The 57,671-nt window shown below is 69.8% G+C and carries 47 protein-coding genes, 2 tRNA genes and 1 pseudogene (1 of these 50 cut by a window edge); 8 read left to right on the plus strand and 42 right to left on the minus strand.

Annotated elements, in window-relative coordinates:
• Positions 1-1,024 precede the first annotated feature (1,024 nt).
• The 10 genes from ACGFY9_RS19140 to ACGFY9_RS19185 form a co-directional block, all read right to left on the minus strand.
• On the minus strand, positions 1,025-1,177 hold the full coding sequence (locus ACGFY9_RS19140) for a hypothetical protein (protein ID WP_393755509.1): 153 nt from the start codon (positions 1,175-1,177) through the stop codon (positions 1,025-1,027).
• A 169-nt stretch (positions 1,178-1,346) separates the two neighbouring features.
• Positions 1,347-2,783, minus strand: coding sequence for a GTPase ObgE (gene obgE, locus ACGFY9_RS19145; RefSeq protein WP_393755511.1), 1,437 nt, complete (start codon positions 2,781-2,783; stop codon positions 1,347-1,349).
• A 187-nt stretch (positions 2,784-2,970) separates the two neighbouring features.
• A complete protein-coding gene (gene rpmA, locus ACGFY9_RS19150; protein WP_019063244.1) occupies positions 2,971-3,225 on the minus strand; it encodes a 50S ribosomal protein L27 in 255 nt (84 codons plus the stop codon).
• 14 nt (positions 3,226-3,239) lie between these two features.
• Positions 3,240-3,560 carry a 50S ribosomal protein L21 gene (rplU, locus tag ACGFY9_RS19155; protein ID WP_006374708.1) on the minus strand — a complete coding sequence of 107 codons (321 nt, stop codon included), beginning with the start codon at positions 3,558-3,560 and terminating at the stop codon, positions 3,240-3,242.
• 230 nt (positions 3,561-3,790) lie between these two features.
• A complete protein-coding gene (locus ACGFY9_RS19160; protein WP_393755513.1) occupies positions 3,791-7,780 on the minus strand; it encodes an Rne/Rng family ribonuclease in 3,990 nt (1,329 codons plus the stop codon).
• Between the two features lie 263 nt (positions 7,781-8,043).
• Positions 8,044-8,811, minus strand: a complete 768-nt coding sequence (locus tag ACGFY9_RS19165) for a TIGR03936 family radical SAM-associated protein (protein WP_393755515.1) — start codon at positions 8,809-8,811, stop codon at positions 8,044-8,046.
• A 46-nt stretch (positions 8,812-8,857) separates the two neighbouring features.
• Positions 8,858-9,967, minus strand: a complete 1,110-nt coding sequence (locus ACGFY9_RS19170; RefSeq protein ID WP_393755517.1) for a hypothetical protein — start codon at positions 9,965-9,967, stop codon at positions 8,858-8,860.
• Between the two features lie 15 nt (positions 9,968-9,982).
• Positions 9,983-10,516, minus strand: a complete 534-nt coding sequence (locus ACGFY9_RS19175) for a GNAT family N-acetyltransferase (protein ID WP_393755519.1) — start codon at positions 10,514-10,516, stop codon at positions 9,983-9,985.
• Positions 10,517-10,519: 3 nt separating this feature from the next.
• Positions 10,520-10,999: a GNAT family N-acetyltransferase gene (locus ACGFY9_RS19180; protein ID WP_393755521.1), complete on the minus strand. Its 480-nt coding sequence runs from the start codon at positions 10,997-10,999 to the stop codon at positions 10,520-10,522.
• Between the two features lie 19 nt (positions 11,000-11,018).
• A complete protein-coding gene (locus ACGFY9_RS19185) occupies positions 11,019-11,639 on the minus strand; it encodes a TetR/AcrR family transcriptional regulator (protein WP_393755523.1) in 621 nt (206 codons plus the stop codon).
• Positions 11,640-11,763: 124 nt separating this feature from the next.
• Between ACGFY9_RS19185 and ACGFY9_RS19190 the strand changes: the two genes are divergently transcribed.
• The gene (locus ACGFY9_RS19190) at positions 11,764-12,315 is read left to right on the plus strand and encodes a cysteine hydrolase family protein (RefSeq protein ID WP_393755525.1); all 552 of its coding nucleotides are present in this window, start codon (positions 11,764-11,766) and stop codon (positions 12,313-12,315) included.
• A 35-nt stretch (positions 12,316-12,350) separates the two neighbouring features.
• Here the strand turns inward: ACGFY9_RS19190 and ACGFY9_RS19195 are convergent, their stop codons facing one another.
• Positions 12,351-13,124, minus strand: coding sequence for an SDR family oxidoreductase (locus tag ACGFY9_RS19195; RefSeq protein ID WP_393755527.1), 774 nt, complete (start codon positions 13,122-13,124; stop codon positions 12,351-12,353).
• Positions 13,125-13,306: 182 nt separating this feature from the next.
• Between ACGFY9_RS19195 and ACGFY9_RS19200 the strand changes: the two genes are divergently transcribed.
• Positions 13,307-14,155, plus strand: a complete 849-nt coding sequence (locus ACGFY9_RS19200; RefSeq protein WP_393755955.1) for a helix-turn-helix domain-containing protein — start codon at positions 13,307-13,309, stop codon at positions 14,153-14,155.
• A gap of 5 nt (positions 14,156-14,160) precedes the next feature.
• Here the strand turns inward: ACGFY9_RS19200 and ACGFY9_RS19205 are convergent, their stop codons facing one another.
• On the minus strand, positions 14,161-14,898 hold the full coding sequence (locus ACGFY9_RS19205; RefSeq protein WP_393755529.1) for an SDR family oxidoreductase: 738 nt from the start codon (positions 14,896-14,898) through the stop codon (positions 14,161-14,163).
• A 156-nt stretch (positions 14,899-15,054) separates the two neighbouring features.
• Between ACGFY9_RS19205 and ACGFY9_RS19210 the strand changes: the two genes are divergently transcribed.
• The gene (locus tag ACGFY9_RS19210) at positions 15,055-15,525 is read left to right on the plus strand and encodes an RrF2 family transcriptional regulator (protein ID WP_393755957.1); all 471 of its coding nucleotides are present in this window, start codon (positions 15,055-15,057) and stop codon (positions 15,523-15,525) included.
• A gap of 29 nt (positions 15,526-15,554) precedes the next feature.
• Here the strand turns inward: ACGFY9_RS19210 and ACGFY9_RS19215 are convergent, their stop codons facing one another.
• Positions 15,555-16,706 carry a glycosyltransferase gene (locus ACGFY9_RS19215; protein ID WP_393755531.1) on the minus strand — a complete coding sequence of 384 codons (1,152 nt, stop codon included), beginning with the start codon at positions 16,704-16,706 and terminating at the stop codon, positions 15,555-15,557.
• A 307-nt stretch (positions 16,707-17,013) separates the two neighbouring features.
• Between ACGFY9_RS19215 and ACGFY9_RS19220 the strand changes: the two genes are divergently transcribed.
• Both ACGFY9_RS19220 and ACGFY9_RS19225 read left to right on the plus strand, forming a co-directional pair.
• Positions 17,014-17,883, plus strand: coding sequence for a hypothetical protein (locus ACGFY9_RS19220; RefSeq protein ID WP_393755533.1), 870 nt, complete (start codon positions 17,014-17,016; stop codon positions 17,881-17,883).
• Between the two features lie 179 nt (positions 17,884-18,062).
• Positions 18,063-18,758 (plus strand): DUF899 domain-containing protein, encoded by a 696-nt coding sequence (locus ACGFY9_RS19225; protein ID WP_393755535.1) that lies wholly within the window; start codon positions 18,063-18,065, stop codon positions 18,756-18,758.
• A 159-nt stretch (positions 18,759-18,917) separates the two neighbouring features.
• On the opposite strand, the gene ACGFY9_RS19230 is transcribed toward ACGFY9_RS19225, so the two are convergent.
• From ACGFY9_RS19230 to ACGFY9_RS19290, 13 genes are all read right to left on the minus strand, one after another.
• Complete coding sequence (locus tag ACGFY9_RS19230) at positions 18,918-19,754, minus strand: SAVMC3_10250 family protein (RefSeq protein ID WP_393755537.1); 837 nt, start codon at positions 19,752-19,754, stop codon at positions 18,918-18,920.
• Positions 19,755-20,019: 265 nt separating this feature from the next.
• Positions 20,020-22,548, minus strand: a complete 2,529-nt coding sequence (locus ACGFY9_RS19235) for an ATP-binding protein (RefSeq protein ID WP_393755539.1) — start codon at positions 22,546-22,548, stop codon at positions 20,020-20,022.
• 617 nt (positions 22,549-23,165) lie between these two features.
• Positions 23,166-25,112 (minus strand): TIGR03960 family B12-binding radical SAM protein, encoded by a 1,947-nt coding sequence (locus ACGFY9_RS19240; protein ID WP_393755541.1) that lies wholly within the window; start codon positions 25,110-25,112, stop codon positions 23,166-23,168.
• Between the two features lie 86 nt (positions 25,113-25,198).
• Entirely contained in the window at positions 25,199-26,722 is a 1,524-nt protein-coding gene (locus ACGFY9_RS19245; RefSeq protein ID WP_393755543.1) for a CHAD domain-containing protein, read from the minus strand.
• Positions 26,723-26,828: 106 nt separating this feature from the next.
• Entirely contained in the window at positions 26,829-28,025 is a 1,197-nt protein-coding gene (gene rodA / locus ACGFY9_RS19250; protein ID WP_393755545.1) for a rod shape-determining protein RodA, read from the minus strand.
• Positions 28,022-30,286, minus strand: coding sequence for a penicillin-binding protein 2 (gene mrdA, locus ACGFY9_RS19255; RefSeq protein ID WP_393755546.1), 2,265 nt, complete (start codon positions 30,284-30,286; stop codon positions 28,022-28,024). The genes rodA and mrdA overlap by 4 nt, the downstream gene beginning before the upstream one ends.
• A 134-nt stretch (positions 30,287-30,420) precedes the next feature.
• Positions 30,421-31,089 carry a rod shape-determining protein MreD gene (gene mreD / locus ACGFY9_RS19260; RefSeq protein ID WP_393755548.1) on the minus strand — a complete coding sequence of 223 codons (669 nt, stop codon included), beginning with the start codon at positions 31,087-31,089 and terminating at the stop codon, positions 30,421-30,423.
• Positions 31,090-31,101: 12 nt separating this feature from the next.
• Positions 31,102-32,043 carry a rod shape-determining protein MreC gene (mreC, locus tag ACGFY9_RS19265; protein WP_393755550.1) on the minus strand — a complete coding sequence of 314 codons (942 nt, stop codon included), beginning with the start codon at positions 32,041-32,043 and terminating at the stop codon, positions 31,102-31,104.
• A gap of 178 nt (positions 32,044-32,221) precedes the next feature.
• Positions 32,222-33,241: a rod shape-determining protein gene (locus tag ACGFY9_RS19270; protein WP_019065566.1), complete on the minus strand. Its 1,020-nt coding sequence runs from the start codon at positions 33,239-33,241 to the stop codon at positions 32,222-32,224.
• Between the two features lie 276 nt (positions 33,242-33,517).
• Positions 33,518-33,931 (minus strand): nucleoside-diphosphate kinase, encoded by a 414-nt coding sequence (ndk, locus tag ACGFY9_RS19275; protein ID WP_393755551.1) that lies wholly within the window; start codon positions 33,929-33,931, stop codon positions 33,518-33,520.
• An 89-nt stretch (positions 33,932-34,020) separates the two neighbouring features.
• Complete coding sequence (locus ACGFY9_RS19280; RefSeq protein WP_393755552.1) at positions 34,021-34,386, minus strand: DUF4233 domain-containing protein; 366 nt, start codon at positions 34,384-34,386, stop codon at positions 34,021-34,023.
• Positions 34,387-34,392: 6 nt separating this feature from the next.
• Positions 34,393-35,880 (minus strand): bifunctional folylpolyglutamate synthase/dihydrofolate synthase, encoded by a 1,488-nt coding sequence (locus ACGFY9_RS19285; protein ID WP_393755553.1) that lies wholly within the window; start codon positions 35,878-35,880, stop codon positions 34,393-34,395.
• Between the two features lie 181 nt (positions 35,881-36,061).
• Positions 36,062-38,686, minus strand: coding sequence for a valine--tRNA ligase (locus ACGFY9_RS19290; protein WP_393755555.1), 2,625 nt, complete (start codon positions 38,684-38,686; stop codon positions 36,062-36,064).
• Positions 38,687-38,822: 136 nt separating this feature from the next.
• On the opposite strand from ACGFY9_RS19290, the gene ACGFY9_RS19295 reads away from it, so the two are divergent.
• On the plus strand, positions 38,823-39,830 hold the full coding sequence (locus ACGFY9_RS19295; protein ID WP_393755556.1) for a hypothetical protein: 1,008 nt from the start codon (positions 38,823-38,825) through the stop codon (positions 39,828-39,830).
• A gap of 111 nt (positions 39,831-39,941) precedes the next feature.
• Here the strand turns inward: ACGFY9_RS19295 and clpX are convergent.
• The 5 genes and pseudogenes from clpX to ACGFY9_RS19320 form a co-directional block, all read right to left on the minus strand.
• Positions 39,942-41,210 (minus strand): annotated as a pseudogene (gene clpX / locus ACGFY9_RS19300) (ATP-dependent Clp protease ATP-binding subunit ClpX); the annotation flags it as partial.
• A 160-nt stretch (positions 41,211-41,370) separates the two neighbouring features.
• Positions 41,371-42,051 (minus strand): ATP-dependent Clp protease proteolytic subunit, encoded by a 681-nt coding sequence (locus tag ACGFY9_RS19305; protein WP_393755557.1) that lies wholly within the window; start codon positions 42,049-42,051, stop codon positions 41,371-41,373.
• Positions 42,052-42,101: 50 nt separating this feature from the next.
• Positions 42,102-42,704 (minus strand): ATP-dependent Clp protease proteolytic subunit, encoded by a 603-nt coding sequence (locus ACGFY9_RS19310; RefSeq protein WP_393755959.1) that lies wholly within the window; start codon positions 42,702-42,704, stop codon positions 42,102-42,104.
• Positions 42,705-43,044: 340 nt separating this feature from the next.
• Entirely contained in the window at positions 43,045-44,412 is a 1,368-nt protein-coding gene (tig, locus tag ACGFY9_RS19315; RefSeq protein ID WP_393755559.1) for a trigger factor, read from the minus strand.
• Positions 44,413-44,606: 194 nt separating this feature from the next.
• Positions 44,607-44,683 (minus strand) — tRNA-Pro (locus tag ACGFY9_RS19320).
• A 164-nt stretch (positions 44,684-44,847) separates the two neighbouring features.
• Between ACGFY9_RS19320 and ACGFY9_RS19325 the strand changes: the two genes are divergently transcribed.
• Positions 44,848-44,921, plus strand: a tRNA-Gly gene (locus tag ACGFY9_RS19325).
• Between the two features lie 80 nt (positions 44,922-45,001).
• On the opposite strand, the gene ACGFY9_RS19330 is transcribed toward ACGFY9_RS19325, so the two are convergent.
• The gene (locus ACGFY9_RS19330; RefSeq protein ID WP_026151384.1) at positions 45,002-45,196 is read right to left on the minus strand and encodes a hypothetical protein; all 195 of its coding nucleotides are present in this window, start codon (positions 45,194-45,196) and stop codon (positions 45,002-45,004) included.
• Between the two features lie 303 nt (positions 45,197-45,499).
• On the opposite strand from ACGFY9_RS19330, the gene ACGFY9_RS19335 reads away from it, so the two are divergent.
• Complete coding sequence (locus ACGFY9_RS19335; RefSeq protein ID WP_393755560.1) at positions 45,500-46,597, plus strand: acyltransferase family protein; 1,098 nt, start codon at positions 45,500-45,502, stop codon at positions 46,595-46,597.
• Between the two features lie 9 nt (positions 46,598-46,606).
• Here ACGFY9_RS19335 and ACGFY9_RS19340 read toward each other — a convergent pair whose 3' ends face one another.
• From ACGFY9_RS19340 to ACGFY9_RS19385, 10 genes are all read right to left on the minus strand, one after another.
• Positions 46,607-48,031 (minus strand): DUF6177 family protein, encoded by a 1,425-nt coding sequence (locus ACGFY9_RS19340; protein ID WP_393755561.1) that lies wholly within the window; start codon positions 48,029-48,031, stop codon positions 46,607-46,609.
• Entirely contained in the window at positions 48,028-52,044 is a 4,017-nt protein-coding gene (gene eccCa, locus ACGFY9_RS19345; protein ID WP_393755563.1) for a type VII secretion protein EccCa, read from the minus strand. The genes ACGFY9_RS19340 and eccCa overlap by 4 nt, the downstream gene beginning before the upstream one ends.
• A 52-nt stretch (positions 52,045-52,096) precedes the next feature.
• Complete coding sequence (locus ACGFY9_RS19350) at positions 52,097-53,320, minus strand: MinD/ParA family protein (RefSeq protein WP_393755564.1); 1,224 nt, start codon at positions 53,318-53,320, stop codon at positions 52,097-52,099.
• Positions 53,321-53,345: 25 nt separating this feature from the next.
• Positions 53,346-54,701, minus strand: coding sequence for a type VII secretion integral membrane protein EccD (gene eccD, locus ACGFY9_RS19355; protein WP_393755565.1), 1,356 nt, complete (start codon positions 54,699-54,701; stop codon positions 53,346-53,348).
• Between the two features lie 14 nt (positions 54,702-54,715).
• Positions 54,716-55,009, minus strand: a complete 294-nt coding sequence (locus ACGFY9_RS19360; protein WP_393755567.1) for a hypothetical protein — start codon at positions 55,007-55,009, stop codon at positions 54,716-54,718.
• Between the two features lie 36 nt (positions 55,010-55,045).
• Positions 55,046-55,582, minus strand: coding sequence for an HD domain-containing protein (locus ACGFY9_RS19365; protein ID WP_393755568.1), 537 nt, complete (start codon positions 55,580-55,582; stop codon positions 55,046-55,048).
• A 238-nt stretch (positions 55,583-55,820) separates the two neighbouring features.
• Entirely contained in the window at positions 55,821-56,534 is a 714-nt protein-coding gene (locus tag ACGFY9_RS19370) for a DUF6508 domain-containing protein (protein WP_393755570.1), read from the minus strand.
• A 6-nt stretch (positions 56,535-56,540) separates the two neighbouring features.
• Positions 56,541-56,945: a hypothetical protein gene (locus ACGFY9_RS19375; RefSeq protein WP_393755571.1), complete on the minus strand. Its 405-nt coding sequence runs from the start codon at positions 56,943-56,945 to the stop codon at positions 56,541-56,543.
• A gap of 17 nt (positions 56,946-56,962) precedes the next feature.
• Positions 56,963-57,367, minus strand: a complete 405-nt coding sequence (locus tag ACGFY9_RS19380) for a hypothetical protein (protein WP_393755573.1) — start codon at positions 57,365-57,367, stop codon at positions 56,963-56,965.
• 41 nt (positions 57,368-57,408) lie between these two features.
• Positions 57,409-57,671 carry the 3' end of an ADP-ribosyltransferase gene (locus ACGFY9_RS19385; protein ID WP_393755575.1) on the minus strand. It continues 2,497 nt past the right edge of the window, so only the last 263 of its 2,760 coding nucleotides appear in the window; its start codon lies off the right edge, out of view; the stop codon is at positions 57,409-57,411.

Below are 57,671 nucleotides of genomic sequence, written 5' to 3' on the forward strand. Positions count from 1 at the left end.
TCCCGCCCGTTGAACAGTAAGTATCGCGTCCATGACAAATAAGCGCACAGCGAGAGACCCGTTACTCCAAGAGCAACGGGGTTCGGCCAGGTTGGTCACGGGGGCGGGTGATCTTGACGCCGGACGGAGGACCGGGGGGTGGGGTGACACTGGGGGCGGGGGTGAACCCGGGGGCGGGAGTGACACCGGGGCCGGGAGTGATCACGGGGAGGCGGGTGAGCGAAGTGCGGGGTGCGCGGCGTGGGGAGCGACGCCGGGGGCGATGCGTGGGGTGGGTGAGCGGTGTGCGGGGGTGCGCGATGCGGAGGGGTGTCCGGGGCGGGCGGTCGTCATGCCGAGCCGTACTGGCGGCGCGCCTGACGGGCGGTCAACTTGCCGGGGCTGACGACCAGCGCACTGGACAGGCAGCCGTCATGCCGGGCGAGCGGCCACCACGCCGAACGGGCAACCACCGGCACCGGACGCGTAGTTCGCCCAGTCGGTCGACAGCTCATCGCATCCGCCGGACAGCCATCCCACCGAGCCGGACGAGCAGTTCACTCACACCGGACGGACAACCACCGCGCGGAGCAATCGGCCAGCGCGCCAGGCGAGCAGCCGTCACGCCAAGCCGGACAGGCCGGGACGACTGACGAACGATCAACTCACCGCGCCGGACAGCCACCGCACCAAAAACAGGCAGCCGCCACGCAAGCGAACAGCGACCGCACCGGCAGGGCCCACCCGCCGGCCAACTGGTCACCGCGCCCGACAGACAGTCACCTCGCCGAGCCAGACGACCAGCGCACCGGACAGGCAGCCGTCATGCCGGGCGAGCGGCCACCACGCCGAACGGGCAACCACCGGCACCGGCCGTGCAGTTCATCCCACCGGACGACAAGGCACCGCGCTCGACGGACAGTCACCTCGCCGAGCCAGACGGCCAGCGCACCGGGCAAGCAGACGCCACACCGGACGCGCGACCACCACGCCGAACGGACAACCACCGGCACCGGCCGTGCAGTTCATCCCACCGGACGACAAGTCACCGCACCCGACGGACAGTCACCTCGCCGAGCCAGACGATCAGCGCACCGGACAGGCAGTCGCCGCATCGGACGGAGACCTCTCCGAACAGGCAGCCACCGCACCGGACGACCAGCCACCACACCGGACGGCCCATCACCACGCCCACCACGTGACCATCCCTCCGGACGGCCGATCACCGCACCCGACAGACAGTCACCTCGCCAACCGCGCGATCATCCCGCCCGGCGAACAGTCACCCCGCCAAGCCGCACAATCACCCCGCCCGACAGTCAGTCACCGCCCAGCCCCACTCCCCCGGAAGCCGCGCAGTGCCCCCCTCAGAACGGCTTGAAGTCGTTGAACTCCTGGGTCGCATCGTCCCGTTCGGCCTGGTTGTCGCGGCGGCGCTGTGCCGCCGGGCGCGGGGCCTCGAAGCGGTGGTCCTCGCCGCGGCGGCCGAGCATCTCCGCTCCGGCCATCACCGTCGGCTCCCAGTCGAAGACGACCGCGTTGTCCTCGGGGCCGATCGCGACGCCGTCGCCGGAGCGGGCACCCGCCTTCATCAGGGACTGCTCCACGCCGAGGCGGTTGAGGCGGTCGGCGAGGTAGCCGACGGCCTCGTCGTTGCTGAAGTCGGTCTGGCGGACCCAGCGTTCGGGCTTCTCGCCGCGCACGCGGAAGAGGCCGTCCTCCTCCTGTACGACAGTGAAGCCGCTGTCGTCGACCGCCTTCGGGCGGATGACGATCCGGGTCGCCTCCTCCTGCGGCTTCGCCGCACGCGACGCGGCGATCAACTCCGCGAGCGCGAAGGAGAGTTCACGCAGTCCCGTGTGCGCTACCGCCGACACCTCGAAGACGCGGTAGCCGCGCGCCTCCAGGTCGGGCCGCACCATCTCGGCCAGGTCCTTGCCGTCCGGTACGTCGATCTTGTTGAGGACGACCATGCGCGGACGCCGGTCGAGGCCGCCGTACTGCTTCAGCTCCTCCTCGATCATGTCGAGGTCGGAGATGGGGTCGCGCTCGGACTCCAGCGTCGCCGTGTCCAGGATGTGCACCAGCACGCTGCAGCGCTCTACGTGGCGCAGGAACTCCAGGCCCAGGCCCTTGCCCTGGCTGGCGCCGGGGATGAGGCCGGGCACGTCGGCAATCGTGTAGACCGTCTCGCCGGCCGTCACCACGCCGAGGTTCGGGACGAGGGTCGTGAAGGGGTAGTCGGCGATCTTCGGCTTCGCCGCGCTCAGCACGGAGATCAGCGAGGACTTGCCGGCGCTCGGGTAGCCGACCAGCGCCACGTCGGCGACCGTCTTCAGCTCCAGGACGATGTCCTGGAGGTCACCGGGGACGCCAAGGAGTGCGAAGCCCGGCGCCTTGCGGCGGGCCGAGGCCAGCGCCGCGTTGCCGAGGCCGCCCCGGCCGCCCTGCGCGGCGACGTACGACGTGCCGTGACCGACCATGTCGGCCAGCACGTTGCCCGCGCCGTCCATCACCACCGTGCCGTCCGGCACCGGCAGGACCAGGTCCTGACCGTCCTTGCCGGAGCGGTTGCCGCCCTCGCCGGGCTTGCCGTTGGTGGCCTTGCGGTGCGGTGAGTGGTGGTAGTCGAGCAGCGTGGTCACGGACTGGTCGACGATGAGGATGACATCCCCACCCCTTCCGCCGTTGCCGCCGTCCGGGCCGCCGAGCGGCTTGAACTTCTCACGGTGGACGGAGGCACAGCCGTGGCCTCCGTTACCCGCGGCGACATGCAGCTCGACGCGGTCCACGAAGGTGGTCATGGGATGTGCCTCCAGTTACGTACAGAAAAGTCTTGCGGCTACAGCCAGGTGCTGTCAGCCAGGTGTTGCCCTACCAGTAGAAACACGCGAAAGGCGGACCCGCTTCCCGTACGGGAAGTGAGGTCCGCCTCGCGAAAGCTTCCGATCAGTTGCCTGAATCAGTTGCCTGAATCAGCTACCTGATGCTTCAGGCGACCGGAACGATGTTCACGACCTTGCGGCCACGGTGCGTACCGAACTCCACCGCACCGGCGTTCAGCGCGAACAGCGTGTCGTCGCCGCCACGGCCGACGCCCGAACCGGGGTGGAAGTGGGTGCCGCGCTGGCGGACCAGGATCTCACCAGCGTTGACGACCTGACCGCCGAAGCGCTTCACGCCGAGCCGCTGGGCATTGGAGTCGCGACCGTTCCGGGTGGACGATGCGCCCTTCTTGTGTGCCATCTCTCCTCAGTCCCTTACTTCGCAGCCGCGGGGATCTCAGTGACCTTGATCGCCGTGTACTGCTGGCGGTGGCCCTGACGACGGCGGTAGCCGGTCTTGTTCTTGTAGCGAAGGATGTCGATCTTGACGCCCTTGTGGTGGTCCACGATCTCGGCCTGGACCTTGATGCCGGCCAGCACCCACGGGTCGCTGGTCACAGCGTCGCCGTCGACAACGAGCAGGGTCGAGAGCTCGACCGTGTCGCCAACCTTGGCAGTGGAAATCTTGTCAACCTCAACGATGTCGCCGACAGCAACCTTGTGCTGGCGACCACCGCTGCGCACGATGGCGTACACGCGGATCTCACTCTCTAGCTCAGGGACGGCACCCCCGCAGTCCAGCCGCCCTGCGGAGCAGACGGCCTCTCCCGGCGGAACACGCCCGGGAGGAAGAGGTTTACGGGGATGTGGCGTGTCACCAGTGGACACGCCGACAGTCAAGGTTACGGGGCCGCAGCCGAACGGGTCAAACCGGGCCCGGTGGGGAGTGCGACTGGTCACATGGACCAGCCGCACCCGCCCGGGTTTCAGCCCTCGTCGGTGGAGGCGGTGACGGAGGACGGGTTCGTCCGCTCCGCCGCCGCGGTCTTCTTCGACGTGGTCTTGGCGGCCTTCTTGGCCGTCGTCTTCTTCGCGGCCGTCTTCTTGGCCGCGGTCTTGGTGGCCGCCGTCTTCTTGGCCGCCGCCTTCTTCGCCGGGGCCTTCTTGGCGGCCTTGCGCGCGGCCGTCTTCTTGGCCGGAGCCTCGGCGCCGGCCTCGGCAGCCGGGGCCTCCTCCGCCACGGCCGACGGTACGACCGTCACGGCCGCCTCCTCGGACGCGGTGGGCGCGGTCGCCTTGCGCACGGCACGACGCCGGGGGCGGGCCGGAGCCGCGCTCTCGGCGGGCGCCTCGGGCTGCTCGACGGGCGCGGGCGTCTCGACGACGACCGGCGCGGCGGCCTCGGTGACCGTCACGACGGCGGCCTCCTCGGACCCGGCCGGCGAACCGGCGGGCGCGGTCGCCTTACGGGTCGCACGACGGCGCGTACGCCCCTTGGGCGCGGCATCGTCGACGACCGGAGCCTCGACGGCCGGCGCGGACGCCGGGGTCTCCTGAACCGCGGGCGCCTCGACGACCGGGTCCTCCACGGCGACGGGCTCGGCCTGCGCGACGGCGGCCGGCTCGGCCTCCTCACGCACCTCGCGCGCCTGCCGGGACTCGCCCCGCGGCGCACCGGCCGGAGCCGACGCCCGCCGGCTCGTCCGGCGCCGCGAACGCCCACCACGGGTGGCCGCGGCCTCCGCCTCGGCGGCGCTGCTGTACAGATCCTCGTCGGGCCTGAACTCGGTCTCGGCGAACGGAACCGGCATGGCGACCTCCGCGGCCACCTCCGCCTCGGTCTCGACCTCGTCGTCGGCCACATCGTGCTCGTGGTCGTGCTCGTGCGTGTCGTGGACATCCTGCCCGCTGGCGTCACCACCGCGCCCGCGCCGCTTGCGCTTGCCGCCGCCACCGACCGAGGTCGGCTGCTCCATGTGCACGATGACACCGCGGCCGTTGCAGTGGACGCAGGTCTCGGAGAAGGACTCCAACAGGCCCTGTCCGACGCGCTTGCGGGTCATCTGGACCAGGCCCAGCGAGGTGACCTCGGCGACCTGGTGCTTCGTACGGTCACGGCCCAGGCATTCGAGCAGGCGCCGCAGGACCAGGTCCCGGTTGGACTCCAGGACCATGTCGATGAAGTCGATGACGACGATGCCGCCCAGGTCGCGCAGCCTCAGCTGGCGCACGATCTCCTCGGCCGCCTCCAGGTTGTTCCTGGTCACGGTTTCTTCGAGGTTGCCGCCCTGACCGGTGAACTTGCCGGTGTTGACGTCGATCACGATCATCGCTTCGGTCTTGTCGATGACCAGCGAACCGCCGCTCGGCAGCCAGACCTTGCGGTCCAGCGCCTTCATCAGCTGCTCGTCGATGCGATACGTCGCGAAGACGTCGACCTCGGAGGTCCAGCGGGAGAGCCGGTCGGCGAGGTCGGGGGCGACGTGCGCGACATAGCCGTGGATGGTGTCCCAGGCCTCGTCACCGCTGACGATGACCTTGGTGAAGTCCTCGTTGAAGATGTCGCGCACGACGCGGACGGTCATGTCCGGCTCGCCGTACAGCAGGGACGGCGCGTTCGAGCCGCCGCCGCTCTTCGCCTTCTTCTGGATGTCCTCCCACTGCGCCTGCAGCCGCTCGACGTCACGGCGCAGCTCGTCCTCGCTCGCGCCCTCGGCGGCGGTGCGCACGATGACACCCGCGTCCTCGGGGACGATCTTCTTGAGGATGGTCTTCAGCCGGGCCCGCTCGGTGTCGGGCAGCTTGCGGCTGATGCCGGTCATGGAGCCCTCGGGGACGTACACGAGGTAGCGCCCCGGGAGGGAGACCTGGCTGGTCAAACGCGCGCCCTTGTGCCCGATCGGGTCCTTGGTGACCTGCACGAGGACCGACTGGCCGGACTTGAGGGCGGACTCGATGCGGCGCGGCCCGTTGGCCATGCCGAGCGCCTCGAAGTTGACCTCACCGGCGTACAGGACGGCGTTGCGCCCCTTGCCGATGTCGATGAACGCGGCCTCCATGGAAGGCAGCACGTTCTGGACCTTGCCCAGGTAGACGTTGCCGACGTACGAGGTCGACTGCTCCTTGTTGACGTAGTGCTCGACGAGCACGCCGTCCTCCAGGACGCCGATCTGCGTGCGCTCACCGCTCTGCCGGACGACCATCACACGTTCAACGGCCTCGCGGCGGGCCAGGAACTCCGCCTCGGTGATGATCGGAACGCGCCGACGCCCCTGCTCGCGGCCTTCACGGCGGCGCTGCTTCTTGGCCTCAAGACGCGTGGAGCCCTTGATGGACTGCACCTCGTCGCTGGGGTGGTCGTCCTTCTTGGCGCGCGGCTCGCGGACCTTGACGACGGTGCGCTCGGGGTCGTCCGACGACGAGGGCGCCTCGCTCTCGCCGCCCGAGTCACCGGCGCGACGACGCCGACGGCGCCGGCGACGGCTGCTGCTCGACCCGGAACCGCCCTGGTCGTCGTCCGCCTCCTCGGCGTCCTCCTCGACCTGCTCGGCGGTGTCCTCGGAGTCCTGCGCGGCCTGCTCGGCGGCGTACTCCTCGCCGTCCTCGCCCTCGTCCTCACCGGTGGCGGACTCGCCACGGCGACGACGCCGGCCACCACGCCGACGGCGGCGGCGCGAACCGGTCTCCTCGGTCTCGTCACCGTCGGCGGAGTCCTCGGCCTCGTCGGCCTCTTCGGGCTCCTCCTCCACTACGACGGCCTCGACCACGGCGGGCGCCTCGGGCTCGGCCTCGAAGGCGGCACCCCGGCGACGACGCCGACGACGCCCGCCGGTCTCTTCCTCGACGACCTCCACGGCGACGGGCTCCGCTGCGACGACTTCTTCCTCGTCGTCCTCCACGGCCTCGGCGGCCGCGGCAGCGGCGGCCCGCTCCGGGGTCTGGAACATCGGCTCGGTGAAGACGGGCGCCTGGAACACGGCCACAGCGGGCCGCCTCGGACGACGCGGTCCGTCCTCCTCCTCGGCACCGTTCCCGTTCTTGGGCGCGGGCGCGGAGAACCCGCCGGCGGCGGTCCGCACGGCCCGGCGCCGACGTCGCGGCCCGGAGTCCTCGGCGGGAGCCTCGGCAGGGGTGTTCGTCTCCGCGGTGTCCGCGGCGGTCTCGTCGTTCACAGGGGCCTCCTCGCCCACGGGCGTCCCGGCAGGCGCGGACACACGGCGCGTGGCGCGACGACGGCTCCGACGCGGAGCGGCATCCTCGTCGGACGCGGCAGCCGCGGAACCTTCGGTCACTTCTTCGGTCACTGCGGTGGCTTCGGCACTCTCGACGACCTCAGCGGTCTCGGGCGCACCGGCAGGCGCGGACACCCGCCGGGTGGCACGCCGACGCGTACGCCCAGCGGGCGCGGCAGCCTCTTCCTCTACGACGGCCTCTACGGCGAGGGGCGCCTCGGCGGCAACAGCCACCTCAGGCTCTTCCACGGCCGCAGGCGCCACGCTCTCTGGCGCGGTCACCCGGCGCGTGGCCCGACGGCGGCTGCGCGGCGGCGCGGCTTCCTCGTCGGACTCGGCGGGCGGCGCGGTCTCCTCGACGGCGGCGGGCGCGGCGGCGGCAACGGCCGGCACCACGATCTCGGCCGCCTCGGGGGCCTCATTCGCTTCGGGCGCACCGGCGGGCGCGGACACCCGCCGAGTGGCACGCCGACGCGGACGCCCGGCAGGCGCGGCTTCCTCTGTGGCAGCAGGAGCCTCGGCAGTCACAGCGGCCTCAAGGGGCGCGCTGACCTCGACGCTCTCGTCCTGCTTCTCGTCGCTCACCTCGGCCGGTATGGCCGGAGCGCTGTTCTCGACCGCGCCCTCGGCGGCGGTCGGCGGTCCCGCTGGGCGAGACGCGGCGCGGCGCCTACGGCGCGGCGGCAGCGTGTCGCTCGGGGTGTTCAGTTCGGAACCCTCTGCGGGTTCGGTCGGTTCAAGCATGCGGGCGTTTCTCCCGTCAGGCTCCCGGGCGCCGCGCCTGGTCCGGCAGGGATGCCGGTGACGTCCGCGGCTCGCGCGTTGCGCGGTGCCGCCGTCCGGGGCGCGGGCGCCGCACGGGAGCTCTCTGTGTCCTGTCTCGCCGGTTCCGTACGCCCAGATGCGGACGGCCTGGCGAAAGTCTTGTGGTCGGTGCGCTGCCCGACCCAGGTGGCTCCCGAGTCCGAGGGCGGCGCTACGACATCGGTCCCTACGCGGAACCTTCCCTACGCCGGCGCCTTCGCGGCGGCAGCTTCGGCGACCGTGGAATTTCCGGTCACTGCTGCCTCGCGGTCGGGCGCGAGCGGGTCGGTCACCGTGCCGGTCTCTTCATCGAACAGCCCCTGCGCCAGCCTGGTCACCGCTGCGGCGACCGGCGGCGCCAGGTCGGCCACGGCGCGAAGACCGGACAGGACGTCGTCGGGTCGAACGGCAGGCGTCACGTGCCGAACAACCAGCCGCAGTATCGCACAGGCCTGGTCGGTAGGCCTATCAGCCTGTGGACCAACCGTCTCAAGATGCGCTACGGCGGAGCGGGCGTCGAACGTCCGCATGCCGTTCTTGGCCATGCGCTGGACCTCGACGCTCTCGGCCGCGTTGAACGCGGCCACCGCGCGCTCGGCGTCCTCGGGCGCCACCCCGTCGAGCCGCAGCTCCCACACGGAAGCCGTGAGCCGGTCGGCGAGCCCGGAGGTCCGGGCCTCGACCGCGTCGACGATGTCGAGCCCGACGGGCATGGACTCGTCGAGCAGCTCGCGCAGCTTGTCGGGGTCGCGCTCGGCGGTGAGCGCGATCTCCAGGTATTCCGCCTCACTGCCCGTGCCGGTGGGTGCGGCATTGGCGTACGACACCTTCGGATGCGGCGTGAACCCCGCCGAGTACGCCATCGGCACCTCGGCGCGGCGCAGCGCACGCTCGAAGGCGCGCTGGAAGTCACGGTGGCTGGTGAACCGGAGGCGGCCGCGCTTGGTGTAGCGCAGTCGGATGCGCTGCACCGCGGGTGCGGGCGGCGGGCCTTCGGGCTGTCGCTTGCCCAGTGTCCTAGTCCTTCGTGAGAACGGTCGTACTTCTACCAAGAGTACGTGTCTCGTCGCCCATCGGTTCCCGTCGCTCCACCGGCTCGGGCTGCCGAGGCTCGCCGAAAACCATCCGCCGGAAGTCGGCACGGGCCTGCCGGGCGGACTCGCGCGCGGCGGCCAGCACCTGCCGGGTGACCCGTCCCACAGCGCGCGCGGCCTCGGCGGCGGGTCGCAGCACCAGGTCCCGTACGACGTGTCCGACCGGGGTGAGCACGGTCCGGTACACCCAGCTCACGGGCTCGACGAAGATCCACCGGAAGAGGGTCCCGAGCACCCGCCCCACGGCGAGCGAGATGTGCCCGGCGATCCGCCAGGCGTGCCCGAGGGCGTCCCCCACCTCCCGCCCGATGACGGCGAGCACGCGCCCGACGGGTGTCAGCACCCAGCGCCAGAGGCCGATCGCGGGCAGCACGAGCAGAATCCGGGCCGCCCAGTAGAGGACGAACCCGACCCCGGTACCGACAGCCCGCACGAGCCACACCAGTCCCCGCCCGCACCAGGCGACCGCGTGCCCGATCGGCGTGAGGACCCAGGCGTACAGCCACCCGGCGGGCACGACGAGCAGATACCGCCCGAGCCAGGCCACGCCGGCGGCCAGCCCGCCGACGATCCACGCCACACCGGCGGCCAGCCCGTTCAGCACCCACGCGCACGCGTGGCCGACGGGAGTGAGCACGCGCGCGTAGACCCATGCCAGCCCGCTCCCGATCTGCCGGGCGGCCCGGGCGAGGCCGTGCCCGACCGGGGTGAGCACGTACCGGTACAGCCAGACGAGCGGCACGACGACAAGAAGGTTGGCGAGCAGGCCGAGTGCCTTGGCGAGCGGCACGACGACGTACCGCCACAGCGCCACCCACGGCCACACGAACACCGCGCGTGCCAGCGGCCGCAGCACGGTCCGGTACAGGAACCGCCCGCCGACCACCAGCCCGTCCCGCACCAGCCGCACCGGCACGACCAGCACGAGCACGACGATCCGCACGGGGATGCGGATCGCGACGGCGAGACACCCCTCGGGCGGCTGCGGCGACGGCCGTACGGGCGGCTTCTCGAATTTCCTGGGAGCGTCCATACCGGGCAAGACGCCTCAGCTCCCTGTCCGGATCCAGTACCGCAATTTCCCGTCCCGCTCGTCCTCGAACTTCCCGCCACCGGCCTCGATCACCTTGCGGGACGCGATGTTGGTGGCATCACAGGTCACGAGGACCGGATCCAGGCCGAGCGCCTGAGCGTACGGCAGGACATCGCGGAGCATCGCGGTCGCGTGCCCGCGGCGCCGGGCGCCCGGCCGGACGCCGTAGCCGATGTGTCCGCCGTAGTCGAGGAGCCACTGGGTGAGGCGGTGCCGTATCTGGATGCGGCCGAGGTAGGTGTCGCCGTCGACGTACCAGTACCAGGTGTTCGGCACGAAGCCCTCGGGCCGGCGCCCGTCCTCCGACTCCTCCTCGCGCACCGCCTCGACGTACCGCGCGAACCCCGCCGGCTGCCGCCAGGTGCTGCCGTGCTCGCGCAGTTCGCGCGCGAGGGTGCCGCCGAAGAAGTCGTCCTCGACGATGTGCTCGGACACGGCGTCCAGGAAGGAGACCCGGAACCGGGCGTCGGGCAGGATCAGTTGAGGCATCGGTCAAGGGTAGGGGTCGGTGCGGCCGACGGGGGCGTGCAGGAGCCGGGGCGAGGAGGCGAAGCCGCGGCGGGCGTAGGCCGGGACCGCCCGGGGTGATGAGTGGACGGTGACGCGTTCGAGCCCGAGGTCCTGGGCGCGGGCCAGCACCGCTTCCACGAGCCGTCCGCCGACACCGCCGTCGCGCTCGCCGGGGATCACGTACGCGCACTGCAGATCGCCGCTTGCCCGCCGCAGGGCCTGCGGACTCGGCACCCGCTGGACAACGGCCAGCCAGGCCATCCCGATGAGCACGCCGTCCCGCACGACGACCATGCACCGGTGCGAACTTCCGTTCTCCACAGCCCAGTTGACGAAGTGCCGGACGAACTCTTCGCGGGTCGTGACGGGTTGGTCTCCGTTCTCAAGAATCCAGCGCCACCGGAGTCCCGCGACGACGTCCAGCTCGGCGGGTTCCGCGGGGCGGATCGTGATGTCGTCCACCCGTGCATTGTGCGGCAGTTCAGCGGTCGTCGGCAGGGGGCGCCAGGAGTGCGTCGACGATCTCCCGCAGGGGCGCGGCCAGTTGGTCGGCGGTCGCGTCCCGCAGGGGGCGCAGGCCTACGGCGGACCGTACGACGGCGACGCCGACGCCGAGCGCGACGAGGAGTTCCGCGCGCAGCAGCCGTTCGTCGTCCTCGCCCGCCGGGCCCTCGCCGGACGCTTCGAGGATCTGGCGGCTGAACTCGTCGAGGGCCTTGCGGCGCAGGGCGTCCACGCGTTCGTCGCCGGAGCCGCGCAGCAGCATCAGCACGGGGTGTTCGCCGAACTCCGGCCAGGCACCGGCGGACAGTTGGTGACTGAGCGCCTCGGCGAGCCCGGCCCGGTCGTGCGGGAACTCCTCATCTCGGCCCAGAAAGCGGGGAGTTGAGGCCAGGGCCGCCTTGAACAGCCCCTCCTTCGAGTCGAAGTACCGCTTGATGAGCGCCAGGTTGACCCCGACGTCGGCGGCGACGTCCCGCAACGTCGTGCGGTCGTACCCGAGTCGGGTGAACCGACTGCTCGCGGCCTCCAGCAACGCCTGCCGGGTCGCCGCAGCGTCGCGCCGCCGGGGTCCATCGGCCTCGTCCACGTCACCCGCCACCAGGCGACCTCCCTCCACCAGCCCAAGTAATCACTCGTTGACATGACTACAGGGCATGGTTACGTTAGGCAAGTAATCACCTGATGACTTAGCGACCGAGCGCTCAGCTCACGGAAGGACAGCCATGTCCGAAGCTCTCCTCGTCATGGACGTCCAGCGCGTGATCGTGGACCGTTACCCCGACCCGGACTACCTGCCGCGCCTGCGCAAGGCGATCGAGGCGGCCCGTGCGAACGGCGTCCGCGTGATCTACGTGACCGTCAGGTTCCGCCCCGGCGCCCCGGAGATCAGCCCCCGCAACAAGCTGTTCGGCAGGCTCGCGGGCGCCCCCGCGTCGGCCGCCGCGACCCAGGCCAACGAGATTCACCCGGACGTGGCCCCCGAATCCGGCGACATCCTCGTCACCAAGCGCCGCGTCAGCGCGTTCGCGGGCAGCGACCTCGACATGGTCCTGCGGGCGAACGACATCGACCACCTGGTCCTGACGGGCATCGCCACCAGCGGCGTCGTCCTGTCCACCCTCCGCCAAGCCGCCGACCTGGACTTCACCCTCACCGTCCTGTCCGACGCCTGCCTCGACAACGACCCGGAGGTCCACCGCGTCCTCACGGAGAAGGTGTTCCCGATGCAGGCGGAGGTGACGACGGTGGCGGACTGGGTGGCCGCCGCGCACTGACCCCCTCCGCCAACACCCGTCAACCCGCCGGGACTTCAGCCCTGCGCCGTGGGCCTGACGACGATCTCGTTGACGTCGACCTCCGCGGGCTGGCTGACGGCGTAGACGATCGCCTCGCCGATCGCCGTCGCGGGGATCGCGATGCCCATCATGTCCTCGGCGACCGCGCGCATGCCCAAGTCGCCGATGCCGCCGGTCAGTTCGGTACGGGTGAAGCCGGGGCTGACCACGGTGACGCGCAGGTCGCGGCTCTCCTGCCGCAGCCCTTCGGAGATGGCGCGGACGGCGAACTTGGTGGCGCAGTAGACGGCCGCGGTGGGATCGACGCGGTGCCCGGCGACGGAGGCCACGTTCACGATGTGCCCCGCGCCCTGCTCGCGCATGACGGGCAGCACCGCGGCGATACCGTGCAGCACACCGCGGATGTTCACGTCGATCATGCGGTTCCACTCGTCGACCTTCAGTGCCTCCAGCATCGCGAGGGGCATCACGCCCGCGTTGTTGACGAGCACGTCGACCCGCCCGTACGACTCCTGCGCGGCCCGGACGAAGTCCCGCACGCTCTCCAGGCAGGTCACGTCCAGCTCGCGGTGGTCGGCCGTGCCACCGCCCGCCCGGATCTCCTTGACGACGGCGGCGAGGCGGTCGGCGCGCCGGGCACCGAGGAACACCCGGTGCCCCGCCGCGGCCAGCAGCCGGGCCGTGGCCTCGCCGATACCGCTGCTCGCGCCGGTGATCAGGACGACCTTGCCGGTACGGGAGGTGGAGGTGGACTGGACGGTGGCGGTGGACGAGGTGGAGGCGGTCATGGGGAGCCCTTCGAACGAACCCGAACGCGCGGCGGTGATCCACCGCGTCTTCCGTGCTTTCCGTGCCCTCCGAGCATCGGCGCGATCACCCCGATGAGGCAGGACAAGGCTTCCGGGGTGCGCCACTCCCAGGAAGCGGGAGCGGGGAAGCGAGGGCGCCGTAGGCTTTTGGAATGGACGGCATGGACGGTACGGACGGCTACGCGCTCGGTGACTTCCTGCGTGCGCGGCGGTCCCGGCTGACGCCCGCGGAGGTGGGTTTTCCCAGTTCCGGGGCGCGCCGGGTGGCCGGGCTGCGGCGCGAGGAGGTCGCCGTGCTGGCCGGGGTCAGCGCCGACTACTACGCCCGGCTGGAGCAGGGCCGGGAGCGCAGCCCCTCCGGCCAGGTGGTCGACGCCATCGCCCGCGCCCTGCGCCTCGACACGGACGCCCGCTGGCACGCGTACCGCCTGGCCGGCCTGGTCCCGAGGCCCGTCCCCGCCGAGCCGTCCGACGAGGTGGACGCGGCGCTGCTCCACCTGATGCACGCGTTCCCGACGGCGGCGGCGTACGTCATCAACCGGCGCCTGGAGGTGCTCGCGTCGAACGCGCTGGCCGACGCGCTTCTCGCGCCCCTGGGCGACCGCCGCAGGATGGTCCGCTCGCTGTTCCTGGACCCCGCGGCCCGGGACCTGTTCGCCGACTGGGAGCACGTCGCCCGCTGCTCCGCCGAGGCGCTGCGACTGGCCACGGGACACGACCGGGACGACCGGGAACTCGGCTCACTGATCGCCGAACTCCTCGGTGGGAGCGAGGAGTTCGCGACGTTGTGGCAGAACCACAGCGTCGGCCGCCCCGGCCGCCAGTCCAAGACCTTCAACCACCCGGACGTGGGCCGCGTCACGCTCACGTACCAGACGTTCGACGTGCAGAGCGCCCCCGGCCAGTGCCTCCTGGTCGGCACGGCGGAGCCGGACACGGAGGACGCGGCGGCGCTGGCCCGGCTGGGGTCCCTGCACGCGGCCGGAACCCCGAAGGCACCCCTGCCGTAGGCGAGTCAGCGCCCGGCGAGCCAGTCCGTGTAGCGGGTGGCGGTGATGCGGGCGCCGGCCGGGGCGGTGAGGACGTCACCGGGGGCGGCGGCGAACATGCCCGCGGCGTCGTCGGTGACCACGGAACCCGCGCTGCCCTTGGCGGTCAGGGTGAGCCGGCCGAGTTCGTCGAGGGGGTAGACGTCCGGGCCCGCAATGTCGAGGACGCCGTTCAGCGGGGCGCCCGCGGCGACCTCGGCGACGACGGCGGCGACCTCCGCGGCGGCGATCGGCTGGATCGGCGTACGCGGCAGCCGGACGGTGTCGCCGTCGGTGGTCATCGCGAGGGTCGCGTCCATGAACTCCATGAACTGCGTGGCGCGGACGATGGAGTACGGAACCGCCCCGCCCTTGAGGAGATCCTCCTGGAGGACCTTCGCCCGGTAGTAGTCCAGCCCGGGGACCTGGTCCACGCCGACGATGGACAGGATGACGAAGTGCCCGACCCCGCCCTTCTCGCTCGCGGTGAGCAGGTTGTCCATGGACACCTGGAAGAAGCCGATCGAGGCGTCGTCGAAGGTCGGTGAGTTCGTCAGGTTGACGACGGCGTCGGCGCCCGCGACGGCCGCCTCCAGCCCCTCACCACTGATGATGTCCACGCCGGTGGACTGCGAGTGCGGCACTGCCTGGTGCCCGGCCGCGTTCAGGTTCTTCACGACCTGCGACCCGATCAGCCCGGTACCGCCGATGACTGCGATCTTCATGGCCTACGCCTTCCGTGGATGACTGACGTCCGACATGTACCGCCGACCGATCGCGACGGCACCCCAAGACCAAACTCGGACACTTTCTATCCGAGATAATACCCGGATAATAGATGTCCGAGTCAATCGGCGTCTGAGTAAAATGAGTGAGTGAAGATGTCCGGCGGAGTCGAGTGGGCCCTGCACTGCTGCGTTGTCCTGACCTCGACGGAGGCACCGGTCCCGGCCGCCCGCCTGGCCCAGTTCCACGACGTGTCCCCGACCTACCTCGCCAAACAGCTCCAGGCCCTCTCCCGCTCCGGCCTGGTCCGGTCGGTCCAGGGAAAGTCGGGCGGCTACGTCCTGACCCGCTCCCCCGCGTCGATCACGGTGCTCGACGTCGTCGAGGCGATCGACGGCCCCGACCCGGCCTTCGTCTGTACGGAGATCCGCCAACGCGGCCCGATGGCCACCCCGCCCGAGGCCTGTACGACGCCGTGCGCGATCTCCCGCACGATGGCCGCGGCCGAGTCGGCCCGCCGGGAAGCCCTCCGCTCCGTCACGATCGCCGACCTGGCACGCGACGTGGAATCGGACTCCGGGGAGGGGACGTTGGCGGGGGTCGGTGTGTGGCTGGCTTCGGACTGACCCGCACGGCTGGCGCGTCGGCGTACCGCCTACTTCTTCCTGCCCCTGGCCGCCTTGCCCGCCCGGGAGGCCTTCGGTCCGCGTGCGGGGTTCGACGGCCGGGGAACCGCGGCGGCACGCGGGGCGGAGAACTCCCGGTTGGTCATGGTCTGACGGCGGACGGCGGCGGGCAGGTCCGGCAGGGCCAGCAACTGGTCGCACGCTTCGACCGAGGCCGCGAACTCGCCCACCCAGTAGGCGGTGATCGAGAACTCGAAGAGCAGCCCCCATCGGTACACCCAGGACCTGGTGAAGAGCAGGTCACCCGGTTCCGGCCTGCCGACGACGTCGCGGAGAAGGGCGTACGCGGTGCGGTAGCGGCCCGCGAGCCGCAGGCGGGACGCCAACTCGTAGCAGGCCTCCAGCCGTTCGGGACGCCCGTCCCAGGCCCGGGAGAACGCGTCCATCGCCCCCGGCCAGTCGTCGGCCTTCTCCGCCCGCAGGATTCCGGCTTCCAGGAGGGAGCAGTAGACCTCCTCGCCCCAACCGCCCATCCCCGCGCGCCGCTCGTAGAGGGCGATCGCCAACTCGGCGTGCCCGAGGTCGCGTTCGGTGTTGGCCAGGTAGAAGACCGTGCGCGGGTTGTCCGGGTCGCGCTCGATCTCGCGCCTCAACAGCCGTGCGTCGCGCTCGAACTTGTCGCTGCGGCACCCGCCGTCGGCCTGGTCCTCGATGACGAGCGCGTCCAGGTTCTCCTGGGTGTCGGACTCGTCGGTGCACGGATACTCGTGCGTCACACCCTCGTAGCGCCACGGCCAGTCGCCCCGCATCAGGTGCTTGAACCGGTGCTGGGTGCCCGGGGTGTCGTAGCGCAGCATGTATGAGCCGGCCGTCAGCCGGGGCAGCGGGGCGTCCTGCCGCACGACGTGGTCGGCGTCGAGGGTGAGCAGGTAGTCGGCCTTGCCGCGGGCGTGCTGGATGTTCCGGGTCCGGTTGTGCCCGAAGTCGACCCAGGGTTCCTCGTGGAGTTCGCCGGGAACCCCGTCCAGCACCTTGCGGATCAGGTCCTGCGTGCCGTCCGTCGAGCCGGTGTCGGAGATCACCCAGTAGTCGACGAGGGGGCGGACGGCCTCCAGACAGCGCTCGATCACGAACGACTCGTTCTTGACGATCATGCACAGACAGAGGGTCTGCCGCTTCACGACCTCACCCGTCCCGGACCGCTGACGTCCCGTCGGAATCACGCGCGCCACAGTGGCACGCGTCCGCCTCTCGACCGCCCACCCACGCGGAAGCCCGCGCCGAGAGCCCCCGAACAGCGGCGGCCGAGGCCGTACGGGTGACCGCAGGTAAAAAATGCCCCATCAGAACGCATCAACTAGTCCGATATGACGACATATAGGCGCGTCCTGTACCGCTACACCGGTCACCCGGGCTACCTCAGGCCAAGCTCGCGTCCGCACTCGGATTCGGGACATCACCCGGACCGGTCCCCCAAGGAGCACACAGATGAACCCTGAGTTCCCGACGTCCTCGCCACTCGGCCCCCTCGCCCGGGACAGGTTCAGGAAGGCGGGCACGCTCGCCTCGCTCGCCCTGGTCCTGGCGGCCGGCGTGGCCAGTCCGGCCGCCGCGGCGGCGCGGAGCGTGACCGACCAGCCGAAGGCCGCCGCCGGTCGCGGCGGCGATCACTGCAAGCCGAACCACCACCACAAGTCCCGGGTGACCGAGGCCGGCGGCAAGGGCGACTGCAAGGGACCGACGGGGCCGACCGGCCCGAAGGGTCCGAAGGGCGACATGGGAGCCACCGGCGCGACCGGGCCCAAGGGGCCCACGGGAGCCACGGGCGCGACCGGCGCACAGGGCCAGCCCGGTCTGCCGGGAGCCACCGGGCCGACCGGCCCCACCGGCCCGCAGGGCGCCCAGGGCGCGACGGGTGCCACCGGAGCACAGGGCACCACGGGCGCGACCGGATCGGCGGGCCCCACCGGCGCCACCGGACCGTGCGCCGACATCGACGGGTTCCAGGACCAGCAGGTGTACGAGGTCCGCGGCGCGGTGAGCGGGACCATCACCTACGCGGGCATCCGCGACGTCCGCCCCGACGAGAACCACACCATGAGGTGGACCGACCTCAGCACCCTGATGGGCTATCCGAACGGCGGCACCAACGGCTTCGCCTGCGGCGTGTCCGTCAACGAACACAGCCAGGGCGGTACGGCACTGGCAGGCATCAAGTACGACGTCATCACCACCACGGGTCTGGTCTTCGAGACCATCTGCACCGAGAGCCACGCCGCGAACACCCCGGCCGCCCTGACCTGCCCCGGCCCGTGGACCGCGCTGAACTCACCCGAACCGGGCAACAGCAACAACTGACCGCCCCGCACCCACCTGGTCCGGTCACCTCCGACGACGTGACCGGACCGGGTGCGGACAACACCCGCTCCGGGCGTCCGGCCGCCTCGCCCGGCACGCCGACCGATGAGTTCCGGAGCCCGGCACGGTCTACCCCCACACACAAGGGACAGCCACGCCCACAACCTCTGTGAGGGACCATGACCGCCGACGCACTGCCGCCCGTCGTTGACACCACGACCTGGGAGAACCAGCTCGCCTCGCTCCGCGCCCGCGAAAAGGCCGCGACCCGGGAACTCGACGCCATCGCCGCCGAGCGGCGCCGCCTGCCGATGGTCGAGATGCCCGACTACACGCTGGACGGCGAGAACGGCCCCGTCCGGCTGGCCGAAGTCTTCGACGGCAAGCGGCAGTTGATCGTGTATAGCCACATGTGGTTCGCCGGGAAGGAATGGCAGTGCCCGGGGTGCACCGGGTTCACCTCGCAGTACACGCGCCTGGAGTTCCTGGACAACTACGACGCCCGGTTCGTCATCGTCACCCAGGGACCGATCGACGAGGCGCTCGCCTACAAGGAGCGGGTCGGCAACCGGATGCCGTGGTACTCGACCGCGAACAGTTCCTTCGGCGCCGACGTCGGCGCACCGCCCGACGGCGGATTCGCGGTCAACGTGTTCCTGCGCGACGGCGACACCGTCTACCGCACCTGGCACACCAACGGCCGGGGCACCGAGCAGCTCAGCCACAGCTTCGCCCTGATCGACGTCCTGCCGTACGGCCGCCAGGAGGAATGGCAGGACTCCCCCGAGGGCTGGCCCCAGTCACCCACCTACAGCGGGTGGGCGGGGTCCAAGGACATCGCCGCGCTCTACGGCCCCTCGGACCCCGTCAGCTGACCGACACCCTCAGTGGGTGTGCCCACTCCCCGCAGGCTGCTTCACCGTCAGCGGGAGCAACTTCTTGCCCGTGGGGCCGATCTGGATGGACGTGTCCATCTGCGGACAGACACAAACGGCCCCACATCCAACGGAGGACCTGCCTTCACCCCGCCGCAGTCAGCTGCGCCCGCCCCTCTCCTCCCTGCTCCGCCGGCGGAACCATTGCCCGAGCCCGGTGGAGACTGGCCGTCCTGGCGCGGCCTCCAGAGCTCCGGGCCTAGGGCGGTGCGCAACCTCCACATACAGCGGAGTCGCCACGATCAACCTGTGCTGCCACACGCCGGGGTCGAAGTTGCACAACACGCGAGCATGACCGTGGAGGTAGGCGGGCCCTTCATAGTCTGCTAGCAGCATGTCGTAGGCAGAACGTGCGGCGAACTCCTTGTCACGCCTGCTTGTCGAGAAGAGATCTTCCGGTAACGACGTGTCCCCTCGCTCCTCCCTGTCGACCAAAGCTGCCGCAAGATCGTGCAGCCAGTCGGACCCCGAGCCCATGCGCGTCCGTGGTGCTTCGCACTCCGTCAACACGTGCTGCCGCGAGCCGCAAAGGATGATCTGAATGCCTGGGCACCTGTCATCACCACCTCTCAGCTGACACAGGGGGTCTTCGACCGACATGAAGGTGTAGACGCCCTGGTCATGCAGTCCTACGTCGCTCAGCCTGCGTCCGTGCCGGAAGAACCCGTTGAACTCAAACCATGCACGCGGTTTCAGCGACTCACACGAACTCGGCACGTTGGTACGCGCGTCGCACTTGCCTCGGATATGAGCAAGCACTCGCTCTAATCGCTCCGCAGGCGAGTCTTCGCCGGCTGGGGACTCACCCGCAGCCAGGCGTACTCCGGCTCCGAGAGCCGAAACCTCAGCCTCAAGCGCTCTGCCCGAAAAGCGGTCTCCGCCTTCAGGGAAGAACTCGCCGAGCTTGGCTGTGGACAGATAGAGCAACTCACGCATCTCGACTCCCGGGAACAACCACGGAGCCCACCCGAAGCAGATGGGCTCTGCGTGTATTCCCGGACGCGTACGGTCCAATCAGCTACTTGTTCACCACAGTCAGGGGCAGAAGGTTGTCCCTGGTCGGCCCGACCTGAATGTGCGTATCCGGAGCCGGCCAGACAGACACGGCTCCGCATCCAGGCGAAGGCCCCATTCCCTGCCACCCGCAGTCGCTGCCAGTGGTACTGGCAAGGTGATCCGTAAGGAGACACCTGGTCAGCAGTCAGGCGCAGTTCTCCAACGTGTCCAGCAGGCCTTCGACGTCCGCGCGTTCGGGCAGGGATTCCTCGATGGTGCATGGGAGCGCGGCCTCCCAGAGCGATCGTGCAGTCACGAAATCGCCTGCGGCGGCATGCACACGCCCCAGAGCCACACGCAGACGCATGACCGTCAGGCCGTGGCCCGCGGCAATACGGCGAGCCAGCGCGGCGTCACCGAAATCGATTGCGCGGTCGAGTCGGTTCGCAGCGAGGTACGTCTCGACGATCGCCGTTTCGGCGAGGTCGTCCGGCGCGAAGCCAGGGACACCCTGGTCCAGCAGATCGTGCAGCGGCTCGATCCAATTGAGCGCGTCGGCCACTCGCCCGGCGCGAAGCGAGAAGACAGTCACGGCCGAGAGGGCGTCGTAGAGGTTGTTCTGGGAACCGACAAGCCCCGCCGCGGCCCTGCCTTGGAACAACAGTTCCTCCGCCGACTCCATCTCTCCCACGGCCAGTTGTGTCAGGCCCGCTTGGAGCTTGGCCACCGCTTCAGTCTGCGGTGCACCGTTGCGAGCAGCGAGTGCCAGCGCTTCCTGAGCATGGCTCTGGGAGGCCACGTAGTCGCCCTGAACTCGAAAGATCTCTGCGAGATTGGCATGGTGCACGACGCGACTCGGAAGGTAGTCCGTGTGGAAGGTCAGAGCCGTAGAAGCATGAAGAAAAGCTTCCCTGATCCGGCCGGATCTGGTGCAGGCCTCCGCGGAGTCGTTCCAGGCGGCTGCGAGCCCCCGGGCATAGTTGATGCGCTCGAACTGGATCTTCGCTGAGTTGAGTTCGTCCAGTGCTGCATCCAGGTCTCCCACGTCCCATGCCACGAAGCCGAGACAGATATGGCACATTCCCCGTCCGAGCGGATGGTCGTGTGCTTCGGCTGCACGCAGGGCCGCTCGGCCGACGGCAAGAGCGCCCCCGTCCCGGCGGTGGGGATAGAAGTTTCCGCGCAGCGCGTGGGCCAAGTGCCAGGAGAAGGGGGCGGGCCCGTGCTCAGAGGTGTGGATGATCGTTGTGACGAGATTCGTGTGCTCGGCGGTGAGCCAGTCCTGGGCGTCCTGAGGCCCGGAAAATGTCTGCGGTGAGCCGGTCAGCGGAAACTCTTCGGGGAACACGACCCAGCAGTTCGGCCTGATGATCCTGTTGACGGCGTCCAGGGTGAGTAGATACCACGACAGCAACCGGTGCAGTGCTGGCTCCCTCACCTCCTTCGGCTCTGTATCGGCCAGTTGCTTCGAGTACAGAGCCAGCAGGTCATGGCTGCGGTAGCGCCCCGGTTTCGGCTCGGACAGCAAGTGAGCCGCCAGCAACTCGTCAAGTTCCGGAACCTGCGCCCACAGCTCACGCCCAAGCAGAACGGCTGCCGTCTCGTGACTCGGTTCCGGGCCCGGCATGACGCCCAGGAGGCGGAACAGGCGTTGCGCCTCCGGCGAGAGCGAGCGGTAGGAGAGCTCGAAGGCTGCCGCGACCGCGCTCTCCGGGTCGCCGACCACCTGCAGCCGTGTCAGCAGATCCGCGCCGCCCAACTCGGCAACCATGCCTGCCAGGCTCTGCGCAGGGCGGGATGCCAGATTGGCGGCAGCGATTCGGAGCGCCAACGGCAGATGGGCACAGAGTTCGGCCAGTTCTTCGGCACCCTCTCGCTCCGCATCCACACGGTCTCGGCCCAGTTGGACCGCCAACACTTCGACGGACTCCGCAGAGGGGAGGATGTCCAGAGATATCCGGGCCGCACCGTCGCGGACAACCAGACCTGTCAGGGAATCACGGCTGGTCACCAGCGCGTGGCAGCCGTGGCCGCTGGGCAGCAGCGGGCGAACCTGTGCCGCGTCCAACACGTTGTCCAGAACTATCAACACCCGCCGGTCGGCCAGGACCGATCTATACAGGCCCATCTGCAGGTGGAGGTCGAGGGGGACGCGATCACCCGGAACCCCCAGGGATTGGAGCAGCACCGTCAATGCCTCGGCGACGGTAAGTGCAGGATTGGTGGCGCGCCCGCGCAGGTCGAGATACAGCTGACCATCCGGATAGTCCGCGGCTATCTGATGCGCCCAATGCACGGCAAGCGCCGTCTTACCGACGCCGGCCGTCCCGGTGATCACAGTGACGGGCACGTCCTGACGTGTCCCTGCAAGCGCGACGAGGGCTTCGGCGCGACCAGTGAATCCACCGATGTCTGAGGGGAGTTGACGGGGCGTCAAGCCCGGCCCAGGCGGAAACGAACGGCCTGTCGGCACTGATCTGTGAGCGGCAAGACGACTGTGACGGCCTCTTGCCGAACGCCACGCCCGTTCCCACTGTGCGACCTGTATGGCGTTGGCGCCGCAGGCAAGCACCAAGGACCGGACCAGCTCCAGGGACGGAAGGCGCCGTCGCTGCGGGTTCAGGGCGTCGGAGAGTGTGCTGGTAGCCACGCCGGTCCTGCGGGACAGCACTTCCAGGGACGGGTCGCCGGCCCAGAGCTTGACCGCGCGCAAGGTGCGGACGAAGTCCGCCACGTCCATTTCGTGTTGGGGCAGGGGGAACGCATCTGCCGTCTCCGGACTCGTCAACTACACCCCCGGATCGTCCGGTGTCCTGACTGCATGTACACACCAGTGTAGGGACAACACAAAGCATCTTCAGCCCAGCCGAACCTGTCCGGGTACGTCCGGGTTCCGCCGAGCGGATGGCCGGTGGGACACCGGGAAGGGTGTGATCGCCTTACAAGGACCGGCAACCGGACGCAGCAGCGCTTGGATACGCCGGCATCCGCCGCCACCGCCGTTCCTTGTATCGAAAGGCTCTGCACCGAGCCCGGAGAAAGGCGAGGAACCCTATGCGAGTCCGCACCCGAGAATCAGCCGTACTGGTCGCCGTTTTGATGGGGCTCGACTGGTGGATTCAGCAGGAGCTGAGCTCCTGGTATCTGCTCTTCGTCATGCCGACCGTCTTCTTGGAAGACCAGCGGGACGCATTTGCCATACGGTGCTGCATCGCGACCGTGTTACTCATGGCGGCCACGCAGCACAGCCCGTGAACCGTCTGACGGGCCAGGACGGCGAGCCCCGTTCCGGGCCCCGTCAGAAACAGCTCAGCCCTGCCGGCATCGCAGACGCCCGCAGTACTCGACCAGCTACTTGTTGACCACGGTCAGCGGCAGCAGCTTCTTGCCGGTCGGGCCCACCTGGATCTGAGTGTCCATGGCCGGGCACACCCCGCAGTCGAAGCACGGCGTCCACCGGCAGTCCTCGACCTCTGTCTCGTCGAGGGCGTCCTGCCAGTCCTCCCAGAGCCAGTCCTTGTCCAGGCCCGAGTCCAGGTGGTCCCAGGGGAGGACCTCCTCGTAGGTCTTCTCGCGGGTCGTGTACCAGTCGACGTCGACGCCGAACGCGGGCAGCGTCTTCTCGGCGCAGCGCATCCAGCGGTCGTAGGAGAAGTGCTCGCGCCAGCCGTCGAAGCGGCCGCCGTCCTCGTAGACCGCGCGGATGACCGCGCCGACCCGGCGGTCGCCGCGCGACAGCAGGCCCTCGACGATTCCGGGCTTGCCGTCGTGGTAGCGGAAGCCGATCGAGCGGCCGTACTTCTTGTCGCCGCGGATCTTGTCGCGGAGCTTCGTGAGGCGGGCGTCCGTCTCCGCCGCCGAGAGCTGCGGGGCCCACTGGAACGGCGTGTGGGGCTTGGGGACGAAGCCGCCGATCGACACCGTGCAGCGGATGTCGTTCTGGCCGGAGACCTTGCGGCCCTCGGCGATCACCTTCATCGCCATGTCGGCGATCTGCAGGACGTCCTCGTCGGTCTCCGTCGGCAGGCCGCACATGAAGTACAGCTTCACCTGGCGCCAGCCGTTGCCGTACGCCGTCGAGACCGTGCGGATCAGGTCCTCTTCCGAGACCATCTTGTTGATGACCTTGCGGAGGCGCTCCGAGCCGCCCTCCGGCGCGAAGGTGAGGCCCGAGCGCCGGCCGTTCCTCGTCAGTTCGTTCGCCAGGTCCACGTTGAACGCGTCCACGCGGGTCGACGGGAGGGACAGGCCGACCTTGTCCTCCGTGTAGCGGTCCGCCAGGCCCTTCGCGATCTCGCCGATCTCCGAGTGGTCCGCCGAGGAGAGCGACAGCAGGCCGACCTCCTCGAAGCCCGTCGCCTTCAGGCCCTTCTCGACCATCTCGCCGATGCCCGTGATCGACCGCTCGCGCACCGGGCGCGTGATCATGCCCGCCTGGCAGAAACGGCAGCCGCGCGTGCAGCCGCGGAAGATCTCGACCGACATGCGCTCATGGACCGTCTCGGCCAGCGGCACCAACGGCTGCTTCGGGTACGGCCATTCGTCGAGGTCCATGACGGTGTGCTTGCTCACCCGCCACGGGACGCCCGACTTGTTCGGGACCACGCGTGCGATACGGGCGTCCGGCAGGTACTCGACGTCGTAGAACGCCGGGATGTAGACCGAGCCCGTCTTCGCCAGGCGGAAGAGGACCTCCTCGCGGCCGCCGGGGCGGCCCTCCGCCTTCCAGCCGCGGATGATCTTCGTCATGTCGAGTACGGCCTGTTCGCCGTCGCCGATGATCACCGCGTCGATGAAGTCCGCGATCGGCTCGGGGTTGAAGGCCGCGTGGCCGCCCGCCAGCACGATCGGGTCGTCGAGCGTCCGGTCCTTCGACTCCAGCGGGATGCCCGCCAGGTCCAGGGCCGTGAGCATGTTCGTGTAGCCGAGCTCGGTGGAGAAGCTCAGGCCGAACACGTCGAACGCGCCCACCGGGCGGTGGCTGTCGACAGTGAACTGCGGGACCTTGTGCTCCCGCATCAGCGCCTCCAGGTCCGGCCACACGCTGTACGTGCGCTCGGCGAGGACGCCCTCCTGCTCGTTCAGGACCTCGTAGAGGATCATGACGCCCTGGTTGGGCAGGCCGACCTCGTACGCGTCCGGGTACATCAGCGCCCAGCGGACATCGCACGACTCCCACGGCTTGACCGTGGAGTTGAGCTCGCCGCCGACGTACTGGATCGGCTTCTGCACATGCGGGAGCAGGGCTTCGAGCTGCGGAAACACGGACTCTGCGGCCGCAGCGACTTCGGCAGGCATCTCGCGAACCTTCGTGAGCGGGACTGAACGGACGGGTGACCATCCAGACTAACGCGATCCCGGACCTCACCCGTACGCACCAGCCGTCACGCCTGGACGGACCCTTCGGCCACGATCCCCTTCCACACCTCGGGCAACGCCGCCTCCACCCCGGCCGCCCGCTGCTCCTCCCGCCCGTACAGCACCCCGTACGTGAACGAGCTCTCCCCCGCCGCGTGCGCCACCGCGGACAGTTCGCGCAGGGTCACGCGGACCATCACGCTGTCCTGGTGGTCGCCGAGCAGGCTGGTCAGGGACTTCATGGATTTGGCAAGGGCGCGGGCCGAGGCGCCGAGGGCCGGCGTCGCCGCCTCCGCCGCGTACCGGGTGCGCTTGGCCTTCTTGCGGGCCTCGTGCAGCGCGAGGTCGCGGTCCGGGCCGGGCGGCGCCTCCATCGCCTCTTCGACGAGCGCGGAGACCTTTCCGAAGTCCTTGCGCACGGCCTTGCCGATCACCTTCTCCGGCTTGCCGGCGGCGTCCGGCAGCAGGGGCGGTTCGGCGACCAGCGCGTCCAGGGTGTCGAGGAGCGCGAGATACCGCTTGGAGTCCAGGACGCCGATCAGCCGACGGCGTGATCCGCCGCGCCGGGCGTTGGCCCAGGTGCGCAGGCGGGTGCGGATCGGGCCGGAGATCAGGGTACGGGGCAGTTCACCGAGGACCGTCGTCAGCCGCTCGGTCATGACCTCGCGGTCCCGGTCCACCCCCAACTCGCCCGCCAGCCACCTCAGTTCCTCGCCGATCGGGTCGGTGATCGTACGGTCGAGAACCTTGCCGTAGGAGCGGAACGTGCTGCGCATCCGGCGGGTGGCGACGCGCATGCGGTGGACGGAGTCGTACGCGTCCTGCCGTACGGCCGGGTCGAGTTCGAGGATCGCGTCGCGCTGGGCGCGGACGTAGGCGAGGACGTGGTCGCCGGCTGTGCTGGGTTCCTCGGGGGCGGGCGGCGCCTTGCGCTTCTTCTTTCCCGACCCCGACGGGCGCGTCTCCGCCAGCGCCCGCGCCAGCTTGGACGCCGACGAGGACGGCCGCACCCCCGCCTTGCGCAACCGTTTCTCCACCTTGTCGAGGAATGCCGGGTCGCCGTCGTCGGCGAGTTCGACCTCGATCTCGGTCCACTGGGCGGTGCCGCCGCCGTCGGTGAGGCGTTCCGCGTGTACGGCGTCCACGCTGACCTCGGCGAGGAGCTTGCCCTGGGCGTCCACGAGGTGGCGTACGTCGCGGTCGGAGCGCAGACGGACGGCGGGCAGCAGCTCGGCCTCGCGGACGCGGGAGCGGACCAGTCCGGCGAGGGTGCGCGGCACGGTGTCGGAGAGCGGTTCCCGGATCTCGTCGCGGACACCGGGCGCGACCGGCACCTTCAGGTGCCAGCCCGCGTCGGAACCGCCGGTGCGGCGGCGCAGGGTCAGTGAGGCGGCGGCAAGGCGTTCGTCGGCCGTGTCGTAGTAGACGGCGTCCAGATGCGCGACGCCCTTGTCGATGACGGTCGCCACGCCGGCGACGCCGGTCAGGTCGGGCAGACCGCTCTCGTCGGACTCGTACTTACGCTCGATCTCGCGCTTGGTGTCCGCCATGCACCGAATCTAGTTGCTGACGAGCCGGGATGGCAGGGGGCCGTCCCAAATGAACCCCCGGGGAACTCGGGTAAATGGGGCGGTGACGACCGGGCAAAGATTGCGACTATGCGGACATCGGGCGCTGCACCCGGATCGACTGCAGCAGCCCCACCGCGAGCCACACCGCGAACATCGACGTACCTCCGTACGACACGAACGGCAGGGGCAGACCGGTGACCGGCATGATGCCGAGGGTCATGCCGACGTTCTCGAAGGCCTGGAAGGCGAACCAGGCGACGATTCCGGCGGCGACGATCGTGCCGTAGAGCTCGGTCGAGTCGCGGGCGATGCGGCAGGCGCGCCACAGGACCACGCCCAGGAGGACGAGGATCAGGCCCGCGCCGACGAAGCCCAACTCCTCGCCCGCGACGGTGAAGACGAAGTCCGTCTGCTGTTCGGGGACGAACTGGCCTGTCGTCTGGGAGCCGTGGAAGAGGCCCTCGCCGGTGAGGCCGCCGGAGCCGATCGCGATGCGGGCCTGATTGGTGTTGTAGCCGACGCCGGCCGGGTCGAGGCTCGGGTTGGCGAAGGCGGCGAAGCGGGCGATCTGGTACTCGTCCAGGAAGTGCAGCTGCCACACCGCGATGGCGCCGATGGTGCCCGCGCCGAGGAGGCCGAAGATCCAGCGGTTGGAGGCGCCGGAGGCCAGCAGGACGCCGAGCACGATGATGACCATGACCATGACGGACCCGAGGTCGGGCATCAGCATGACGATCATCATCGGGACGGAGGCCAGGCCCAGGGCCTGGAGGACCGTGCGGTGGTCGGGGTGGGGCTTGTCGCCCGCGTCGACCCGGGCGGCGAGGATCATCGCCATGCCCAGGATGATCGTGATCTTCACGAACTCCGAGGGCTGGAGCGAGAAGCCGCCGCCGAGGACGATCCAGGAGTGCGCGCCGTTGACCGTGGAGCCGAGCGGGGTGAGCACCAGGAGGATGCCGAACACCGAGGCGCCGTAGAGGAACGGGACGACGACGCGCAGGGTGCGGTGGCCGAGCCAGATCACGCCGATCATCAGGGCGATGCCGATGCCGGTGTTCATGAGGTGCCGGATCAGGAAGTAGTACTGGTCGCCCTGGTTGATCTCGGTGCGGTTGCGGGTCGCCGAGAAGACCAGGAGGGAGCCGATCAGGGACAGGCCGATCGCCGACAGCAGTATCGGCCAGTCCAGCCGGCGGGCCAGCGAGTCACGGGCGAAGACCCGCGTCCAGCCGGCCCGGTCGGGCCCGTATCCGGAGACGGAGAAGCTGTTGCCGGTCATGTGAGCATCCTCCGGTTTCCCCTTCTGCGCGGACGCCTGCGGGTGTTGCTGTTGGTGGTGGACGGCGAGGGCGAGATGGCCGGCTGCTGGGTGTCGTCCGCGGGGGTAACGCCTCCCTCGGTCGCCTTCTCCTGCTGCTTCTCCAGCTCCTTGGCCGGGTCGGCGGTGATCTTCGGGGAGGCGATCGTGCCGTCGGCACGGACCTTCGGGAGGGTCGTCTGCGGCGTGGGCAGCATCGCCTTCTTCTTGTCGATGGAGCCGTCGGCCTGGACGCCGTACATCGCGTTGTAGATGTTGCGCACGGCCTCACCGGAGGCGCCGGAACCCGTACCGGCCTGCGCGATCGTCATGACGACCGTGTAGTCCTTGGTGTACGTGGCGAACCAGGAGGTGGTCTGCTTGCCGTAGACCTCCGCCGTACCCGTCTTGGCGTGCAGCTCGATCTTGTCCTGGGGCCAGCCCTGGAACTTCCAGGCGGCGGTACCGCTGGTGACCACGCCCGCGAGGGCCTTGTCGATGCCCTTGTGGGTGGCCGCGCTGATCGGCAGCTTCGCCTTCACCTTGGGCTTGATCTCCTGGACCGTCTTGCCGTCGGCGCTGACGATCGCCTTGCCGATGGTCGGGACGTACTCGGTGCCGCCGTTGGCGAGCGCGCCGTAGATCATGGCCTCCTGAATCGGCGTGACGAGGGTGTCGCCCTGGCCGATGGAGTAGTTGATCGAGTCGCCCTCGCGCATCTTGTTGCCTTCGAGGCAGTTCTCGTACGCGATCTGCTGGACGTACGTGCCGCCCTTCTTGCCGGTCTTGCACCAGTAGGCCTTGTTGGCCTCCCAGGTCTCCTGCTTCCACTTGCGGTCCGGGACGCGGCCGGTGACCTCGTTGGGGAGGTCGACGCCCGTCGTCTTGCCGAGGCCGAACTGGTGGGCCGCCTTGTAGAAGTAGTCCTTCGGCTCACCCTTCTTCGGGTTGATGCCGCCGTCCTTCTTCCACTGGGCGTCGGCGAGACCGTAGAAGACGGTGTCGCAGGAGACTTCGAGCGCGCGGCCCAGCGAGATGGGGCCGAAGTTCTCGCCCTCGAAGTTCTTGAAGACCTGGCCGCCCACCGAGTACGAACTCGTGCAGGGGTAGCCGCCGTCCCACTGGTAGCCGGCCTCGACCGCGGCGGCCGTGGAGACCACCTTGAACGTCGAACCGGGCGCCGACTGACCCTGTATGGCCCGGTTGAGCAGCGGGTAGTCGGAGTTCTTGCCGGTGAGCTGCTTGTAGTCCTTGGCGGAGATGCCGCCGACCCAGACGTTCGGGTCGTACGTCGGCGCGGAGGCCATGGCGACGATCCGGCCGGTCTTGGCCTCCATCACGACGACGGCACCGGAGTCGGCCTTGTAGTTCTCGCCGGTGATCTTGTCGAACTGCGTGCGAGCGGTCTTCATCGCCTTGTCGAGCTGGTACTCGGCGACGCGCTGCACGCGGGCGTCGATGCTGGTGACGAGGTTCGAACCGGGCTGCGGCGCGTCGGACTTGGCCTTGCCGATGACGCGGCCGAGGTTGTCGACCTCGTAGCGGGTGACGCCGGCCTTGCCGCGCAGCTCCTTGTCGTACTCGCGCTCCAAGCCCGAGCGGCCGACCTGGTCGGAGCGCAGATACGGCGAGTCGCTGTCCTTGGCCTGGGTGATCTCGTCGTCGGTGACCGGCGAGAGGTAGCCGAGGACCTGGGCCGCGTTGGCGTCGCCGGGGGCCGCGTAACGCCGTACGGCCTCGGGCTCGGCGGTGATGCCGGGGAAGTCCTCGGCGCGCTCGCGGATCTGCAGGGCCTGCTTGGCGGTGGCCTCGTCGGTGATCGGGATGGGCTGGTAGGGCGAGCCGTTCCAGCAGGGCTGCGGGGTCTTCGCGTCGCACAGCCGGACCTTCTGGATGACGTCCGCGGGCTTCAGGCCCAGCACGCCGGCCAGCTTGGTGAGGACGGCCTTGCCGTCGTCCGCCTGCTTCAGCAGGTCGGTGCGGGAGGCGGAGACCACGAGCCGGGTCTCGTTGTCGGCGAGGGGCACACCGCGCGCGTCCAGTATCGAACCGCGCACCGCGGGGTCGACGACCTGCTGGACGTGGTTGCCGGACGCTTCCTTCTGGTAGGCGGAGCCCTCGCGGATCTGCAGGTACCAGAGGCGCCCGCCGAGGGTGCCGAGGAGGGAGAGGACGAGGATCTGGATGACGACGAGCCTGATCTGAACCCGTGGAGTCCGACCGGTCTCAGGAATGTTAGTCATGGGCGAAGCCCATCCCTCTGAGGGTGGTGGTGGGAGACGGGTGGGCGTTGGTCATTGGTGCTGCCTCCCCCTCTCGGTGTGTGTATGAGTCATATACGACCTACCTGTGTGGCCGTACGCCAACTCCCGCGCCCTCAAAGCCGCTTGACCCCCTTGATGCGCCCGGCCCGGGCCACCCGCGCGCGAGCCGTCTTCATCCGCAGGCCGCCGCGCTGGCCGCCGATCTTCAGGCCGGTGCCGGAGGAGAGCCAACCCGAGGAGATGTCGGCCGACTTGGCGGCGTTGGTCTCCGCGAGCGGGTCGTTGTCGGCGCGCCGGGCCAGCGCCATGATCCCGGGGACGACGAACGGGGCGAGCAGCAGGTCGTACAGGGAGGCCGTGAACAGCAGGCTGCCCAGGCCGACATGGCGGGCGGCGGTGTCGCCGACGAGGGCGCCGACACCGGCGTAGAGCAGGGTGGCGCCGATCGCGGCGGCGACCACGACGGCCATCGGGCCGGTGGCCGACTTCAGGCGGCCGTTCTCCGGTTTCGCCAGGCCCGCGAGGTAGCCGATGACGCACAGGACGAGGGCGTACCGGCCGGCCGCGTGGTCGGCGGGCGGGGCCAGGTCGGCGAGGAGGCCCGCGCCGAAGCCGATGAGGGCGCCCGAGACATGGCCGTAGACCATGGCGAGGCCGAGGACCGTGAGGAGCAGCAGGTCGGGGACGGCGCCCGGGAGGTGGAGGCGGGCGAGGACGCTCACCTGGATCACGAGGGCGACGACGACCAGCGGCACGGAGAGCAGGATCCGGTTGACACGCATGGGGAAGGGCTCCTACTGCTGTTGCTGGCCGTCGACCGGCGCGTTCGCGGACGGGGTGACCGTGACGGTCACCGTCGGGGTCGGGGTCGGCTTGGGCTTCGCCGGCAGGACCGTGTCACGCGGGTCCTTCTTCGGGGCCTCCACGACCACGCCGACGATGTCGAGCTTGGTGAAGTTGACGTACGGCGTGACGTACAGCGTGCGGGTCAGGCCGCCGCCGGAGGGGTCGACGCGGGAGACGACACCGACCGGGACGCCGGGCACGAACGGCTTGTCGGCCTGCGAACCGAAGGTGACCAGCCGGTCGCCCTTCTTCACCTCGGCCTTGCCGTTGAGGAGTTCGACGCGCAGCGGGCCGTCGCCCTCGCCGGAGGCGAAGCCGAGTTCGTCGTTGCCCTCCATGCGGGTGCCGACGGTGAAGTCGGGGTCGTTGGCGAGGAGCACGGTGGAGGCGTCCGGGCCGACGGTCGTCACACGTCCGACCAGACCGTTCCCGTTCAGGACGGTCATGTCGCGCTTGATGCCGTCGTTGGCGCCGACGTCGATGGTGATCGTCCAGGAGAAGCTCTGCGCGGCTCCTATCGCGATGACCTGGGCACCCTTGATGCCGTACTGGCCCTCGCCGGCCACCTTCAGCATCTTGTCGAGCTGGGTCAGGCGGCTGCGGTTGCGGTCGTCGCTGCCGAGCTTCGCCTTGAGGGCCGCGTTCTCCTTCTCCAGGACGGCGAGCCGGTCGTGCCGCTCACCGGAGTCGCGGACCGCGGAGACCGCGTCACCGACCGGGTTCACAGCGGACGACACGCCGTTCTCGATCGGGCCGAACACGGTGGCCGCGGCCCGGCGGGCGCCGTCGACCGGTGAGTCCTGCCCTCCCCGGATGTCCACCGTGATCAACGCGAACGCTACGGCGATCAGCAGCACCAGGAGCAGCCGGCTCTCTCGTGTGTCCCTCACGTGCGGCGGCCGTGCCTTCCTCATAGAAATGTGCAGAGGTTCAGGTATGGAGGTGTTGTACGAGCGGGAGTTGTACGTGCAGACGGAAACAAAGGCTTATGACGGAGCCTATGCCTCCGTATCAACGATCCGCCGCACGAGAGGAGATCATCCCGTACGGCGGAATCGAAGCGTTACGTCATCTGCGCGGCTGGGCGTCCAGAACCTGCTGGAGCGCCTCGAACTCCTCGACGCACTTGCCGGAGCCGAGCGCCACGCTGTCCAGCGGATCCTCGGCGATGTGGATCGGCATGCCGGTCTCCCGGCGCAGCCGCTCGTCGAGCCCCTTCAGCAGGGCTCCGCCGCCGGTCAGAACGATTCCTCGGTCCATGATGTCGCCGGACAGCTCCGGCGGGCACTTGTCGAGGGTCGTCTTCACCGCGTCGACGATCGCGTTGACGGGCTCTTCGATCGCCTTGCGGACTTCGCCGGCGGAGATGACAACGGTCTTGGGCAGGCCGGAGACCAGGTCCCGGCCGCGGATTTCGGTGTGCTGGTCGTCGTCGAGGTCGTACGCGGAACCGATCGTGATCTTGATCTGCTCAGCCGTCCGCTCACCCAGAAGGAGCGAGTACTCCTTCTTGATGTGCTGGATGATCGCGTTGTCCAGCTCGTCGCCCGCGACGCGGATGGACTGGGCGGTGACGATGCCACCGAGCGAGATGACCGCGACCTCCGTGGTGCCGCCGCCGATGTCCACCACCATGTTGCCCGTGGCCTCGTGGACCGGCAGGCCGGAACCGATGGCCGCGGCCATGGGCTCCTCGATGATGTGCACCTGGCGGGCCCCGGCCTGGGACGACGCCTCGATGACGGCACGGCGCTCGACGCCCGTGATGCCCGAGGGCACACAGACGACGACGCGGGGGCGGGCCAGATAGCGCCGCTTGTGAATCTTCAGGATGAAGTAGCGGAGCATGCGCTCGGTGATCTCGAAGTCGGCGATGACACCGTCCTTCAGCGGACGTACGGCAACGATGTTGCCGGGCGTGCGCCCGATCATCTTCTTGGCTTCGGAGCCGACCGCGAGAATGCCACCGGTGTTGGTGTTGATCGCGACGACGGACGGCTCGTTGAGTACGATCCCGCGACCCCTGACGTACACCAGCGTGTTGGCGGTCCCGAGGTCGACAGCCATGTCACGGCCGATGAACGACATTGAGTTCCCCATCAGGATTCGTCTGGCCTTCCTGGGAGCTTCTGAGGGCTTTTCAGGTCGGCGAAGTGGGTGCAGTGACGTGAAGGCTTCCATCGTAGACGCGCCATCACGAACACTGCGCGAGGGTCTTCGCCATTGTCAGCATGCGAGGCACCGCCTCGCTTGTGGAGACGGCCCAACGGGGGCACTCGTTCCCCCGATCGGCACGCATATGCCAAGAGACGGCCGGAAAAACACGGCCGCCCCTGGTCAGGCATGTGGGTTACTGATGGAGATTCAGCCGCGCCCGGGGAAGAAGATCTTCACCTCGCGTTCGGCGGACTCCTCCGAGTCCGAGGCGTGGATCAGGTTCTCCCGCACGATGACACCGAAGTCCCCGCGGATCGAACCCGGCGCGGCGGCGATCGGGTCGGTCGGACCGGCCAGCTGGCGTACGCCCTCGATGACCCGCTCGCCCTCGACGATCAGGGCGACGACGGGACCGGAGGCCATGAACTCCACCAGCGGCTCGTAGAACGGCTTGCCCTTGTGCTCGCCGTAGTGCTGCTCCAGGGTGTCCTGGTCCAGGGTGCGCAGCTCCAGCGCGGTGATCTGCCAGCCGGCCTTGCGCTCGATCCGGCTGATGATCTCGCCGGTCAGGCCACGACGTACGGCGTCGGGCTTGAGCAGGACGAGGGTGCGCTGGGTCACGACGGGACTCCTTCGGATCATGATGATGCGGGTCGACTCACGGTCGTCTCACGACAAGGCCGAGGCTACAGGGCGTGTCCATGCGTCCATTACGCAACGTCAGGTGTAGTGGAGTCGGCCTGCGCGGCCTGTGCCGCGAACCGTGCCTTCGCCTCGTCGATCTTCCGGCCGTAGTGGACCGAGGCCCACCACAGGGCCGCGAAGATCGCCCCGAGGAAGAACATGGACGGCACGACCAGGCCCGACGCGATCAGCGCGATCTGCAGCGCCCAGCCGAGCGCGATGCCGCCCGGCCGGGTCACCACGCCGCACAGCGCGACGGACAGGAACATCGCGACCCCGCACACCGTCCACACGGTGGAGGTGGCCAGATCCGGGTCCTTCATGGCCACGAGCCCGGCGAAGCCGATCACGAAGAACTCGCCGATCAGCGTGGAAGAACAGAGCGTACGCACGGAAAGTCAGCCCCTCCCCAGGAGCAGTCGGGCCTCACCCACGGTGATGACGGAACCGGTGACGAGCACACCGCCGCCCGCGAACTCGCCGTCCTCCTCGGCCAGCGTGATCGCGGCCTCCAGCGCGTCGGGCAACCGCGGCTCGACCTGCACCCGCTCGTCGCCGAACACCTCGACGGCGATCCCGGCCAGCTCGTCCACGTCCATCGCGCGATGACTGGAATTCTGCGTGACGACGACCTCGGCGAACATCGGCTCGAACGCTTCGAGCAGCCCGCGCACGTTCTTGTCGCCGCTGGCGCCCACGACCCCGATCAGCTTGCTGAAGTCGAAGGCCTCCGCGACGGCCTCGGCGGTCGCACGGGCGCCCGCCGGGTTGTGCGCCGCGTCCAGCACGACGGTCGGCGACCGCCGCACCACCTCCAGCCGCCCCGGCGAGGTCACGGACGCGAACGCCTTCCGCACCGTGTCGATGGCGAGCGGGTCGGGCCGCTGCGCCCCGACCCCGAAGAACGCCTCCACGGCGGCGAGCGCCACGGCGGCGTTGTGCGCCTGGTACGGGCCATGCAGAGGGAGGTAGATCTCCTCGTACTCGCCGCCCAGCCCACGCAGGTTGACGAGCTGTCCGCCGACGGCGACCTGCCGTGACACCACCCCGAATTCGAGACCCTCGCGGGCCACGGTCGCGTCCACCTCGACGGCCTTCTTCAGCAGCACCTGCGCCGCGTCCACCGGCTGCTGCGCCAGGATCACGGTCGCGTCCTGCTTGACGATGCCGGCCTTCTCCGTGGCGATCTCACCGGTCGTCTCACCGAGCCGGTCGGTGTGGTCGAGATCGATGGGGGTCACTACGGCGACGGCGGCGTCGATGACGTTGGTGGCGTCCCAGCTGCCGCCCATGCCGACCTCCACGACAGCCACGTCGACGGGCGCGTCCGCGAACGCGGCGTACGCCATGCCCGTCAGCACCTCGAAGAACGACAGGCGGAACTCCTGCTGCGCGTCCACCATCTCGACGTACGGCTTGATGTCCTCGTACGTCTCGATGAAGCGTTCGGCGGAGATCGGGGCGCCGTCGAGGCTGATGCGCTCGGTGATCGACTGGACGTGCGGGGACGTGTAGCGGCCGGTGCGCAGTTCGAAGGCGCCGAGGAGCGCCTCGATCATGCGGGCCGTGGAGGTCTTTCCGTTCGTGCCGGTGATGTGGATCGAGGGGTACGAGCGCTGGGGGTCGCCCAGGACGTCCATCAGCGCGGCGATACGGCTGACCGAGGGCTCCAGCTTGGTCTCGCCCCAGCGGGTCGCGAGCTCGGCCTCTACGGTGCGGAGGGCCTTGTCCAGGGCGGGGTCTTCCGGGCGGCCGGGGACGTCTGCCTGGGGGGCGCCGGTGCCTTGGGCTCGTAGGGTGCGGCTGCCGGCCTCGATCACCGCGAGATCCGGGTCGCGGTCGGTCTCGGCGGCGACGATCTCTTCGAACGGGTCGCTGTCAGTCACAGGGGTCAGTCTACGGAGGTCGGCGTGTTCTTTCGTCTGCGGGCCGGTGGGGGCTGGTCGCGCAGTTCCCCGCGCCCCTTGGGTACGGGAGGGCGCCCGGCGCTGAAAGGCCCCGGCGCCCTGAGGCAGCGAAGGGCCCCGGTGCTGAATCCGCACCGGGGCCCCACCTGACTACAAACCCTTACGCCTCCGGCAAGCCGTCCAGCTGGGCCTTGATGCGGGTGATGTCCTCGTCGGCCTTGGTGAGGCGGCCGCGGATCTTGTCCACGACGTTGTCCGGGGCCTTGGCCAGGAACGCCTCGTTGCCGAGTTTGGCCTCAGCCTGCTGGCGCTCCTTCTCCGCCGCCGCCAGATCCTTCGCGAGGCGCTTCCGTTCCGCCGCGATGTCGATCGTGCCGGAGAGGTCGAGGGCGACCGTGGCGCCGCCGACCGGGAGGGTGGCCGTCGCCGCGAAGGCGTCGCCCTCCGGCTGGAGGCGGAGGAGCTGGCGGATGGCGGCCTCGTGGGGGGCCAGGGCCGTGCCGTCCAGGGTGAGGCGGGCCGGGACGCGCTGGCCGGGCTGGAGGCCCTGGTCGGCGCGGAAACGGCGGACCTCGGTGATGACCTGCTGGAGGGTCTCGATCTCCTTCTCGGCCGGTGCGTCACGGAAGCCTGAGTCCTTCGGCCAGTCCGCGATGACGATCGACTCGCCGCCCGTGAGGGTCGTCCAGAGGGTCTCCGTGACGAACGGGACGATCGGGTGGAGGAGCTTGAGGGTGACGTCGAGGACTTCACCGAGGACGCGCTTGGAGACCTCGGCCGGTTCGCCGCCCGCCATGAACGTCGTCTTGGACAACTCGACGTACCAGTCGAAGACTTCGTCCCACGCGAAGTGGAACAGCGCGTCGGAGAGCTTCGCGAACTGGTAGTCCTCGTAGAGCGCGTCGACTTCGGCGACCGTGGAGTTGAGGCGGGACAGGATCCAGCGGTCCGTCGCCGACATCTCCGACGCGTCGGGCAGGTCGCCCTCGATCGTCGCGCCGTTCATGAGGGCGAAACGGGTCGCGTTCCAGAGCTTGTTGGCGAAGTTGCGGGAGCCCTGGACCCAGTCCTCGCCGATCGGGACGTCGACGCCCGGGTTGGCGCCGCGCGCGAGGGTGAAACGGAGCGCGTCGGAGCCGTACTTGTCCATCCAGTCGAGCGGATTGACCGCGTTCCCGAAGGACTTGGACATCTTCTTGCCGAACTGGTCGCGGACCATGCCGTGCAGGGCGATGGTGTGGAACGGCGGGGTGCCGTCCATCGCGTAGAGGCCGAACATCATCATCCGGGCGACCCAGAAGAAGAGGATGTCGTAGCCGGTGACCAGGACGGAGTTCGGGTAGAACTTCGCGAGCGACTCGGTCTGTTCGGGCCAGCCGAGGGTGGAGAAGGGCCACAGGCCGGAGGAGAACCAGGTGTCGAGGACGTCGGTGTCCTGGTGCCAGCCCTCGCCGGTCGGGGCCTCGTCGTCGGGGCCGACGCAGACGACCTCGCCGTTCGGGCCGTACCAGACCGGGATGCGGTGGCCCCACCACAACTGCCGTGAGATGCACCAGTCGTGGAGGTTGTCGACCCAGTCGAAGTAGCGCTTCTCCATCTCCTGCGGGTGGATCTTGACGCGGCCGTCGCGGACCGCGTCTCCGGCCGCCTTCGCGAGCGGGGCGACCTTGACCCACCACTGCATGGACAGCCGCGGCTCGATAGTCGTCTTGCAGCGCGAGCAGTGGCCGACCGAGTGGACGTACGGCCGCTTCTCGGCGACGATCCGGCCCTCGGCGCGCAGCGCGGCGACGATCGCGGAGCGGGCTTCGAGGCGGTCCTGGCCCTGGAAGGGGCCGGGGACGGTGATGACGGCGTGCTCGTCCATGACCGTGATGGCCGGGAGGGCGTGCCGCTGGCCGATCTCGAAGTCGTTCGGGTCGTGGGCCGGGGTGACCTTGACGGCGCCCGTGCCGAACTCGGGGTCGACGTGCTCGTCCGCGACGACCGGGATGGAACGGTCGGTCAGCGGCAGCTTGATGAGCTTGCCGACGAGGTGCTTGTAGCGCTCGTCCTCGGGGTGAACCGCGACGGCCGTGTCACCGAGCATGGTCTCGGCGCGGGTCGTGGCGACGACGATGGTCTCGTCCCCGTCGCCGTACTTCATGGAGACGAGCTCGCCGTCGTCGTCCTGGTACTCGACCTCGATGTCGGAGATCGCGGTGAGACAACGGGGACACCAGTTGATGATGCGCTCGGCGCGGTAGATCAACTCGTCGTCGTAGAGCCGCTTGAAGATGGTCTGGACGGACTGGGAGAGACCCTCGTCCATGGTGAAGCGCTCGCGCGACCAGGCGACACCGTCGCCGAGGCGGCGCATCTGCCCGGAGATCTGGCCGCCGGACTCGCCCTTCCACTGCCAGACCCGCTCGACGAAGGCCTCGCGGCCCAGGTCGTGCCGGGACTTGCCCTCCTTGCCGAGCTCGCGCTCGACGACGTTCTGCGTGGCGATACCGGCGTGGTCCATGCCGGGCTGCCACAGCGTCTCGTAGCCCTGCATGCGCTTGCGGCGCGTGAGGGCGTCGATGAGCGTGTGCTCGAAGGCGTGCCCGAGGTGCAGGCTGCCCGTGACGTTCGGCGGCGGGATGACGATCGTGTACGGCGGCTTCTCGCTCTTCGCGTCCGCCTCGAAGTAACCCCGCTCCACCCAGCGCTCGTACAGCGGCCCCTCTACATCGGCCGGCGCGTACTGGGTCGGCAGTTCGGAGTCGGGCGCTGGTGGCTGCTGCTGAGCGTTCTCGGTCACGGGCCCAGTTTAGGGGTGTCGCGGGGGTGTCCCGAAACGCGTTTGTTCTGTAACGGTGCGCCCCCCGATGCTCTGCGCTTCCTGTGACTGGGCCAGGATGTCGGGATCACATGAACATCTGGAGGGGAACCCAGAAATGAGCTACAACCAGCCGGGCCCGTACGGCGGGCAGCCTCAGCAGCCCGGTCCGTACGGTCAGCCGGGTCCCTACGGCCAGCCTCCCCAGCAGGCGCCGCAGAGCGCCCCCCAGCCCGGCTACGGCTACCCCCAGCAGGCTCCCCCCGCCCAGCCCGGCTACGGCTACCCGGCGCAGCCCCCGCAGGGCGTCCCGCCGCAGGGCCCCTACGGCCAGCCGCAGCCGCCGTACGGGCAGCAGGCGCCGTACGGCCAACCCCCGTACGGGCAGCCCCCGTACGGCGTCCCGCAGCCTCCGGCGCCCGGCGGCAGGAAGAAGACCGGGATCGTCATCGGCGCGGTCGCGGTCGTCGCCGCCATCGGCGTGGGCGTGTACTTCGTCCTCGGCTACACCGGGTCGTCCGGTCTCGCGGACGACGGTCCGCACAAGCTGACGACACCGGCCAAGGTGCTCACCGACTACAACCGGGCGACCAAGGACGGCGACACCAGCGACAACGGCTCGTCGACCGTGAAGGACCTGGAGAAGAGCGGCGTCAAGAACGGCACCGCAGTCTTCGGCGCCTACACGACGGCCGACCTGAGCGGCTACGACCCGAACGACCCCTCCACCGCGCCCAGCCAGACCGAGCTCCTCACGGCCAAGGGCGTCCAACTCGTCGGCGCCTACGGCAAGATCGCCGATCCGGAGAAGGCCCTGGACGCGTTCTTCGCGGACATCCAGAAGGACGTCAAGCAGAGCAACTCCTCCAGCAGCAGCTCGACGGGCGGCAGCGAACTGGTCGGGGAGCCCGAGTCGGTCGACGTCGACGGCGCGGTCATGAAGTGCCAGGCGGCCAAGGGGACCAATCAGTTCACCAAGAAGCAGCAGACCGACTGGTTCTGCGCCTGGGCCGACTACAGCACCATCGCGATGGTCTCCCCCGGTGACAACACGGCCGACGTGTCGAAGGACACCGCCGTCTCCATGACGACCAAGCTGCGTAAGGAAGTTCGGGTGAAGGCCTGACCCCGGAGGCCTCAACTACGAAGGGGGGCCCGGGGGGTGTACGACCCCGGCCCCCGCGAGGCGTACCTCGCCTTCGCTAGAGCAAAATGCGGCGACCCCCGCATCTCGGCCCCCCGGGCCGCGGCCCCGCGCGTCGCGCGGGATCAGGGTCGGGTTGACGTTCGACAGGACGACGTCCGCCGTGATGACCACGCGGGCCACGTCCTTGCGGGACGGGACCTCGTACATGACGCCCTGGAGGACTTCCTCCATGATGGCGCGCAGGCCGCGGGCTCCGGTCTGCCGGAGGATGGCCTGGTCGGCGATGGCTTCGAGGGCCTCGCGCTCGAAGTCCAGCTCCACGCCGTCGAGTTCGAAGAGGCGCTCGTACTGCTTGACGAGTGCGTTGCGCGGCTCGATGAGGATCTGGAGCAGGGCCTCGCGGTCCAGGTTGTGGACCGAGGTGATGACGGGCAGGCGGCCGATGAACTCGGGGATCATGCCGAACTTGACCAGGTCCTCGGGCATGACGTCCTCGAACTGGTCCTTGGCCTGCAGCTCCCGCTTCGAGCGGATCGTCGCGCCGAAGCCGATGCCCTTCGCGCCGGCCCTGGACTCGATGAGCTTCTCCAGGCCCGAGAAGGCGCCGCCCACGATGAACAGGACGTTCGTCGTGTCGATCTGGATGAACTCCTGGTGGGGGTGTTTACGGCCGCCCTGCGGCGGGACCGAGGCCGTGGTGCCCTCCAGGATCTTCAACAGGGCCTGCTGGACGCCCTCGCCGCTCACATCACGCGTGATCGACGGGTTCTCGCTCTTGCGGGCGACCTTGTCGATCTCGTCGATGTAGATGATGCCCGTCTCGGCCTTCTTGACGTCGTAGTCGGCGGCCTGGATGAGCTTCAGCAGGATGTTCTCGACGTCCTCGCCGACATAGCCCGCCTCCGTGAGCGCGGTCGCGTCGGCGATCGCGAACGGCACGTTCAGCATGCGGGCCAGGGTCTGGGCGAGGAGGGTCTTGCCCGAGCCCGTGGGGCCGAGCAGGAGGATGTTGGACTTCGCCAACTCGATGGCGTCCTCGCGGCTTTGACCGCCGCCGTTCTCACCGGCCTGGACGCGCTTGTAGTGGTTGTACACCGCGACCGAGAGGGCCTTCTTCGCCGACTCCTGGCCGACGACGTACCCCTCAAGGAACTCGTAGATCTCGCGGGGCTTGGGGAGTTCCTCCCAGCGGACCTCGCTCGTCTCCGCGAGTTCTTCCTCGATGATCTCGTTGCAGAGGTCGATGCACTCGTCGCAGATGTACACACCGGGCCCTGCGATGAGCTTCTTGACCTGCTTCTGGCTCTTGCCGCAGAACGAGCACTTGAGCAGATCGCCGCCGTCACCGATGCGTGCCACGGTGTGCTTCCCCTTCGCCTGGGAGACGCCTACGTCCAGCGACTCCTGGTGCTGCCTTATGTCCGACGGTACCTTGCCGGGCCCCCCGTTCGGGCCCCCCTTGGCACGGTTCACTTCCACGTGGACCGTGCCGAGGGGTGGTGGACGATACAGGTCCGGGTCAGCGGACGTCGGCGTTGTTCATCTTCCGGGTGGAGATGATCTGGTCGATCAGGCCGTACGACAGGGCGTCCTCGGCCGTGAGGATCTTGTCGCGCTCGATGTCCTCGCGGATCTTCTCCAGCGGGGTGGTCGAGTGCTTGGCCAGCATGTCCTCCAGCTGGGCACGCATGCGGAGGATCTCGTTGGCCGCGATCTCCAGGTCGGAGACCTGGCCCCGGCCCGTCTCGCTGTACGGCTGGTGGATCAGCACGCGCGCGTTCGGCAGCGCCATGCGCTTGCCCGGCGTACCGGCCGCCAGCAGGACGGCGGCGGCGGACGCGGCCTGGCCCATGCAGACCGTCTGGACGTCCGGCTTCACGAACTGCATCGTGTCGTAGATCGCAGTCAGCGCGGTGAAGGAGCCACCGGGGCTGTTGATGTAGATCGAGATGTCACGGTCGGGGTCCATCGACTCCAGGCACAGCAGCTGCGCCATGACGTCGTTGGCCGACGCGTCGTCGATCTGGACACCGAGGAAGATCACGCGCTCCTCGAAGAGCTTCGCGTACGGGTCGTACTCACGGACGCCCTGCGAGGTGCGCTCGACGAAACGCGGGATGACGTAGCGGGATTCGGCGGCGGGGGCCGTGTATTCGGCGCGTGCGTGCTCGTACAGGCCGTTGCCGGGGAAGTTGTTCACTGTCTCTCTCCTGGGGGCTGTGGCGGTCGGCTGGGGGCTGTCCTGGGGCCTCAGGCCCCGGTGCCGCCGCCGCCCGGCATACCGGCGGCCGTGGGAATCACGTCGTCGATGAGGCCGTACTCCTTGGCCTCCAGTGCGTCGAACCAGCGGTCGCGGTCCGAGTCGCGGGTGATCTGCTCGATGCTCTGGCCCGTGTGCTGGGACGTGAGCTCGGCCATGCGCCGCTTGGTGTGCAGCAGCCGCTCCGCGTGGATCTTGATGTCGGAGGCCGAACCGGCCAGGCCGGCGGAGGGCTGGTGGATCAGGATCTCGGCGTTCGGCAGCGCGAAGCGCTTGCCCGGGGTACCCGCGCTGAGAAGGAACTGGCCCATGGAGGCGGCGAGGCCCATGGCGATGGTCACCACGTCGTTCTTGATGAACTGCATGGTGTCGTAGATCGCCATGCCGGCCGTGATCGAGCCGCCGGGGCTGTTGATGTAGAGGTAGATGTCCTTGTCGGGGTCGGCGGCAAGGAGGAGGAGCTGCGCGGTGATCTTGTTGGCGATGTCGTCGTCGACCGCCTGACCGAGGAAGATGATCCGCTCACCGAGCAGCCGGTTGTAGACCTGGTCGCCGAGGCCACCGATAGAGGGCTCGCCGGCGGCTGTAGGCATCAGATTCGTCACGTATCCACCTGCTCGTCTTTACGACGGCGCCGGGCCGTCTCACGTGTACTGCCGGGGGCAACGGGGACTCCCCTGCCCTCGTATTCATGGACCCTAACGCGCGGGTCCCTTCGGAGAATCCCGCAAAGGGAACTGTTCGCTGTCAGCACATCGCGCTGCGCTGGCCTGAGCGGAATCCGCTGGGGTGGGGTGGTTGCGCTTGTATCGGGGCTGCGGGTCGGTGGGGGCTTGTCGCGCCGTTCCCCGCGCCCCTTCGGGGCGCGCCCAGCGTACGTAGACAAAAGGGCCCCGGGGCTTGTCGCATCCCCGGGGCCCCTCGTTCGGCTGCTTACGCCTCGGTCGGCTCCTCGACGGCCTCGGCCGTCTCGGTGGCCGTCTCGTCGTCCTCGTCCTCCAGGTCGACGATCTCGCCGTTGGTGTCCTTGACCGTGGCGGCCTCGACCACTACGGCCAGGGCCTTGCCGCGGGCCACCTCGCCGACGAGGAGGGGGACCTGGCCGCCTTCGACGACGGCCTGGGCGAACTGGTCGGGGGACATGCCGGAGGAGGCCGCGCGGCGCATGAGGTGCTCGGTGAGCTCCTCCTGGTTGACGTTCAGCTTCTCCTTGTTGACGAGCTCGTCGAGGACGAACTGCGTCTTGATGCCCTTGACCGCGGCTTCCTTGGTCTCGGTGTCGAACTCCTCGGCCGTCTTGCCCTGGATCTCCAGGTACTTGTCGAGGTCGAGGCCCATCTGGCCGAGCTGGTGGTGCTCCAGGTTGTGCTTGCGGGTGTTGATCTCGTCCTCAAGGAGCTTCTCGGGGACGGGCACCTCGACGAGCTCCAGCAGCTTCTCCAGGACGCGCTCCTGGGCCTGCGTGGCCTGGTCGTACTGCTTCATGTTCTCCAGGCGCTTGCGGCTGTCCGCGCGCAGCTCCTCCAGCGTGTCGAACTCGGAGGCGAGCTGTGCGAACTCGTCGTCCAGCGCAGGCAGTTCGCGGGCGGCGACCTGGGTGACCTTGACGGTGACCTGGGCCTCCTGGCCGGCCGCGGAGCCGCCCTTGAGCTCGGAGGCGAAGGTGGCCTCGCCACCGGCCTCCAGGCCGGTCACGGCCTCGTCGATGCCTTCGAGCAGCTCGCCGGAGCCGATGGTGTAGGAGACGCCCTCGGCGACACCGTCCTCCAGGACCTCGCCGTCGACCTTGGCCTCCAGGTCGAGGGTGACGACGTCACCGTCGACGGCGGCGCGCTCGACCGGGGAGGTCGCCGCGAAGCGCTCGCGGAGCTGCTCGACCGACTCGTCGATGTCCGCTTCGCTGACCTCTACGGCGTCGACCTCGACCTCGATGCCCGAGTAGTCCGGGATCTCGATGGTCGGGCGGATGTCGACCTCGGCGGTGAAGTTCAGCGTCTCGCCGTCCTTCAGCTCCGTGATGTCGACCTCGGGCTGGCCGAGCGGGTTGAGCTCCGCCTCGTTGACCGCCTCGGTGTAGAACTTCGGAAGCGCGTCGTTGACCGCCTCCTCCAGGACCGCACCGCGGCCGAACCGCTGGTCGATGACGCGAGCCGGGATCTTGCCCTTCCGGAAGCCCTTCACCGTGACCTGCTGGTTGATCTTCTTGTACGCCGCGTCGAGGCTGTCCTTGAGCTCCTCGAAGGGCACCTCGATGCTGAGCCGAACCCGGGTCGGGTTCAGGGTCTCCACGGCGCTCTTCACGGTTCGGTCTCCTTGGGGGCTGACTTCTTGGTTTGCGGACCCAGACAGGTCCGGCGGTTTCTGGTCGCCCGGAGGACTTCAGAGTGTGAGAGACACACGGGCGCGCAGCTTGCATAGTAGCCGCAGCGACGAGACCCCCCAAAAGGCGATCCCGCGAGGTACTGGTGTGATACCGGACCCGAAGGTCCGGCAGGTGGTCGGGGTGGCGGGATTTGAACCCACGGCCTTCCGCTCCCAAAGCGGACGCGCTACCAAGCTGCGCCACACCCCGTCTGGTGCGACACGTAGGGTACATGCCCGCAGGCGGTCGGGCCGCCGCATTTCACGAGCGCCAGGGTGCCGGAGAGGGCATGGGGAACGCGGTGTGCGCGGAGGGCACCCGACCCGCTACGATGCCTTCTGTGCCGCGGTCGTCTGACCTGCGGCGCGTCGTGTGCGGGCGTAGCTCAATGGTAGAGCACTAGTCTTCCAAACTAGCTACGCGGGTTCGATTCCCGTCGCCCGCTCCACATGGCTCAGGGCCAGGTCGGAGGATCACTCCTCGACCTGGCCCTGAGCCGTTCCCGGGGTCCCAGTCCCCGGTCACGGCTCAGAAGCTGATCGAGTTGATCGTCTCCGCCAGCGAGTTTATGAACCGGTTGATGGACGGAGCCATCCCGGTCGAGGCGAGGAAGAAGCCGAAGAGGATCGCGACTATGGCTGGGCCGGCCTTGATCGATCCCCCTCGGATCAACACCACCAGGATGATCGCCAACAGCAGCACCACAGACAGTGAAATGGCCACAACTGATCACACCCTCGGTCGGTCCGCTCTCCCGGCCCGGGGACGCAACCCGCGCACCCCGCCAGAACCATCGTGCCACCAACGCGGCCCACCTATGCGGCGGGTGACGCATCGTTGGTCGCAAAGGTTCGGCAGAGATGTGTTCGCAGCCCGTTCGCATTATTGGCATGCGCACATGAACAGGCCTTTCCCGTGTGCCCTTTTGCTCCTTTTGATCGGGATGAATCGTGACATCGTGAACAGATTTCGGACGCGCGTCCGATGGTTTCACCGATTCCCACAGGCAACGCTAGGGTGCCTCAGATGTTCCACGTTGACACGCCCCCGGGCCAGAACGAACAGAGCGAAAAGAACGAACAGCCTAAATCGCGTGACGCGTTCTTCGACAACGCGAAGTACCTGGCGATCCTGTTGGTCGCCATCGGGCACTCCTGGGAGCCCCTGAAGGGCGACAGCAGAGTGCTCCAGGGCCTGTACATGGTCGTGTACAGCTTCCACATGCCGGCGTTCATCGTCATCTCCGGCTATTTCTCCCGCAGTTTCGACATGAGCCCCGCCCGGCTGAAGCGGCTCCTCACCGGTGTCGCGCTGCCGTACATCGTCTTCGAGATCGCGTACTCGCTCTTCAGCCGCTACGCCAACGACGACCCGCACCAGCAGATCACCCTGCTCGACCCGCTGTATCTCACCTGGTTCCTCTGCTCGTTGTTCATCTGGCGGCTCACCACCCCGATCTGGAAACTGGTCCGCCATCCGCTGCCGATCGCCCTCGGCATCGCCATGCTCGCCTCCTGCACCCCGGCCATGACCGACGACTTCGATCTGCAGCGGACGGCGCAGTTCCTGCCGTACTTCGTGCTCGGTCTGGTCCTCAAGCCCGAGCACTTCCGGCTGGTGCGGCGGCGCGAGACGCGGAAGTTGGCGGTGCCGGTGTTCGTGAGCGCGCTGGTGTTCGGCTACTGGGCGGTGCCGCGGATGAACGCGAGCTGGTTCTACCACCACGACTCCGCGCAGGAGTTCGCCGCGCCCTGGTGGGTCGGGCCCGTGATGACGCTCGCGATGTTCGGCTGCTCGCTGCTGCTGACCGCCGCCTTCTACTCCTGGGTGCCGAGCCGTACGACCTGGTTCACGGCGCTCGGCGCGGGCACCCTGTACGGCTATCTGCTGCACGGCTTCCTGATCAAGGGCGCCGGTTACGCGGGCCTGTACGACCACGCCTGGCTGCACCGGCCGTACGGCGTCGCCCTGGTGACCGGCCTCGCGGTCACCGGCGTCACCCTGCTGTGCACCCCGCCTGTACGCCGGGTGCTCCGCTTCGTGATCGAGCCCCGGATGGAGTGGGCGTTCAAGCGTGACGCGGCCGAAGTCGCCCGTGAGCGGCAGAGAGCGCTGGTGGGCTGAGCAGCCTTCTCAGGCGCCCTTGAGGTGCCTCATCAGCCGCTCGAAGTCCGTCCATCCCGTGAGGTCCGAGGGGTCGCCCGGGAAGGGGTAGTACAACGCCGGACGCCGCTTCGGGCCCAGCTCGCGCGGCGGCCGCGGCAGCGGGGTGCGCCTGGCCCGGTCGCCGGGCAGCTCGCGCACCTCCTCAGCGCCGAGAACGAAGGCGTACGGGACGCCGGGCCCCTCGAAGCGCGGCGGTACGGACAGGTCGCGGCGGGCCCGGCGGACCTGGACCAGCATCGACTGCAGATCGTGCCGGGTGGCGAGGACCTCCGCCGCCCGGGTCACGTCGGCGTCCGTCGGCACCGTCTCACCCGGGCCGTAGCCGAACGCCAGGGTGACGTCCTCCTCCACACCGCCTTCGGTACGGCTGATCCGGACCGTCGCGAGGCCCGGGCGCTCCGGACTGCCGACGACCACCAGCCAGGTCGGCTCGGGCGCCCGCTCGTACGCCAGGTCCGTCAACTGGCGCAGTGACCAAGGCAGGTTGGCGGGCTCCTCGGTGCCCCAGCCGGCCGGCGGCTCACCGGTGAGCTCACGCCATACGGCTTCCAGGGCGCCGCCGAGCACGAGCCGCTCGTCCGCCGGGTGGACGGCCCGGAAGGACACGGCCAGCTGGCGTTCGCCGTCGTCGGCGACCTCGGGGGTGAACGACTCGGCCACGGGGGTGCGGGGGTCCTCCGGCATCGCGTCCGGGGACCCGGCCGTCACGAACAGGCCGTTGTCCCAGCGCAGTACGGCTCCGGACAGTCCGTCGTAGTAGCCGTCCTTCTCGTCCTGCACCACCCAGCGCGAGGGCCAGCCCGGCAGGTTGCCGCGGACCGCCGGGGACAGGCGCGTGCCGGCGGGGGTGACGATCTGCAGGCCCAGTCCGGCGTTGGCGACGGCCTTGAAGGCGTCCGAGAGCCAGGCGGTCATCGCGACCACCGGGCGGTCCTGGATCACCACGGCGACCTTGTCGGTGAGCACGTCCACGGCGGGCTGCGCCGCGGCCGGGGCCGGCACCGCGCGCACCCCGTCGGTGTCGACCACCGCCAGCGACCGCGCCGCCTGCGGCGGCCAGGCGGTGCCGCCGACCAGGGTGGCGACGCGGGCCGCGAAGGCACCGGCGAGTTCCTCGGCCTCCTTGACGCCGGTGGTGGCACGGGCCTCGGTCCACCAGTACGGCACCTCGGGCTCGGTCGCCCCGAGCAGCCGCCACGCCTCTCCCCTGACCCGCACCAGCAGGGGTGCCTCGACGGAGACGAGGGGACGGCCCCGCTCGTCGCAGAGCTGCACCACCGCGCCGTCTCCCTCGACGCCCGCCAGCAGGTCCGGGCCGCCGGCCAGCAGCCCCGCGAGCACGCTCAGCGGGTCGGGCATCGTCCTGGTGAGAGCGACGACATCCTTCGTCATGGGTACCTCGTCCCGTTGCCTGTTCCCACCCGGTCCTGCCTGTCTCCCGCGTGGACGGTCTGGATCAGCCGGTTCGGCTCGCCCCTGCGGACCAGGACGCCCCGACCGGACGGCTGCCGGCCGGCGTACACACCGGGGAAGAGCTGGCCCTCGCCGCGGTCGCCCGCCATCACCAGGGCCGAGGCGCCGGACTCGCGCAGGCTCTGCAGCAGCGGCTCGTACAGGCCCCGGGAGGCGCCCGCGACCCGGCGGGTGAGGACGAAGTGGAGGCCGATGTCCTGGGCCGAGGGGATGTACGGCAGGAAGGGCGCGAGCGGCTGCTGGCCGGCGGTGGTGAGGACGTCGTAGTCGTCGACGAGGATCACGATCCGCGGGCCCGACCCCCAGCTGCCGGGTTCCAGGTCAGCGCCGTCCGCGCTCTCGTCGGGCAGCCGCTTCTCCAGTTCGCCGGCGATGCCCGCGGAGAGGCCCGCGCACAGCTTGGCGTTGTAGGCGTAGCCGCCCCGGTACTCCTCGGGGACGGCGCCGCGCAGTCCGCGGCGCGGGTCCATGACGCCGAAGACCAGTTCGTCCTCGCTGTAGCGCTCGATCAGGCCCTGTGCGACGGCCCTGAGCAGGTTGGTCTTGCCGCATTCGCTGTCGCCCATGATCAGCAGGTGCTGGTCGTGCTCGAACAGGTCGAGCAGGACGGGCGCCAGCTGGGTCTGGTCGAGGCCGATCGGGACCCGGCGCGGTTCGGCCGCCGGGCCGGGCAGCAGGTGCGGCTCCAGGACCTGTGGCAGCACCCTGACCGGCTGGGCGGTCTCGCCCGACCAGGTCGCGCGGATCGTACGGGCCGTGCGCTCCAGGACCGTGCCGAGGTCGGCGGTGTCGGCGACGCCGTCCGTGCGGGGCAGGGCGACCTGGGCGAAGAGCTTGGTGTCGGTGAGGACGCGTCCCTTCTCGTCGGGCGAGAGGGTCTGCGCGAGCTTGCGCTCGATGCTGGACTCGCCGGCGTCGTTCAGCCGGAGCTCCACCCGCGTGCCGAACTGGGACTGGGCGGCGATGCGCACGTCGTTCCAGCGCAGCATGCCGGCGACCACGTGGATGCCGTAGCCGCTGCCGCGCTTGAGGATGTCGCCGACCCCTTCGTCGAGTTCCTCGAAGTCGTCGCGCAGGGCACCGAAGCCGTCGACGAGCAGCACGATCTCCGTGGAGGCCAGCTCGGGGACGCGGCCCGCGGCGCGCAGGGTGCGCAGCTGCTCCAGGGAGTCGATGCGGTGGCGGCGGAACAGCTCCTCCCGCTGGTCCAGCATGCCGCGCACGGAGTCGACGGTGCGGGCGCACCGCTCCCGGTCGGCCCGGCCGGCCACCCCGCCCACGTGCGGCAGGCCGGACAGCGCCTGCAGACCGCCGCCGACCAGGTCGAGACCGTAGACGCCGACCTCCTGCGGGGTGTGGGTGAGCGCCAGGGACAGGGCCAGGGTGCGCAGCAGGGTGGTCTTGCCGGACTGGGGGCCGCCGATGACCGCCGCGTGTCCGCCCGCCACCGTGAGGTCCAGGTACCACTGGCCCTGCCACTGCCGGGCCGGATCGTCCAGGATGCCCAGCGGCACCTGGAGCGGACCCCGGCGCCGGGCGAGCTGCATGCCGCGAGCGCCCACCTCGACGGGTCCGGCGACCTGGTCGAGGGCGACGGCGCCGGGCAGCGGGGGCAGCCAGATCTGGCGTACCGGCCTCGTGTCGGCGTTCTCTATCTGCCGGACCATGACGCCCATCTCGGTCAGCCCGGTCTCCCGGCGCCGCATCTGCGGCTCCTCCGGCCCCGAACTCTCGCCCTGGCCCAGGGTGTTGTACGCCGGATACTCCAGGGCGAGCGGCCCGGTGTCCTCGGTGTCGCGCCGGACGGGGCCGCGGTAGGCACCGGAGACATAGCCCGCCTTGAACCGCTCGTAGTGGCTGGTGTCGACCTTGAGGTAGCCGAAGCCCGGCAGCGGGGGCAGGTGGAAGGCGTCCGTGGTGTCGAGGACCGTGCGGGACTCGTCGGCGGAGAAGGTACGCAGGCCGAGCCGGTACGACAGATAGGTGTCCAGGCCCTTGAGCTTGCCGCCCTCGATGCGCTGGCTGGACAGCAGCAGGTGGACGCCGATGGAGCGGCCGATGCGGCCGATGGACAGGAACAGGTCGATGAAGTCCGGCTTGGCGGTGAGGAGTTCGCCGAACTCGTCGATCACGACGAACAGGTGGGGCAGCGGTTCGAGGTCGGGGCGCTTCTCGGCCCGCAGGGCGGCGTAGTGGCCGATGTCGGCGACATTGCCCGCCTCCTTGAGGACCTGCTGGCGCCGCTTGACCTCGCCGGCGAGCGAGGCGTGGACGCGTTCGACGAGGCCGGCCTGGTTCTCCAGGTTGGTGATCACACCCGCCACGTGCGGGACGTCCGCGAAGGGGGCGAAGGTGGCTCCGCCCTTGTAGTCGACGAGGACCAGCGCGAGGTCCTCCGGCGGATGGGTGGCGAGCAGCGCGAGGACGAGGGTGCGCAGCAGCTCCGACTTGCCGGAACCGGTGGCACCGACGCAGAGGCCGTGCGGTCCCATGCCCAGCTCGGAGGACTCCTTGAGGTCGAGGAGCACGGGTTCGTGGCTGTCGCCGACGCCGATCGGGACGCGCAGGAAGGCGCGTTCGGCGCGTGGCGCCCACAGCCGGTCCAGGTCGAGGTCGGCGACGTCGTCGATGCCGAGCAGCTCCGCGAAGTCGACCGGACCTGTCAGCGGGGCACCGGCCAGGGACTCGGCGGACAGCCGCAGCGGGGCGAGCATCCGGGCCAGGCCCTCGGCGAGGGCTGTGCCGACCTCGTCGACCGTGCCGTGGGCGCTGATCGGCTCGGCCTCACGCAGGTCCTCGATGACGATCCGGGCGCCGTCGACGGTGATGCGCACGCCGACGCTGCCGGGCTCCCGTACCCGCTCGTCGAGCAGGTGCAGCACAGTGACGCCCATGTCCCGCAGGCCGACCGCGTCGTCGGGGCGCGGCAGGTCGACGGCGTCGTCCCCGTGCGCGTCGGCGACGACGAGGAGCCGGGAGGTCATGCCGAGCGCGTCCCGGCCGGACATGCCGCGGCGCACCTCGGCCGCGTAGGAGGCGCGGCGGCGCAGCTCACCGCCGATCTGCCGGGCGAGCTGGGGCAGCGAGGGGGCGATACGGCGGGCGGCGACCGGGCCGTCGAACTGCTCGGTGTCCAGCAGGTGCGGCAGCCACTTGGCCCACTCCCAGTCGGCCAGCCGGTCGCCGGGGGCCGCGACGGCCAGGGCCACGTCGTCGGGCGCGTGGGTGGCGGCGGCCTGGACGAGCAGCGCGCGGGCGACGCGCAGGGTGTCCTCGCGCGGACCGATGACACTGATGTTGCCGACGCGGTCGAGCGGGACGGTGAGCGGCAGTTCGGTGCCGGTGCTGAAGCGGGAGGTCAGCGCGGAGGCCTCGTTGAGCATGAACCGGTCGGGCGGGGTGAGCGCGGAGGAGCCCTGCTGGGCGACCCGCAGATCGCGCACCGGCATCTGACCGGTGCCGACGCGCACCCGCAGGAAGTCCCCGTCCGTCCGGCGCCGTTCCCACAGGCGGGCGGGGTCGCGCACGATGTCGTACAGCGCGTCCGGCGGCGGGTTGAGCACCTGGGCGCGCTCGCGCCGTTCGCGTTCCTCCTTCGCCAGCTGTTCGCGCAGGTCCTCCAGGTAGGCCAGGTAGGCCTCGCGCTGGGTGCGGCGGACGCGCTGGGCCTTGCCCCGCTGGGAGAAGGCCATGGCGAGGGAGCCGGCCAGGGTGACGACGAGGATGATCGCGCCCAGCCCGGCGAACTGGCTGTTGCGCACGATGGTCATCATCACGACGGACGACATGACCCCGGCGACGGGCAGCAGCGAGTGCAGCACGGAACCGGCCTTGCCCTCGGGCAGGTTGGGCGGCGCCTCTATGGTGCGCGGCTCGGGGGCGGCCGGCGGGCGGGTGGTGCGCGCGGGACGGTGGATCAGTCGGGTGCTCATCTACGTTGCCTGGTCCTCGGGTTGGATTCCTCGGTCCCTTCCTGTCGGGCGGTCAGCGCTGCTTCTGGGAGAGCTGGAAGACGCCGGCGGCCAGCCGGGTGGCGGCCTGCCGGGTGGCCCGGGCGAGGAGATCCGTACGGATGGTGCCGCCGGAGGCGAGGTGGCGGTCGTAGGGCAGGACCGTCACGGTGACTCCGGCTTCAGTGAGCTCCTGGGTCGCCCTGCCGAGGTCGACGCCGGGGTGTGGTGCGACCTCGGTGAGGACGACGACGGTGGAGGCCAGCACGTGCGGGGGCAGGTTGCGCATCCACTCCAGGACGGCGCGGGTGCTGGCGATGCCCTCCAGCGTCGCGGGCACGGTGAGCACCCGGGCCTGCGCGGCGGACAGCGCGGTACGGGCGACCTCGGCGGGCAGGGTCTCGCAGTCGACGACGGTCACCCCGAAGAAACGGCGCAGCGACACCATCACCCGCTCGTAGCCCGCGGTGTCGAGCATGGCGCCGACCTGGCCCTGGCTGCCGGGCAACAGCCAGGCGTTGCCGGGGAGTTGGACCAGGTAGCCGGTGACGTCGAGCAGCGACATCTGCGGTTCCACCAGTCCGGCGAGGTCACCGGTGGTCCAGCGCAGGCTCTCCGCACCGAGCCGCAGCGGCAGCGAGCCGAGCGCCGGGTCGGCCTCGACGAGAAGCACCGGGTCCTGGCGGTAGTGGGCGTAGGTGGCGCCCAGCAGCGCGGCGACCGTCGTCTTGCCGGAGCCGCCGCGGATGGACGTCACCGCGATCTGCCGCCCGGTGGTGACCGCCTGCTGCAGCACCTCGGCGGTCGCCGCGCTGTCGGCGACCTCGCGGGCCGCCGAGGAGGAGACGGTACGGCGTACGGCACGCAGGGCACGGGCACCGAGCGCCTCACCGCGGCGCGGCTTGACCGCGGCGGCGGCGAGCCGCTTGTCGAGCACGGGCCGGGAGTCGGGGGTGACGCGCCGCGCTGCCCGGGGCTGCTGCTGGACGGCAGGCTGCTGCTGGTAGGCGTGGGCCTGTTCCTGGTAGGCGTGGGCCTGTTGGTGGTGAGGAGGCGGGTCGGTGTACGCCTGCTGCTGTGGGTAGCCGTACGCCGACGCGGGACCCGGCGCGGGAGTGCCCGGCCGTTCCGGGGCGCCGGGCCCTTGTTGCTGTTGGTGCTGTTGGTGCTGTTGCTGCGGCACAGGCTGCTGATGCTGAGGCGTACCGCCTCTCAGATCGCGCAGCACGTCGCTCTGCCAGTTGTCCCCGCTCGGCATGTCGCCCTTCACTCCTGCCCTGGCCTCAGAACTTGTTGAGCAGTTGCCCATAGATGCCGAACACCCCGACGGCGAGCGGGAAGAGCCCGATCACGCCGAGGGACTCGATCAGGTCGCCGATCCGCCGCAGCCGTACCTGCACGTGCTCCGGCGGCTGAACCGCGAGAACCAGCAGCGGCAGTACTCCGGCCACGCACAGCAGCACCAGCGCCCCGGCGCCGCCCGCGTGGTCCACCCACTCCACCGCGAGCCGTAGAACGAGCAGCGCGGCGCCGCTGAACAGCGCCACGACCTCGGCGACCAGCGGGAAGGCCCGGGCCTGGGACAGCAGCACCACCGCGGTGAGCGAGGTGAGGGCCACCGTCCACACGGTCGGCCGGCCGCCCGCGGTCAGCAGCCAGCCGCCGCCGGCGGCCGAGACGACGGTGGCGACGGTGATCAGCGCGAGCCCGCGGTGCGTCGCGGCGAGCGCGTTGGCGACCTGGTGGCGGCTGACCGACGCGCCCGCGGAGCGCCGGTCGTCGAGTGCCGTCAGCCCCGAGGCCATCAGCGCCAGCCGCGGCAGCATGCCGAGCAGCACGACGGAGAACACGGCCATCACCGCGCCGAGCCGGTCCGGCCGGTCCTGCACGGCGGCGACGGCCTCCCACACCAGGGTGATGAAGGCCGTGGCGCCGGCCCCGAGGAGCGCCCCACGCCCGAGCGGGGAGAAGTAGGCGAGCAGCACGAGCGTGAGCACCAGCGCCGCGACGACACCGGCCAGCCGGGCCGGGCCGGACCAGCCGTAGGCGTCGGCGGCGGTCCAGGCTGCGAGCAGTCCGAGCCCCCCGGAGGCGAGCAGCAGCGCCGTGGCGAGCCCGCGGTTGCCGTCGCCGATCTTCGAGACGAGCGCTCCGGCGACCAGGAACACGAGCGTGACGGCCGCGAGCGCGGTGGTGACGGATTCGAGCGCGAACTCGCGCCGGGCCAGCAGGGCCGCGGCCACGGCGAACACGACGGTGGCCACCCCGGAACTGGCCCGGCGTGCGGCGGGCCGCCAGCGCCAGGCACGCAGATCGAGGTCGTCGGCGACCTGGTCGGTGACGTCGTGCACGACGGGCGCGGGCGGCGCGGCATGGGCGCGCACCAGCTGGAGCACGGCGCCGTCGGGCACCTCGGACGACGACAGCGTGGCCTCGTGCGGCAGCACCGAGCCGTCGGAGGTGATCAGCTGCCGGGTCATGGGCCGCGCGGCGGCCCGGTCGTCGAGCAACTGCAGGATGTCGGGCAGCAGTTGCCCGATCGGGGTGTCCGACGGCAGGACGATGTCGACGCGCCGGCGCTCACCGACCAGCGTGACCCGGCTCAGTTGTGTCCGGGACGTCGTTGCTGTACTCACCACTTACCGGAACCCATTCATCGCGAAGTTGTGGCCGAGGATGCCGAGGACGGCTGTGCGGAGGAGCCGCTGTACTGCTGCTGCTCCTGCTGCTGTTGCTGTTTCTGCTTGGCCAAGGTGGCCTGCAGGAAGGACCACCCGACGCATCCGGCGCACAGGACGGCCGCGATGGCGATGCCCGCGAAGACCTTCCCGAGCCGCTCATCGGCCGAGCGCCGGGTGCGCTGCGCGCCGAAGAGCAGCGCGTCGCGCATCCGGCGCCGGCGCACCGCCACCGACTCCAGCAGTTGGCTGTCGTAGTCCCGTGCCATTGAGTTGGTCCTGTGCCTGTGCTCTCTGTGCGGTCGTCAGTCGTCGGAGGTCGTCGAGGTTTCAGGGATGTCAGGGGTTTCAGGGATGTCGCGGGTGCCGGGGTTCTCGGCGGTGATGCCGAGGTACTGCCGCATGGCGGCGTACTTCCGCGTCAGACGCCGTGCGGTGGACTCGTCGAGTACGGCCAGCCGACGCGGGTCGGCGTTGTGCGCGAGGTCGGCCGCCTTGACGAGCCGTGCGCCCTCGGTGGCCAGGATCCGCTCCGCGTACGCCCGCGGCTCCTCGCCCGGCCGCTTGCTCAGCGCCCGTACGACGTCCTTGGTCTGCTGGGTGAGCGCGGCCGCCGTCAGCCACTCCTCGCTCAGCACACCGTCCTCGACCGCGTCGTGCAGCCAGGCGGCGGCGATGAGTTCGCAACCGCCACCGCGGGCGCGTACGCCTTCGGCGACGGCCTCCAGGTGTTCGGTGTAGGGCCGGCCGGCCTTGTCCCGCTGGGCGGCGTGCGCTGCGCGGGCGACGGACTCGACCTCGGCGAGCGTCATGACCGGAGCGGACGACCCGTCGTACGGCATACCGCGTTCCCCCTGTCCCCGTGACTTCGCCCGTGCAACATAAAACATGGACGCGCGGGCGGCGTACCCGGGGAGGCCGGGCTGCTGGGAACGGCGCCGAAACCTCCGCAGAACCTGCACACCCAGGGTCCCGATTTCGAGATTCCGCGCAGCCGATCGCGTGATCGGCCGGCCACTGAACAGACGCTTGGCGCTGGACACGCCTCACGTGGTGCGGCGACCTCTCGAATCCGGCTCGCTAGAGGGCGTGTGCGGCGTGCCGGTCCAGGAGCGCGACGACCATGGCGTCGAACAGACCGCTCCGCACGGCTTCGTCCACCGACCCCTCGTTGACGCGCTCACCTACCGCGAGGAAAGTGGCGGCGCGTACGGCGTCCGCGGGACGCAGCCGTCCGTCGGGCGGCACCGTGGGAGGGGGAGCTGCGCTCCAGCGGTGCTCCGGGGTGACGGCACCGGTGCCCCACAGGGCTCTGACGACCCGCCACAGCGGCTTGCTGTAGACGGGATACGGCCACTGGGTCGCTCCGTTCGCGTTCTTCTCGCCTCCGCCCCAGCGGACGTCACGGTCGTCGTCGGTGAGGGCGGCGTAGGCGTCGGCCAGCTCCTGCCAGGCTTCGATGGCACCGTGGTCGAGCTGAGCCAGCAGCCGCCGGTCGTCGTCCTCGGTGACGGCGCGGGCGAGTTCGTCCACGGCCTCGGGGCCGCGGACGCCGACCGGGGGTCCGGTGCCGGCGTCGCGGGCGAGCCGGGTCAGCGCGCCGGCCAGGGGGAGGCCTCGCTCACGGGCCTCCGCCACCTTGGCCGCCCATGTCTCGCCGAGGCGATACCCATCGGCACCGGTCGCTGCGCGCCGCGTCCAGTTCAGGGTGCCTTCGGCGTAGTCGGCCCAGACGTATCCGACGACTTCGCCGTCGGGGGTCTCTACGGCCACGTACTGGACGGGGTGCTGCATGCGGGGTCAGGTCTCCTGGGCGAGGGCCTCGACGGCGGCGGTGTTCGGGGCGTCGGCGAGGGAGCCGGGCAGGGGCCGCCCCTTGCCGGCCGGGTCCGGGTCGGCCGAAAACTCGGCGAGGGCCTGGGACGGCCGAAGGCCGCGTTCCTTGGCCTTGCGCAGCCGACGGATCCAGAAGCCGCCCTCGTTCACCGCCCGAGGCCCTCCAGCCTGCCGCGGCTCGTACGCCGCGGCATCGTCCTCGTCGCAGGCCCACACATACCCGAGGACCGCACCGCCCTGCTTGTCGACCACCGTGAAGTACTGCACCGGCTTGTCGGTCCAGTCCTGGTACCGCGGTGGACCGCCGGGCGCCTCCTGGAACCACATGTCCTCGGCGAAACGCGGGTTGACCGGTCGTTCACTGCTCATGGCGGTGCGTATGCCTCCTAGTCACCCTTGGCAAGGGCCTTGACCGCGGCGGCGTTCGGGGCGTCGGTGAGGGAACCCGGCAGGGCCCGGCCGAATTTGCCTGTTGCCGGTTCGGCCAGCATCTCCTCGATGGCCTGGGACGGTCGGATACCCCGTCCCTTGGCCTTCTCCAGACGGTTGAACCAACCGAGGCCCTCCATCAACCCCCTGGGTCCGGCGGCCTGCCGAGGTTCCCACGCGGCGGCGTCGTCCTCGATACCGGCCCACACGTATCCGAGAATCAAACCGTTCTCTCTGTCGGCCACCTCGAAGTACCGCACCGGCTTTTCGGTCCGGGTCTGGTACCTCGGCGGGCCCGGCTTCACGAGGTTGAAGTGCAGGTCATCGTCAAAGCGCGGGTTGATCGGTCGTTCGGTGTTCATGATGTCCACATTCCTTTGTCACTCCCTGCTCCGCAACGAAGCTACGGCCTCGGCAGAACCTCTCCGTACGCATGCCACTTGCCCGCCTCGTCCACGAAGACCCGTGTCACCTTGTACTCGGTTCCGCGGGCGAGGAGTAGTTCACGTTCTCCCTTGACCTGAGTGATGGACTCCAGCCAGAGGGCAGGCGTGTCCTTCGGCACCCGCAGATGCATCCACACCGGCTTGGCGTCGAAAGGTGGTGGCGGCGTCTTGCCAATTGCAGTGGAGGTGAACGCCTTGTCGTCCCAGACACCACCCTGCA

Origin of the sequence: Streptomyces sp. NPDC048504, assembly GCF_043200035.1 — a bacterium.
In the GTDB taxonomy this organism is placed as follows: Bacteria; Actinomycetota; Actinomycetes; order Streptomycetales; family Streptomycetaceae; genus Streptomyces.

Excerpts from the sequence above, each read along its gene's own strand:
- obgE (WP_393755511.1), bottom strand. The coding sequence starts at position 2,783 with ATGACCACCTTCGTGGACCGCGTCGAGCTGCATGTCGCCGCGGGTAAC.
- rpmA (WP_019063244.1), bottom strand. The coding sequence starts at position 3,225 with ATGGCACACAAGAAGGGCGCATCGTCCACCCGGAACGGTCGCGACTCC.
- ACGFY9_RS19160 (WP_393755513.1), bottom strand. The coding sequence starts at position 7,780 with ATGCTTGAACCGACCGAACCCGCAGAGGGTTCCGAACTGAACACCCCG.
- ACGFY9_RS19170 (WP_393755517.1), bottom strand. The coding sequence starts at position 9,967 with ATGGACGCTCCCAGGAAATTCGAGAAGCCGCCCGTACGGCCGTCGCCG.
- ACGFY9_RS19175 (WP_393755519.1), bottom strand. The coding sequence starts at position 10,516 with ATGCCTCAACTGATCCTGCCCGACGCCCGGTTCCGGGTCTCCTTCCTG.
- ACGFY9_RS19190 (WP_393755525.1), top strand. The coding sequence starts at position 11,764 with ATGTCCGAAGCTCTCCTCGTCATGGACGTCCAGCGCGTGATCGTGGAC.
- ACGFY9_RS19195 (WP_393755527.1), bottom strand. The coding sequence starts at position 13,124 with ATGACCGCCTCCACCTCGTCCACCGCCACCGTCCAGTCCACCTCCACC.
- ACGFY9_RS19200 (WP_393755955.1), top strand. The coding sequence starts at position 13,307 with ATGGACGGTACGGACGGCTACGCGCTCGGTGACTTCCTGCGTGCGCGG.
- ACGFY9_RS19205 (WP_393755529.1), bottom strand. The coding sequence starts at position 14,898 with ATGAAGATCGCAGTCATCGGCGGTACCGGGCTGATCGGGTCGCAGGTC.
- ACGFY9_RS19210 (WP_393755957.1), top strand. The coding sequence starts at position 15,055 with ATGTCCGGCGGAGTCGAGTGGGCCCTGCACTGCTGCGTTGTCCTGACC.
- ACGFY9_RS19220 (WP_393755533.1), top strand. The coding sequence starts at position 17,014 with ATGAACCCTGAGTTCCCGACGTCCTCGCCACTCGGCCCCCTCGCCCGG.
- ACGFY9_RS19225 (WP_393755535.1), top strand. The coding sequence starts at position 18,063 with ATGACCGCCGACGCACTGCCGCCCGTCGTTGACACCACGACCTGGGAG.
- ACGFY9_RS19230 (WP_393755537.1), bottom strand. The coding sequence starts at position 19,754 with ATGCGTGAGTTGCTCTATCTGTCCACAGCCAAGCTCGGCGAGTTCTTC.
- ACGFY9_RS19240 (WP_393755541.1), bottom strand. The coding sequence starts at position 25,112 with ATGCCTGCCGAAGTCGCTGCGGCCGCAGAGTCCGTGTTTCCGCAGCTC.
- ACGFY9_RS19245 (WP_393755543.1), bottom strand. The coding sequence starts at position 26,722 with ATGGCGGACACCAAGCGCGAGATCGAGCGTAAGTACGAGTCCGACGAG.
- rodA (WP_393755545.1), bottom strand. The coding sequence starts at position 28,025 with ATGACCGGCAACAGCTTCTCCGTCTCCGGATACGGGCCCGACCGGGCC.
- mrdA (WP_393755546.1), bottom strand. The coding sequence starts at position 30,286 with ATGACTAACATTCCTGAGACCGGTCGGACTCCACGGGTTCAGATCAGG.
- mreD (WP_393755548.1), bottom strand. The coding sequence starts at position 31,089 with ATGCGTGTCAACCGGATCCTGCTCTCCGTGCCGCTGGTCGTCGTCGCC.
- ACGFY9_RS19270 (WP_019065566.1), bottom strand. The coding sequence starts at position 33,241 with ATGTCGTTCATCGGCCGTGACATGGCTGTCGACCTCGGGACCGCCAAC.
- ACGFY9_RS19295 (WP_393755556.1), top strand. The coding sequence starts at position 38,823 with ATGAGCTACAACCAGCCGGGCCCGTACGGCGGGCAGCCTCAGCAGCCC.
- ACGFY9_RS19310 (WP_393755959.1), bottom strand. The coding sequence starts at position 42,704 with ATGCCTACAGCCGCCGGCGAGCCCTCTATCGGTGGCCTCGGCGACCAG.
- ACGFY9_RS19335 (WP_393755560.1), top strand. The coding sequence starts at position 45,500 with ATGTTCCACGTTGACACGCCCCCGGGCCAGAACGAACAGAGCGAAAAG.
- ACGFY9_RS19340 (WP_393755561.1), bottom strand. The coding sequence starts at position 48,031 with ATGACGAAGGATGTCGTCGCTCTCACCAGGACGATGCCCGACCCGCTG.
- eccCa (WP_393755563.1), bottom strand. The coding sequence starts at position 52,044 with ATGAGCACCCGACTGATCCACCGTCCCGCGCGCACCACCCGCCCGCCG.
- ACGFY9_RS19350 (WP_393755564.1), bottom strand. The coding sequence starts at position 53,320 with ATGCCGAGCGGGGACAACTGGCAGAGCGACGTGCTGCGCGATCTGAGA.
- ACGFY9_RS19360 (WP_393755567.1), bottom strand. The coding sequence starts at position 55,009 with ATGGCACGGGACTACGACAGCCAACTGCTGGAGTCGGTGGCGGTGCGC.
- ACGFY9_RS19365 (WP_393755568.1), bottom strand. The coding sequence starts at position 55,582 with ATGCCGTACGACGGGTCGTCCGCTCCGGTCATGACGCTCGCCGAGGTC.
- ACGFY9_RS19370 (WP_393755570.1), bottom strand. The coding sequence starts at position 56,534 with ATGCAGCACCCCGTCCAGTACGTGGCCGTAGAGACCCCCGACGGCGAA.
- ACGFY9_RS19375 (WP_393755571.1), bottom strand. The coding sequence starts at position 56,945 with ATGAGCAGTGAACGACCGGTCAACCCGCGTTTCGCCGAGGACATGTGG.
- ACGFY9_RS19380 (WP_393755573.1), bottom strand. The coding sequence starts at position 57,367 with ATGAACACCGAACGACCGATCAACCCGCGCTTTGACGATGACCTGCAC.